The organism is Xanthobacter variabilis (assembly GCF_043831965.2).
In the GTDB taxonomy this organism is placed as follows: domain Bacteria; phylum Pseudomonadota; class Alphaproteobacteria; order Rhizobiales; family Xanthobacteraceae; genus Xanthobacter.
On record NZ_CM195533.1, the window covers coordinates 2,096,971 to 2,154,641 of the forward strand.

42 protein-coding genes and 1 riboswitch (2 of these 43 only partly in view) are annotated in these 57,671 nt (G+C 68.9%); of the genes, 27 read left to right on the top strand and 15 right to left on the bottom strand.

Annotated elements, in window-relative coordinates:
* The 3 genes from V5F26_RS09130 to V5F26_RS09140 all read left to right on the top strand — a co-directional run.
* A protein-coding gene (locus tag V5F26_RS09130; RefSeq protein WP_234052572.1) for an ATP-binding protein crosses the window boundary here: on the top strand, positions 1-111 show its end. 345 nt of this gene lie to the left of the window's left edge; 111 of the gene's 456 nt are visible here — the last part of the coding sequence; its start codon lies off the left edge, out of view; it ends in the stop codon at positions 109-111.
* 549 nt (positions 112-660) lie between these two features.
* Positions 661-2,289 (top strand): Na/Pi symporter, encoded by a 1,629-nt coding sequence (locus V5F26_RS09135; RefSeq protein WP_394947444.1) that lies wholly within the window; start codon positions 661-663, stop codon positions 2,287-2,289.
* Positions 2,279-2,581, top strand: a complete 303-nt coding sequence (locus tag V5F26_RS09140; protein WP_234052570.1) for an STAS domain-containing protein — start codon at positions 2,279-2,281, stop codon at positions 2,579-2,581. Before V5F26_RS09135 ends, V5F26_RS09140 begins: the two co-directional genes overlap by 11 nt.
* Positions 2,582-2,606: 25 nt before the next feature.
* On the opposite strand, the gene epmA is transcribed toward V5F26_RS09140, so the two are convergent.
* Positions 2,607-3,623 (bottom strand): EF-P lysine aminoacylase EpmA, encoded by a 1,017-nt coding sequence (gene epmA / locus V5F26_RS09145; RefSeq protein ID WP_394947443.1) that lies wholly within the window; start codon positions 3,621-3,623, stop codon positions 2,607-2,609.
* Between the two features lie 185 nt (positions 3,624-3,808).
* On the opposite strand from epmA, the gene efp reads away from it, so the two are divergent.
* Entirely contained in the window at positions 3,809-4,378 is a 570-nt protein-coding gene (efp, locus tag V5F26_RS09150) for an elongation factor P (RefSeq protein ID WP_234052568.1), read from the top strand.
* A 258-nt stretch (positions 4,379-4,636) separates the two neighbouring features.
* Entirely contained in the window at positions 4,637-5,104 is a 468-nt protein-coding gene (locus V5F26_RS09155; RefSeq protein WP_394054668.1) for a response regulator, read from the top strand.
* A 714-nt stretch (positions 5,105-5,818) separates the two neighbouring features.
* Here the strand turns inward: V5F26_RS09155 and grpE are convergent.
* Complete coding sequence (gene grpE, locus V5F26_RS09160) at positions 5,819-6,442, bottom strand: nucleotide exchange factor GrpE (protein WP_394947442.1); 624 nt, start codon at positions 6,440-6,442, stop codon at positions 5,819-5,821.
* 113 nt (positions 6,443-6,555) lie between these two features.
* Positions 6,556-7,659, bottom strand: coding sequence for a heat-inducible transcriptional repressor HrcA (hrcA, locus tag V5F26_RS09165; protein WP_394947441.1), 1,104 nt, complete (start codon positions 7,657-7,659; stop codon positions 6,556-6,558).
* A gap of 186 nt (positions 7,660-7,845) precedes the next feature.
* Here hrcA and rph point away from each other — a divergent pair, with 186 nt between their 5' ends.
* The 3 genes from rph (at position 7,846) to hemW (ending at position 10,561) form a co-directional block, all read left to right on the top strand.
* A complete protein-coding gene (gene rph, locus V5F26_RS09170; RefSeq protein ID WP_394054666.1) occupies positions 7,846-8,559 on the top strand; it encodes a ribonuclease PH in 714 nt (237 codons plus the stop codon).
* Positions 8,559-9,194, top strand: coding sequence for an RdgB/HAM1 family non-canonical purine NTP pyrophosphatase (gene rdgB, locus V5F26_RS09175; RefSeq protein WP_394054664.1), 636 nt, complete (start codon positions 8,559-8,561; stop codon positions 9,192-9,194). Before rph ends, rdgB begins: the two co-directional genes overlap by 1 nt.
* 209 nt (positions 9,195-9,403) lie before the next feature.
* On the top strand, positions 9,404-10,561 hold the full coding sequence (gene hemW / locus V5F26_RS09180; RefSeq protein WP_394947592.1) for a radical SAM family heme chaperone HemW: 1,158 nt from the start codon (positions 9,404-9,406) through the stop codon (positions 10,559-10,561).
* A gap of 136 nt (positions 10,562-10,697) precedes the next feature.
* On the opposite strand, the gene V5F26_RS09185 is transcribed toward hemW, so the two are convergent.
* Positions 10,698-11,141 (bottom strand): nucleoside deaminase, encoded by a 444-nt coding sequence (locus V5F26_RS09185; RefSeq protein ID WP_234052562.1) that lies wholly within the window; start codon positions 11,139-11,141, stop codon positions 10,698-10,700.
* 315 nt (positions 11,142-11,456) lie between these two features.
* Here V5F26_RS09185 and V5F26_RS09190 point away from each other — a divergent pair, with 315 nt between their 5' ends.
* The 3 genes from V5F26_RS09190 to V5F26_RS09200 all read left to right on the top strand — a co-directional run bounded on the left by V5F26_RS09190 (position 11,457) and on the right by V5F26_RS09200 (position 15,211).
* Positions 11,457-13,397, top strand: coding sequence for a pseudouridine synthase (locus V5F26_RS09190; protein WP_394947440.1), 1,941 nt, complete (start codon positions 11,457-11,459; stop codon positions 13,395-13,397).
* Between the two features lie 15 nt (positions 13,398-13,412).
* On the top strand, positions 13,413-13,970 hold the full coding sequence (rsmD, locus tag V5F26_RS09195; protein ID WP_234052560.1) for a 16S rRNA (guanine(966)-N(2))-methyltransferase RsmD: 558 nt from the start codon (positions 13,413-13,415) through the stop codon (positions 13,968-13,970).
* Between the two features lie 623 nt (positions 13,971-14,593).
* Positions 14,594-15,211 (top strand): LysE/ArgO family amino acid transporter, encoded by a 618-nt coding sequence (locus V5F26_RS09200; RefSeq protein WP_394947439.1) that lies wholly within the window; start codon positions 14,594-14,596, stop codon positions 15,209-15,211.
* Between the two features lie 18 nt (positions 15,212-15,229).
* Here V5F26_RS09200 and V5F26_RS09205 read toward each other — a convergent pair whose 3' ends face one another.
* Positions 15,230-15,505, bottom strand: coding sequence for a metal-sensitive transcriptional regulator (locus V5F26_RS09205; RefSeq protein WP_234052558.1), 276 nt, complete (start codon positions 15,503-15,505; stop codon positions 15,230-15,232).
* Between the two features lie 226 nt (positions 15,506-15,731).
* Between V5F26_RS09205 and V5F26_RS09210 the strand changes: the two genes are divergently transcribed.
* Positions 15,732-18,674 carry a heavy metal translocating P-type ATPase gene (locus V5F26_RS09210; protein WP_509210552.1) on the top strand — a complete coding sequence of 981 codons (2,943 nt, stop codon included), beginning with the start codon at positions 15,732-15,734 and terminating at the stop codon, positions 18,672-18,674.
* A gap of 279 nt (positions 18,675-18,953) precedes the next feature.
* Here V5F26_RS09210 and V5F26_RS09215 read toward each other — a convergent pair whose 3' ends face one another.
* Positions 18,954-19,934 (bottom strand): NAD(P)H-dependent flavin oxidoreductase, encoded by a 981-nt coding sequence (locus V5F26_RS09215; RefSeq protein WP_394947436.1) that lies wholly within the window; start codon positions 19,932-19,934, stop codon positions 18,954-18,956.
* A 543-nt stretch (positions 19,935-20,477) separates the two neighbouring features.
* On the opposite strand from V5F26_RS09215, the gene V5F26_RS09220 reads away from it, so the two are divergent.
* The 5 genes from V5F26_RS09220 (at position 20,478) to V5F26_RS09240 (ending at position 31,754) form a co-directional block, all read left to right on the top strand.
* Positions 20,478-22,265, top strand: coding sequence for a mechanosensitive ion channel family protein (locus V5F26_RS09220; protein ID WP_394054651.1), 1,788 nt, complete (start codon positions 20,478-20,480; stop codon positions 22,263-22,265).
* A 1,456-nt stretch (positions 22,266-23,721) separates the two neighbouring features.
* The gene (locus V5F26_RS09225; RefSeq protein WP_394947435.1) at positions 23,722-24,423 is read left to right on the top strand and encodes an ImuA family protein; all 702 of its coding nucleotides are present in this window, start codon (positions 23,722-23,724) and stop codon (positions 24,421-24,423) included.
* Complete coding sequence (locus tag V5F26_RS09230; protein ID WP_394947434.1) at positions 24,335-27,553, top strand: Y-family DNA polymerase; 3,219 nt, start codon at positions 24,335-24,337, stop codon at positions 27,551-27,553. Before V5F26_RS09225 ends, V5F26_RS09230 begins: the two co-directional genes overlap by 89 nt.
* A gap of 17 nt (positions 27,554-27,570) precedes the next feature.
* Positions 27,571-31,185 (top strand): error-prone DNA polymerase, encoded by a 3,615-nt coding sequence (locus V5F26_RS09235; RefSeq protein ID WP_394947433.1) that lies wholly within the window; start codon positions 27,571-27,573, stop codon positions 31,183-31,185.
* A gap of 239 nt (positions 31,186-31,424) precedes the next feature.
* On the top strand, positions 31,425-31,754 hold the full coding sequence (locus V5F26_RS09240; RefSeq protein ID WP_234052551.1) for a DMT family transporter: 330 nt from the start codon (positions 31,425-31,427) through the stop codon (positions 31,752-31,754).
* Between the two features lie 109 nt (positions 31,755-31,863).
* On the opposite strand, the gene V5F26_RS09245 is transcribed toward V5F26_RS09240, so the two are convergent.
* Both V5F26_RS09245 and V5F26_RS09250 read right to left on the bottom strand, forming a co-directional pair.
* Positions 31,864-32,490 (bottom strand): GNAT family N-acetyltransferase, encoded by a 627-nt coding sequence (locus V5F26_RS09245; protein ID WP_234052550.1) that lies wholly within the window; start codon positions 32,488-32,490, stop codon positions 31,864-31,866.
* A gap of 235 nt (positions 32,491-32,725) precedes the next feature.
* Entirely contained in the window at positions 32,726-33,997 is a 1,272-nt protein-coding gene (locus V5F26_RS09250; protein WP_394947432.1) for a glycerate kinase type-2 family protein, read from the bottom strand.
* A gap of 170 nt (positions 33,998-34,167) precedes the next feature.
* Between V5F26_RS09250 and V5F26_RS09255 the strand changes: the two genes are divergently transcribed.
* The 4 genes from V5F26_RS09255 (at position 34,168) to clcA (ending at position 39,466) form a co-directional block, all read left to right on the top strand.
* Positions 34,168-35,109, top strand: coding sequence for a TAXI family TRAP transporter solute-binding subunit (locus tag V5F26_RS09255; protein WP_234052548.1), 942 nt, complete (start codon positions 34,168-34,170; stop codon positions 35,107-35,109).
* Between the two features lie 340 nt (positions 35,110-35,449).
* Positions 35,450-37,579 (top strand): TRAP transporter permease, encoded by a 2,130-nt coding sequence (locus V5F26_RS09260; RefSeq protein ID WP_394947431.1) that lies wholly within the window; start codon positions 35,450-35,452, stop codon positions 37,577-37,579.
* 5 nt (positions 37,580-37,584) lie between these two features.
* The gene (locus tag V5F26_RS09265) at positions 37,585-37,953 is read left to right on the top strand and encodes a DUF1850 domain-containing protein (RefSeq protein ID WP_394947430.1); all 369 of its coding nucleotides are present in this window, start codon (positions 37,585-37,587) and stop codon (positions 37,951-37,953) included.
* Between the two features lie 115 nt (positions 37,954-38,068).
* Positions 38,069-39,466, top strand: coding sequence for a H(+)/Cl(-) exchange transporter ClcA (gene clcA / locus V5F26_RS09270; RefSeq protein WP_234052545.1), 1,398 nt, complete (start codon positions 38,069-38,071; stop codon positions 39,464-39,466).
* A 260-nt stretch (positions 39,467-39,726) separates the two neighbouring features.
* On the opposite strand, the gene V5F26_RS09275 is transcribed toward clcA, so the two are convergent.
* Together V5F26_RS09275 and V5F26_RS09280 are read right to left on the bottom strand one after the other, a co-directional pair.
* Entirely contained in the window at positions 39,727-40,536 is an 810-nt protein-coding gene (locus V5F26_RS09275; RefSeq protein ID WP_394947429.1) for a ChbG/HpnK family deacetylase, read from the bottom strand.
* Entirely contained in the window at positions 40,533-41,543 is a 1,011-nt protein-coding gene (locus V5F26_RS09280) for a glycosyltransferase family 2 protein (protein ID WP_394054637.1), read from the bottom strand. Before V5F26_RS09280 ends, V5F26_RS09275 begins: the two co-directional genes overlap by 4 nt.
* Before the next feature lie 374 nt (positions 41,544-41,917).
* On the opposite strand from V5F26_RS09280, the gene V5F26_RS09285 reads away from it, so the two are divergent.
* A complete protein-coding gene (locus V5F26_RS09285) occupies positions 41,918-42,751 on the top strand; it encodes a universal stress protein (RefSeq protein ID WP_234052542.1) in 834 nt (277 codons plus the stop codon).
* Positions 42,752-44,003: 1,252 nt separating this feature from the next.
* Here V5F26_RS09285 and V5F26_RS09290 read toward each other — a convergent pair.
* The 5 genes from V5F26_RS09290 to tyrS form a co-directional block, all read right to left on the bottom strand.
* Positions 44,004-44,771: an ABC transporter ATP-binding protein gene (locus V5F26_RS09290; protein WP_394947428.1), complete on the bottom strand. Its 768-nt coding sequence runs from the start codon at positions 44,769-44,771 to the stop codon at positions 44,004-44,006.
* 10 nt (positions 44,772-44,781) lie between these two features.
* Positions 44,782-45,804 (bottom strand): FecCD family ABC transporter permease, encoded by a 1,023-nt coding sequence (locus V5F26_RS09295; RefSeq protein WP_394947427.1) that lies wholly within the window; start codon positions 45,802-45,804, stop codon positions 44,782-44,784.
* Positions 45,801-46,748, bottom strand: a complete 948-nt coding sequence (locus tag V5F26_RS09300; protein ID WP_394947426.1) for an ABC transporter substrate-binding protein — start codon at positions 46,746-46,748, stop codon at positions 45,801-45,803. The genes V5F26_RS09295 and V5F26_RS09300 overlap by 4 nt, the downstream gene beginning before the upstream one ends.
* 13 nt (positions 46,749-46,761) lie before the next feature.
* Complete coding sequence (locus V5F26_RS09305) at positions 46,762-48,726, bottom strand: TonB-dependent receptor plug domain-containing protein (RefSeq protein ID WP_394947425.1); 1,965 nt, start codon at positions 48,724-48,726, stop codon at positions 46,762-46,764.
* A gap of 239 nt (positions 48,727-48,965) precedes the next feature.
* Positions 48,966-49,169, bottom strand: a riboswitch (cobalamin riboswitch).
* A 120-nt stretch (positions 49,170-49,289) separates the two neighbouring features.
* Complete coding sequence (tyrS, locus tag V5F26_RS09310; RefSeq protein ID WP_394054626.1) at positions 49,290-50,534, bottom strand: tyrosine--tRNA ligase; 1,245 nt, start codon at positions 50,532-50,534, stop codon at positions 49,290-49,292.
* 144 nt (positions 50,535-50,678) lie between these two features.
* On the opposite strand from tyrS, the gene V5F26_RS09315 reads away from it, so the two are divergent.
* From V5F26_RS09315 to V5F26_RS09335, 5 genes are all read left to right on the top strand, one after another.
* Positions 50,679-51,788, top strand: coding sequence for an anhydro-N-acetylmuramic acid kinase (locus V5F26_RS09315; RefSeq protein ID WP_394947424.1), 1,110 nt, complete (start codon positions 50,679-50,681; stop codon positions 51,786-51,788).
* A 237-nt stretch (positions 51,789-52,025) separates the two neighbouring features.
* Positions 52,026-52,742 carry a phosphatidylserine decarboxylase gene (locus tag V5F26_RS09320; protein WP_394054622.1) on the top strand — a complete coding sequence of 239 codons (717 nt, stop codon included), beginning with the start codon at positions 52,026-52,028 and terminating at the stop codon, positions 52,740-52,742.
* On the top strand, positions 52,742-53,599 hold the full coding sequence (pssA, locus tag V5F26_RS09325; protein WP_394947423.1) for a CDP-diacylglycerol--serine O-phosphatidyltransferase: 858 nt from the start codon (positions 52,742-52,744) through the stop codon (positions 53,597-53,599). The genes V5F26_RS09320 and pssA overlap by 1 nt, the downstream gene beginning before the upstream one ends.
* 93 nt (positions 53,600-53,692) lie before the next feature.
* Complete coding sequence (locus tag V5F26_RS09330; protein ID WP_394054619.1) at positions 53,693-54,427, top strand: GntR family transcriptional regulator; 735 nt, start codon at positions 53,693-53,695, stop codon at positions 54,425-54,427.
* Positions 54,428-55,091: 664 nt separating this feature from the next.
* On the top strand, positions 55,092-57,671 hold the 5' portion of the coding sequence (locus tag V5F26_RS09335) for a vitamin B12-dependent ribonucleotide reductase (protein ID WP_394947422.1). 1,155 nt of this gene lie beyond the right edge of the window; only the first 2,580 of its 3,735 coding nucleotides appear in the window; it begins with the start codon at positions 55,092-55,094; its stop codon lies off the right edge, out of view.

Here is a 57,671-nt window from a genome sequence, read left to right on the forward strand (position 1 = left end):
GGGCACGGGGTGCAGCTGATGCGCCATTTCCTGGAGAGCCTCACCTATCGCCGCGAGGGGGACGAGAACCACCTGACCCTGGTGGCCGCGCCCGCTCGCGCCGCGGGTTGACCAGCATTCAAGAGACAGGGTGCCCATGGGCGCGTTCCCGCTCGCGCATTTGGGTGGGGGAGAGCCGGGAGCAGTTGCGGCGCGGATGCCGCGCTTTCAAGGCACTGCCCTTCCTCTCGCTGTGGAGAAAGGGGGCCCCAACGTTTCCCCTCCACAGTCCGCCCTGGCGCGCGGGAGAGGTGCTGCGCCACGGGGAAGGCGCGTGCCCCTTATGGCGAACAGGTTCACGAGGCTCCGGCCACGGGAATGATCGTTGCGCCAGCGTGCGAAGGCGGGCGCGCGGGCGGCGGTCCGTGGTGTCCGGAGTTCTGTGATAGCGGGGGCGGTGCTGTCGCATCACTGACACATCGGCTCGCTATCGCTTCCGTTTTAAATCTTTGAGGCCACGTCGCGACTGCGGCCCTGGCGCCGGTGCAAGGCTGACCGGGTGGGCTCATCGCGTGAGGCCGCCGCCTGAGGCTTGGGCGACACTGCGTGTTGAGGTGGGCCTGTTGAAGTCGTCCGGCTGTGGTGGCCGGAGTTCTGGGCCGGGGAGCCCGCGATGCGCGCATGACCATTCTGGCGGAAATCCTCGCGGGGCTGGGCCTTCTGTTCGTGGGGCTCAAGTCCCTGTCCTCCCACCTCCAGCAGGCCACGGGTCGGGGCGTGCGCCAGATGCTGCGCAGCGCCACCCGCTCGCCGCTGACGGGCCTTCTTTCCGGCACCCTGGCCGGCGCGGCCACCCAGTCGAGCAACGCGGTCGCCATCATCTGCGGCAACCTGGTGCGCGGCGGCGTGCTCACCACGCGTGATGCCATTCCGGTGGTGGCCGGCGGCAATGTGGGAACGGCGGCGCTGGTGTTCGTGGCCGCCATCGATTTCCGGCTGGTGGTTCTCTATCTGGTGGCGCTGGTGGGGTTCGGCTTCCAGCTCCGGCTGGACCGCCGGCCGTCGTGGCGCGAATGGATGGGGGTGGCGCTCGGCCTCGCCTTGGCACTGCTGGGGCTCGATTTCATCAAGCAGGGGCCGCGAGCCATCGATCCGGCGGTGCTGGGGGCGGCGCTCGATGCTGGCTTTTCGCCGCTGCTGGGCTTCGCTGCTGGGCTGGCGGCGGCGGCGCTCAGCCAGTCGTCCTCCACGCCAACCATCCTGGTTCTGGCGCTGCTGCAATCCTCGGTCATGGGGCTCGACGGCGCGTTCTATGTGGTGCTGGGCGCCAATCTCGGCTCCGGTCTGGCGACGCTGATCGCCGCCGGCGGGCTTGAGGGCACGGGGCGGCAGCTCTGCTATGTGCATATCCTGGTGAAGGCCATCGGCTGCGCGGCCGTGCTCGCACTGTGGCTGGCGGTGGGGCGTGCCGGGGCCGATCCCGCCCAATGGCTGTCCGCGCTGGGCGGCGGGCAGCCCGCCGTGTCGCTCTCGCTGCTGTTCCTGGCGCTGCAGCTCGCCGGTGCCGTTCCGGTGGCGTTCGGGCGCGGCGTCACCGAGACGATCGCCATCCGCCTCAGCCCGCCGACCTTGGAGGATGGCGCCTCGCGGCCGCGCTATATCCATGATCGGGCCATGGAGGCGCCGGCCACCGCGCTCGACCTTTCGGAAAGGGAGATCCAGCGGCTGATCCAGCTCCTGCCCACGTTGCTGCCCGACCTCGACGTGACGGAAAGCGCGGGCGCGGGCGAGCGCCTGGCCTTGTGGCGCGGCGCGGCCAGCATCGCGCGGACCACCGAGCATTTCCTGACCGATCTCATCGGCCGCGCTCCGGAGCGCGAGAGCCTCGATATCGCGCTGAGCCAGCAATCCCTGCTGGAAATGATTTGCGTGTTGCAGGACACGCTGCACGATTTCGCCGAGGTGGTGGAAAGCTATGAGCGGCCGCCGCAGCTGGCCTTCAACCTTTCCGAATCGCTGCGGGTGAACGTGCTGCTGCTGGCCGACGCATCGAGCGCGGAGGATTATGACGTGATCGCCGCCCTGACCGCCGATCGCAGCAAGCTGCTCAACGATATCCGCCGGAGCCTGGTGGGCGCTTCCCTTGGGGCGGGGGAGGATGCGCGCCGCCTGCTCTTGGCCACCAGCCTGTTCGAGCGCGCCATCTGGTTGATTCGTCGGACCTCGGTGGCGTTGCGCCCTGCGACGAATGACGATAATCCCAGTGACGGATTGATGTCGGCGGAGCGGAATGACGTCCATGCACATTGAGCGTGAACAGGCGGACGGCGCGGTGCTGCTGAAGGTGGCCGGGCGACTCGACACGCCCAACGCCAAGCCGTTCGAGACCAGCCTCATGGACGTGCTGTCCATGACAGACGGCCCGATCATCATCAATCTGGCCGGGGTGGACTATGTCTCCTCCTCCGGCCTGCGCGCGCTGCTGGTGGCCGGCAAGGCCATGCGCAATTCCAAGCGCCGCCTCTCCCTCACCTCCCTGCAGCCGCAGATCCGCGAGGTGTTCGACATTTCCGGATTCTCGACCCTGTTCGAGATCTCCTGAGGCCGGCGCTCCCGGCGACAACCCGTCAGGGCGCCGCCACAGGTGCCCACAGCACGTCCTCGATGCGCCGCGCGCCCGTGGCCAACAGCACCAGCCGGTCGAAGCCCAGGGCGCAGCCGGCAGCCTCGGGCATCTGGCGCAGGGCGGCCAGGAAGTCCTCGTCGAGGGGATAGCGCTCACCGTAAAGGCGGCTTTTCAGCTCCATCTCGTGGGTGAAACGGCGGCGCTGCTCGTCGGCATCGGTGAGCTCGCCGAACGCGTTGGCCAGCTCCAGCCCGCAGGCATAGAACTCGAACCGCTCGGCAAACCGCGGGTCTTCCGGCTTCGGCCGCGCCAATGCCGCCTCGCTCAGCGGGTAGTCGCACAGGAGGGTGGGGCGGCCCATGCCCAGGTGCGGCTCGATGCGCTCCACCAGCACCTTCGAGAAAATGTCCGCCCAGCTGTCGTCCTCGGCCACGCGGATGCCCGCCGCGCGCGCGGCCGCTGCCAGTGCTGCCGGATCGGCCGGCGCTCCGGGGGCGGGCACCACGGCGGGAAGGTCGATGCCCGCATGCCGCGCGAAGGCCGCGGTGAGGGTGAGGCGCTCGGGCTCCGCGAAGGGGTCGCACTCCGCGCCCCGGTAGGTGAAGCGGGAAGCGCCGCCGATGCGGGCCGCGAGCCGCAGCAGCGCGGTGCAATCCTCCATCAGCTGGCTGTAGGGCGCGCCGGCCCGGTACCATTCGAGCATGGTGAATTCCGGATGGTGCGCCATGCCGCGCTCGCGATTGCGGAACACCCGCGCCAGCTCGAAAATGCGGGGCTCGCCCGCCGCCAGCAGCTTCTTCGCGGTGAATTCCGGCGAGGTGCGAAGATGCAGGGTGTGGCGCGCGCCGTCGGGCGCGATAAGGTCCGTGGCGAAGGCGTGCAGGTGCGCCTCGTTGCCGGGCGAGAGCTGGAGGATGGGGGTTTCCACCTCAACGAAGTCCTGCTCCAGGAACCACGCCCGCACCATCGCCGTGATGCGACCGCGCGCCAGCAGGAAGGGGCGGCGGTCAGCGTGCACGTCCCGGTCCCACCACGGGCTTTGACCGGATCCTGATACCAATTTCACGGGGAAACGTCCTTCACAAGCCGCTTTGGGCGCCTGAAACACCGCCGCGAGGGTGGCGCTCGGCGCGAAGATGGGTATGTTGCCCGCCAACGAAGACGAGCGGCACGACGCCGCGAAAAGTTCAAGGAAGACGCGACGTGGTCAAGGTCATCGCCAGCTCCCTGCGTAAAGGCAATGTGGTCGATATCGACGACAAGCTCTATGTGGTGCTCACCGCCGAGAACATTCACCCCGGCAAGGGCACGCCGGTCACGCAGCTCGACATGCGCCGCATCTCAGACGGTGTGAAGATCTCCGAGCGCTATCGTACCACCGAGCAGGTGGAGCGCGCCTTCGTGGAGGATCGCCCCCACACCTTCCTCTATGAGGATTCGGACGGCTACACCTTCATGAACCCTGATAACTTCGATCAGGTGACCGTCTCCAAGGAAGTGATGGGCGATTCCGCCGTGTATCTGCAGGAAGGCATGGAGTGCATGCTTTCCACGCACAACGGCAATCCCATCGCCATTGAGCTGCCGGCCCGTGTGGTGCTGGAGATCGTGGACACCGAGCCCACCGTGAAGGGCCAGACCGCGTCTTCCTCCTACAAGCCGGCCGTGCTCTCGAACGGTGTGCGCACCATGGTGCCGCCCCACATCTCCGCCGGGACCCGCGTGGTCATCATGACCGCCGACGGCTCCTATGTGGAGCGCGCCAAGGACTGATGTCCCGCGGCTCCTGCCGAGGGGCCGTCATCGCGCCCGCACCGCGTCGCGGGCGTTTTCGCGGCATCTCCCCGGACACGGGTGGAGCCGTGGCAGGGGAACTTTCGCCCGCGCCGCCCGTTGAGCGGCAAGCAGCCGAAGTCTGCCTCGTTCCGTCCGTTCCGGCGCTTCGCCGGGCGGAGGGTGGGCGGGCGGATGGGCCGCGGGGCCGTTCGGAATGCGCGCGTGCTTCCGAGGGGCGGGCGAAAGGCGCGGAACATGAACTTCGCGGGATTGCGCATTCTCGTCGTAGAGGACGAGTTCCTGGTCGCTCTCGGCCTCGAAGGTGAATTGCGCGCCCTGGGCTGCGACGTGGTGGGGCCGGTCGCCAATCTCTCCGTGGCCCTGGATGTCGCGCGTAACGAGGGGCTGGATGCCGCCCTTCTGGATGTGAGCCTGGGGCGGGACTGCGTGTTTCCCGCCGCCGCCATTCTGGCCGCGCGGGGCGTGCCCTTCGTTTTCTGCTCCGCTTTCACGAGCCCTGAGCCCGTCCCACGCCGCTTCGCGGATCGGCCCCGCGTGGCCAAGCCTTTCACCGGTGCCATGATCATCGCCGCGTTGGCCAGCGTCGTGATGGCCGGCGGGGCAGGGCGGCCCGACGTTGCTGACTGCAAAACCGGGTGCGATGGCCGCGCGCGCCGCGCCGCGCCGCCGGTGCGGGCGGCTCGGGAGCCGGGAATGTCGTGATTTCGATGCGCCGGGTTGGCAGGCGGGAAGAGGCCGGCCTTCCGAAAGCATGTGGTGCCTTCCACATGCCTGAGCCGTATGGGAATGCTTACGGGCCGGATTGCGAGCATTTTTGAGTGGCGCGAAGCTCGGTGCGCGCAAAGGCACTCCAACGCCATAAAAGAGATTGGCTTTTCAGGCCCGACCAAAGCGGAAATCGCATTCTGCGCGCATGGCTCTCATCAGCAGCGCGCCACGCTTTGCGGGGGTGCCCAGCGGAAAAGTCATCATCCCCCGCAGGGGCTGCACCCCGCGCGCGCTTCCGCTCCACGCATGCAGCTGGAGCACTGGCGGGCTTTGCGGTAGTGAAGGGTCATCTAGATTATTGATTTAACAAGCGCTTTTCGCGCGCGCCGAACTTCCGCCGGTTTGAAAGCGCGCACGTTCGCGGGTTTGCACGAGGCGACCCCGCAACACGTCCGGCGAATGCGGCCTCAAGACAGCTGCTGAGGGATCGTAAGGGCCGGGGGCCTGTCGCGCTTCACACGTCTAGGGTGCGCGCACCGCGGCCGGTGTGCCTGTCCGCAAACATTGCGGCCCGTTCGCGGCCGGCGGCAGGGCAGGGCCATGCAATGCGAAACCCCTCGGCTCCGTTCACGGCGGATCGGCAGGTTTCGGTTTCTCGGGCACGGAAAAATGGGCGCGCCGCGGCACGCCCATTCTCGCGGTGGAGGATCAGGCCTCGCCTTGGGGCTTGGCCTCGGCCGGGGCTTCGGCCTTCGGGCCGCCGCGGGCGACGCCCACCATGGCCGGGCGCAGCACGCGCTCGCCGATGACGTAGCCGGCCTGCACCACCTGAACCACCGTGCCATTGGGCACGGACGGGTCCGGCACCTCGAACATGGCCTGATGCAGGTTGGGATCAAACTTCTCGCCGCGCGGCTCGATCTTGCGGATCTTGTGCTTCTCCAGCGCCTGGGCGAGAGCGCGTTCGGTGATCTCGATGCCTTCCAGCAGCGCCTTCACCGGGCCTTCCGCCTGGGCCTTCACCTCGTCGTCCACCGTCGCCAGGGCGCGGTTGAGATCGTCGGCGACGGTCAGCATGTCGCGGGCGAAGGAGGCGATGCCGTAGACCTTGGCGTCGGCCACTTCCTTGTCGGCGCGGCGGCGGATGTTCTCGGCTTCCGCGAAGGCGCGCAGATACTTGTCCTTCAGCGCGGCGATCTCCGCTTCCATGCGCTCCTTGTCGGCCTCTGGCGAGGCCTGGGCGGCGGCGTCCGCCTCGGCGGAGGCCGTGGCGTTGAATTCGGGGTCCTTGACACCGTCGCCGGTCTCGGGCGCGCGCGTCTGCTCGCTCATCCGGTCTTTCCTTTTGGCTGGATCTGGGTCCTCTTGGACCTTCCGTGAGTTACACGGGATATCGGAGCCCTGCCGGCAAAAATCAAGTCCGCACAGGCGGGCGCGGCGCAATCTCAGGCTGCGTCCACGCTTCCGGGCGCGCCGAGCACCCGGCTCACGAGCCGCGCGGTGAAGTCCACCATGGGCACGATGCGCCCGTAATTGAGCCGGGTCGGCCCGATCACGCCCAGCACGCCCAGCACCCGGCCCTGGCCGTCGCGATAGGGTGCGACAATAGTGGAGGAGCCGGACAGGGAAAATAGCCGGTTCTCCGAGCCGATGAAGATGCGCAGGGCCTGCGCCTCCTCCGCCCGGCCGAGCAGGTCCACCACCTCGCGCTTCGATTCGAAATCGTCGAACAGCAGGCGGATGCGCTCCAGGTCCTCCAGGGCGTGGAGATCTTCCAGCAGCTTGGCCTGCCCACGCACGATGAGCTTGCGTTCGGCCGGCTCGTCGCCGGACCAGGAGGCGAGGCCCTCTTCCACCACCCGCGCCGTCAGGGCGTCCAGGTCGCGGCGCAGCTCGGCCAGCAGGGTTTCCATCTCATCGCGGGCCTCTGCCAGGGTGCGGCCGCGAATGTGGGCGTTGAGGAAGTTCGTCGCCTCGGTGAGGGCGGAAACGGGCAGGCCCGAGGGCAGCGCCACCGCCCGGTTTTCCACCTGCCCGTCCTCGGACACCAGGATGACCAGTGCCCGGCCGGGGTCGAGGGGCACGAACTCCACATGCTTCAGGCGCGGATCGGTCTTGGTGGCGGTCACCACGCCGGCGCCACGGGCAAGGCCGGAAAGCAGGGTCGAGGCTTCCTGCAGCACGCCCTCCACGGTGGTCTTCTTGGCGGCGGCCATCACCTGGGTTTCGATATTGGTGCGGTCGCGCTCATTGACGTCGCCCACCTCCATCAGCGCATCCACGAAAAAGCGTAGCCCGCGCTCGGTGGGCAGGCGCCCGGCGCTGGTGTGGGGGGCATAGATGAGGCCGGCGGCTTCCAGGTCCGCCATCACGTTGCGCACCGAGGCGGGCGACAGCGTCATGGGGATGAGGCGCGAGATGTTGCGCGAGCCCACCGGCTCTCCGGTGGCCAGGTAGCTTTCCACGATCTGGCGGAAGATCTCGCGCGCACGGGCGTCGATCTGCGCCAGGGCGCCGGACGAGAGGGAGAAGAAAGGGTCGATCGCCACGGGACAGCACGCCTTCTTGAGGCCGCCCGCGCCGCGCTGCCGCTGGGCGGGCGGCACCCTATTATGTGTCGTTTCCGGCCCGCTCCTTCAAGCGTGTTCGAATGGGAATGCGCCCGCCCTTGCGGTTTTGCCCGCTGGGCTCCTAAAAGAAGCGCCCGAAACGAGAGAGACATGAAGGAAAACACCATGCGCCCCAGCAAACGCGCGAGCAACGAGATGCGCGCCGTTTCATTCGAACGGGGCGTGATGCGCCACGCCGAAGGCTCCTGCCTGGTCAAGTTCGGCGAGACCCACGTGCTGGTTTCCGCCACGCTGGAAGAGCGCCTGCCGCCGTGGCTGAAGGGCCAGGGCCGTGGCTGGATCACCGCCGAATACGCCATGCTGCCCCGCGCCACCCACGACCGCACCCGGCGTGAATCCACCACCGGCCGCCCCTCGGGCCGCACCCAGGAAATCCAGCGCCTCATCGGTCGCTCTTTGCGCTCGGTGACCGACCTCGTGGCCATGGGCGAGAAGCAGATCACCATTGACTGCGACGTCATCCAGGCCGACGGCGGCACCCGCACCGCCTCCATCACCGGCGCCTGGATCGCGCTGCATGATTGCCTGTCCTGGATGCGCGCCCGCTCCATGATCCGCGACATGCCGCTGAAGCAGCACCTGGCGGCCGTCTCCTGCGGCATCTATGAGGGCACGCCCGTGCTCGACCTCGATTATGCCGAGGATTCGGTGGCCGAGACCGATGCCAACTTCGTCATGACCGGCACCGGCGGCATCGTCGAGATCCAGGGCACGGCGGAAAAGACCCCCTTCACCCAGGATGAGCTGCTGTCCCTCTTGGGCCTCGCCCGCAGTGGCGTGGACCATCTGGTGGAGCTGCAGAAGAAGGCCGTCGCCTGATGGCTCATCGCCTGCTCACCGGGCGGCTCGTGGTGGCCACCCACAATCCCGGCAAGCTCATCGAGATGCGCATGCTGCTGGAGCCCCATGGGGTGGACGCGGTTTCCGCCGGCGAGCTGGGCCTGCCCGAGCCGGAAGAGACCGCCGACACCTTCGAGGGCAATGCCCGGCTGAAGGCGGAGGCGGCGGCCAAGGCCGCGCAGCTTCCCGCCTTCGCGGACGATTCCGGCCTCGTGGTGGATGCTTTGGGCGGCGCGCCCGGCATCCACACCGCCCGCTGGGCGGGGCCGGACCGCGACTTCGAGATGGCCATGGAGAAGGTGGAGGCCGCCCTTCAGAAGGCCGGCGCCACCAGCCCGGACCAGCGCAAGGCGCGGTTCGTCTCGGCCTTGTGCATCGCTTGGCCGGATGGGCATCTGGAGGAGTTTCAGGGGGTGGTGGAAGGCACCTTGGTGTGGCCGCCGCGCGGCGCCAAGGGCTTCGGCTACGATCCCATGTTCGCGCCGGAGGACTACACCCGCACCTTCGCCGAGATGACGGCGGACGAGAAGCACTCCATGCCGCCCAAGGGCTTCGGCCTGTCGCATCGCGCCCGCGCCTTCCTGAAGCTCTCCCAGGCATGCCTGAAGGCGTGAGCGGGTTGGGCACCGGCGATCATCCCCCGCGCGACATGAACCCTCTCCCGCTTGCGGGGGAGGGCAATGAGGGGGCGGGCGCCGGATCGCAGGCGCAAGGCGGGGCGCCGGGCGCATCGCCGGACATGGCTCCGCGTTCCGCGTCCAACCCCATGGCGGCCTTCGCCCTTTCCAACCCGCCCCCGCAAGCGGGAGAGCAGGGCGCGAAGATGGGGGAGCCGGCGGATGGCGGGTTCGGCGTTTATGTCCATTGGCCGTTCTGCCTCGCCAAGTGCCCCTATTGCGACTTCAATTCCCATGTGCGGCGGGATGCGCCCGACCAGGCGCGCTTTCTTGCGGCCTATCGGCGCGAGATCGCGCACATGCGCGCCCTTACCGGCCCGAAGCGGGCGGAAACGGTGTTCTTCGGCGGCGGCACCCCCTCGCTGATGACGCCGGAAACGGTGGCCGGCATCCTCGAGGCCATCAATGATGCCTGGCCGCTGACACCCGGCGCCGAGATTACCCTGGAGGCGAACCCCACCTCCGTGGAGGCCTCCCGCTTCCATGGCTACCGGGCGGCGGGGGTGAACCGCGTTTCCCTCGGCGTGCAGGCGCTCCATGACGCCGACCTGAAGAATCTCGGCCGCATGCACACGGTGGACGAGGCGCTGGCGGCAGTGGCCATCGCCCGCGCGGCCTTCGAGCGGGTGTCCTTCGACCTCATCTATGCCCGCCCGCGCCAGACGCCCGAAGCCTGGGCGCAGGAGCTGAAGCGGGCCTTGGCGGAAGGCTGCGAGCACCTTTCGCTCTACCAATTGACCATTGAGCCGGGCACGCCCTTCGAGCGGCTCTACGGGGCCGGCAAGCTGATCCTGCCCGACGACGACCTCTCCCGCGCCTTGTGGGACGTCACCCAGGAGGTGACGACGGCCGCCGGCCTTCCCGCCTACGAGATTTCCAACCACGCCCGGCCGGGGGCGGAGGCGCGGCACAACCTCGTTTATTGGCGCTACGGCACCTATGCCGGCATTGGCCCGGGCGCCCATGGGCGCATTGCGGTGCAGGGCGAGCGCCGGGCGACCTACGTGGAGAAAATGCCCGACGCCTGGCTGGACCTGGTGGACCGCCAGGGCCACGGCATCATGACGGATGAGCCCCTGAGCCGCCCCGAACAGGCCGACGAGATGCTTCTCATGGGCCTGCGCCTGAGGGAGGGGGTGGACCTCCTGCGCTATGCGCGCCTCGCGGGCCATGGCCTGTCGCAGGAGCGCATCAGCGCGCTGGCGGAGCAGGGGCTGGTGCAGCACCGGGGCGACCGCCTGGTGGTCACCCCGGAGGGCTTCCCGGTGCTCAATGCGGTCATCGCCGCCCTGGCGGACGACTGACACGTCCCCGGCCCGTTCCGGGTCCCTGCAGGACTGCGCCGCGTGCTATGGCGCGCGCGGGCGCAGCGGCGTGAAGAACGCGCTTGTTTCAATGGGATCGAATATTTCGTCGATCCCATTGAACCCGGGTGATGGCCTACCGCCGATCCTGGAAGAAGTTCCGCAGCACCTCCGACGCCTGGCGCTCGGCGATGCCGCCATAGACTTCCGGGGCGTGGTGGCAGGTGGGCTGGGAGAAGAAGCGCGGGCCGTTTTCCACCGCCCCGCCCTTGGGATCGGACGCGCCGAAATAGATGCGCCGCAGCCGCGCGAAGGAGGCCGCGCCCGCGCACATGGCGCAGGGCTCCAGCGTCACATAGAGATCGCAATTCACCAGCCGCTCGGACTTCAACTGGGCGCCGGCGGCGCGGATGACCAGCATCTCCGCATGGGCGGTGGGGTCGTTGAGCTCGCGGGTCCGGTTGCCGTCGCGGGCGAGCACCTGGGTGCCGCGCACCAGCACCGCGCCCACCGGAACTTCGCCCCGCTCCGCCGCCGCCCGCGCCTCGTTGAGCGCCATCTGCATGAAGGTTCCCGACATCCCCATCCCTTGCAGCGCCGGAACCGCCGCGCGGCACTCCGGCACGATGAGCATTTTCCGGCAAGACGAACATTGTTTCGCCAGAAGAAAATGCGATGGACAACTATCTCGCACACTCTTGAGCTTCAACGAAACGCGAAAAGCGGTCGCAACGCTCGCCGCGCCACAATTGGTGTGCTAGAGGCGAACCAACACGTTTCATGCCGCACGCGGCGTGGAACAGGCCACCCATCCGTTCAAACAATCAGCCATAGGGTGTCCGTTCGGCAGGGCTCGTGCTTGAGCCCTGCCGAACGGACACAATTGATTCACGCGATGCCGCGCACTACACCTCCCCGCAAGGACAAGAACAAGGTCCCCCGCCTCAAGCGCGAGCTGCCCGCCGCCCCGAAGAAGGAGGCGGAACGCGTCGCCAAGGTCGTCGCGCGCGCCGGCCTCGCCTCCCGCCGTGAGATCGAGGAGTGGATCGCCCAGGGCCGCGTGGCCGTGAATGGTGAGGTGCTCACCAGCCCCGCCGTGACCGTCACCGCCAAGGACAAGATTACCGTGGACGGCGCGCCGCTGCCGGAGAAGGAGCGCACGCGCCTCTTCATCTACCACAAGCCGCGCGGCGTGGTGACCACCAACCGGGACCCCGAGGGGCGCGCCACCCTGTTCGAGATCCTGCCCAAGGGCCTGCCCCGCCTCGTCAGCGTGGGGCGGCTCGATCTCAATTCCGAAGGACTGTTGCTGCTCACCAATGATGGCGGCGTCGCCCGCGTGCTGGAGCTGCCGGAAACCGGGTGGCTGCGCCGCTATCGCGTGCGCGCCAATGGCGAGATCGACCAGGCCAAGCTCGACACCCTGCTCAAGGGCATCACCGTGGACGGCGTGGAATACGGCCCCATCGAGGCCGAGCTCGACCGTGTCCAGGGCGCCAATGCCTGGATCACCGTCTCGCTGCGCGAGGGCAAGAACCGGGAGGTGCGCAACGTGCTCGGCGCCCTCGGGCTCAAGGTGAACCGGCTGATCCGCATTTCCTACGGGCCGTTCCAGCTCGGCGAGATCCCCGAATGCGGCATTGAGGAAGTGCGCACCCGCGTGCTGCGGGAGCAGATCGGCGCCGAACTTGCCGCCGCCGCCGGCGCCGATTTCGAGGCGCCCCTGGTGGAACGCGAGGTGGAGGAAGACCCCGACACCGCCCATCGCCTTGCCGCCCGCATGGCCGCGGAGCGCGCCGAGCGTCTGGCCGCCCGTGCCCAGGCCGCCGAGGGCCGCTCGGCCGAAGCGCCCATTCGCGATGAGTTCCGCGCCGCGGGCCCGCGCGTGCGCCGCCGTATCGCGGAGGACGGCGAGGTGGAGAGCCGCGGCACCGTGGCCGATCGCAAGGGCCGCGCCGTGAAGGTGGAGCGTCTGGCCCGTGCGGGCGACGAGCGGCCGACCCGTGGCGCCGGCAAGGGCTTCGGCCGCCCCGCCCACGGCAAGAGGTTCGACGCGGACGAACGTTCCCCCTACCGCAGCGGTGATGAACGCCCCCGCCGCCCGCGCGGCGAAGGCGCCCCGCGCCGGTTCGAGGAGGATCGTCCGCAGCGCGGCAAGGGCGGCTTCGGTGGCCGGCCGGAAGGCGAGCGCGGCCCCCGCAGCTTCCGCCCCCGTGATGGCGAGGGCCGCGAGGATTTCCGCCTGCGCGAGGACCGGCCCGGCCGCAGCCGCGCCCCGGGACGCGACTTTGGCAGCGAGGAGGGCGGTGAAGGCCGTCGGCCCATGCGCGGCAAAGGCGGCTTCAAGGGCGGGTTCGGCAACCGGGCCGAGGGTGAGCGCGGTCCCCGCAGCTTCCGCCCCCGCGATGGCGAAGGGCGCGAGGATTTCCGCCGGGGCGAGCGCCCGGCGCGCGGCGAAGGCCCCCGCCGTTTTGACGCGGAAACCGGTGAAGGCCGCCGCCCCCGCGGCGAGGGCTTCGGCGGCCGTCCGGCGGGTGGCGAGCGCGCGCCCCGCGGCAAAGGCTTTGGCAATAAGAGCTTTGGCGATAAGCCCCACGGCGCGCGCGCCGAGCGGGGCTTCGGCGGCGAGCGTTCGGAACGCGGCGGCGCGCCAAAGGAGGGGTTCAAGGGCGGTCCCCGCTCCGGCGGCAAGCCCGGCGGCTTCGGTGGACGGCCGGCAGGGGGCAAGGGCCCGGGTGGCCGGGGGCCAGGCGGCAAAGGCCCGGCCGGCAAGCCTTTCGGCAAGCGGCCCGGCCCCAGTGGCGGCCGGCCTTCGGCACCGCGCGGCAAGCGCTGACGCGGGAGAGGCCCCATGCGCATCGTCGGCGGCACGCTGAAGGGGCGGGTGCTGAAGGGCCCGTCCTCCAGCGCCACCCGGCCCACCTCGGACCGGCTGCGCGAGAGCCTGTTCAACGTGCTCGCCCACGCCTATGACGACCCCTGCGAGGGCGCGCGGGTGCTGGACCTGTTCTCCGGCACCGGGGCGCTCGCCATCGAGGCCCTCTCGCGCGGGGCGCGCTTTGCGCTCATGGTGGAAGAGGCGGCCGGCGCGCGCGGGGTGATCCGCGACAATGTTGAGGCCCTGGGCCTCACCGGCATCACCAAGATCTTCCGCCGGGACGCCACCCGGCTTGGCCCGCTCGGCCCCGGCGAGCCCTATGGCTTGGTCTTCTGCGACCCGCCTTACGGCAAGGGGCTGGCGGAAGCCGCCATCGCGTCGGCCCAGGCCGGCGGCTGGCTCACGCCCGATGCCCTGCTGGTGGTGGAAGAGCGCACCGGCGCCTTCGTCACGCCCGAAGGCTTCCGCGAGCTGGAACGGCGGCCGTATGACGAGAGCGAGCTGATCATGCTGGAGCGCGCCGGGGCATAGATCCGCCGCGACCGGATGGGCCCACGCGAGGCTTCGGCGCGGGAGGAGAAACCGGCTCCCCATCATTCGTCCATCATGAATCTCCGGGATAAGGTCGGGAATGGATGGTTCGCGCGGCCTCCGGCATCATTCCGCAGGCTCGTGAACTCGCCTGAGCTCCGATCGACTTTCAAGAGACACCGGTTGCCGGGGCACAGTCCCTCTCCCGCTTGCGGGGGAGGGTGAGGAAGGGGCAGCACCGCCTTAGGCAGGACCGCTTCAGTGGCGCAGAAGCGTGAGAGTCAAGGCTTTCCGGCTTTTCGGGGCGTTGCCCTTCGCTTGGCCACCGGGTCGGGGCTCCCAACGTTTTGCCCCCGCCCGCGCAAGCGGGAGAAGAAGCAGCGCCATGAGGAGAACGCTGCGGGGAAAGCGTCATGAGGAGCACGGTGGCGGGGCATAAGCCCGGCCATTGCGCTGAATGTCGATCAACCCCAGGGGCAGGCCAGGCCTGCCACTGCGGGAGCGGCGCGATCCTGGGGCCCGATCCCGTCATTCCGTGGGCTCGTATGGAAATCAAAGGCCATGGCCGCCATGTGCCTCGCCAACGGGGACCGGTTCAGCTTGAGAGGTTGTCGGCGCGTGTCATGTTCGACCTCTCCGCCCTCATGCACGGTCTTGGTCTCGGGCAGGCCATGTTCGTTGCGCCCGGTCCGAAGGATATCGTGATCCTGCGAGAGACGCTGGTTGGCCAATCCCCCGCGCGGCTGATCGCCATCGCCGTTCTCAGTGACATCATCCTCATGAGCCTCGGCGTGCTGGGCTTTTCGGCGCTGCTGCAGCAGATTCCGAGCCTGCGGCTGCTGGCCCAGGGTCTCGGCATCGGCCTGCTTCTCCTCCACGGTGCGCAGGCGGCGCGCGCCGCCTTGCGCGGCGGCGGCCCGAGCGGTGCGGAGCAACCATGCCCACCCCTCCCGGATGGGGCCGGGCTGAGGCGCCTCCTCGTCGTCTCGCTGCTCAATCCAGCCGTATGGCTCGACACCCTGCTGGTCGTCGGCACCGTGGGCGCGACCCCGGCCGCCCCGCTGCGCTTCAGCTTCGCCACCGGTGCCGCCACGGCCTTGCTGATCTGGTTTTGCCTCTGGGTGTCCGGCGCGCGCAGCGCACGTCGGTTGATGAGAGCACCCAATGCGTGGCGCCTGCTGGATGGGGGCGTCGCCATCGCCATGATCGCCATGGCGGTCTTGCTGGCTCTCTCCCTTTAGGGCGCCGGCGCGCGGGGCCTATCGCTCCGTGCGCATGATGACGGCCATCAGCTCAGCCACCTTGCGGCGCTGGTCCTCGGCGTCTCCGGAGCTGATGGCATGCTCCACGCAGTGGCCCACATGATCGCGCAGCACCTCCTCCTCCACCCGCTTCAAGGCCGCGCGGACGGCGGAAATCTGGGTGATGACGTCAATGCAGTAACGGTCCTCGTCCACCATGCGGGAGAGGCCGCGCACCTGGCCTTCGATGCGGCTCAGGCGCTTTTGAACTTGTTCCTTGGTCGGGCTGCGCATGCCTTGCTATATACCCCCATCGGGTATAATGAACAAGGCCGATACCCCCCGGGGGTGTCTGGCGCGTCTTCAGGCTCGGTCAGGGTGGCACTTCCTGAAGAGTTTGCGTCGATGCGGTAGACTGAGGCGATTTTTGAATTCTTCCGGGCGTGCGCCGGCTCAAGGCCGCGGTGAGCGGATGGGCCGAGGCTTCGCGCCCCGCTTTGAGAGCGGAGAGGATAGCGGCATGGCCCACCATCACACCCCCACCGGCCACGACGCGGCCGGCGCCTGCTGCGGCGGGCATGACGCCGCCGCGCCCGCCACCGCCAAGGACCCGGTGTGCGGCATGGATGTGGACACCTCGGCTGCCGCCGGCAAGCCCACCAGCACCTATGAAGGCAGGACCTTCTATTTCTGCTGCAACGGCTGCAAGACCAAGTTCGACGCCGACCCCAAGCGCTATCTCGCCGAAGCCGCGCCCACCGGCGCCTGCTGCGGCGGGCATGACGCCGCCGCGTCCACCACCGCCAAGGACCCGGTGTGCGGCATGGATGTGGACACCTCGGCTGCCGCCGGCAAGCCCACCAGTACCTATGAAGGCAGGACCTTCTATTTCTGCTGCAACGGCTGCAAGACTAAGTTCGACGCCGACCCCAAGCGCTATCTCGTCGAAGCCGCCGCCACCGGCGCCTGCTGTGGCGGGCATGACCACGCCGCGCATGACCACGCCGGGCTCGCCCCGACCAAGGGCAAGGTGAAAGACCCGGTGTGTGGCATGGATGTGGACCCTTCCCCGGAGGCCGGAAAGCCCAGCGCGGACTATAACGGAAAGACGTTCCATTTCTGCTGCAACGGCTGCAAGACCAAGTTCGAGGCCAATCCGGAGCAGTATCTGGCGCCCGTGATCGATCCCGTTTGCGGTATGACGGTGGAGCCCGCCACCGCGAAATATGCGGCGCGCCATGCGGGCAAGACCTATTTCTTCTGCTCGTCCTCCTGCGAGACCAAGTTCAAGGCCGATCCCGGCGTTTATACCGGTGAGAAGGCGCCGCCGCCGCCCGAGGAGGTGCCGGAGGGCACCATCTATACCTGCCCCATGGATCCCGAGATCCGGCAGGTCGGCCCCGGCATCTGCCCCATCTGCGGCATGGCGCTGGAGCCGGAGCTCGTCACCCTCGACGAGGGGCCGAACGAGGAGCTGGTGGACATGACCCGCCGGTTCTGGATCGGCCTCGTGCTGACCATTCCGGTGTTCGTGCTGGCCATGAGCGAGCATGCCTTCGGCCTGCATCTGCTGGCGCCGCAGATCTCGAACTATGTGCAGTTCGTGCTGGCGACGCCAGTGGTGCTGTGGGTGGGCTGGCCGTTCTTCCAACGCACCGCGCTTTCACTGAAGACGCGCAATTTCAACATGTTCACCCTCATCGGCATGGGCACGAGCGTGGCCTATGCCTATTCTCTGGTGGCCACGTTCCTGCCCGGCCTGTTCCCGGAGGCGTTCCACACCCATGGCGGTGCGGTGCCGGTCTATTTCGAGGCGGCGGCCGTTATCACGGTGCTGGTGGCGCTCGGCCAGATGCTGGAGCTTACCGCCCGCGAGAAGACCTCCGGCGCCATCAAGGCCCTGCTGTCGCTGGCCCCCAAGAGCGCCCTGCGGGTGCGCCCCGATGGCACCGACGAGGAAGTGGCGCTCGATCTCGTCGCCCCCGGCAATGTGCTGCGGGTGCGGCCCGGCGAGAAGGTGCCGGTGGACGGCATCATCACCGAAGGCCGCGCGGTGGTGGATGAAAGCCTCGTGACCGGGGAATCCATGCCGGTATCGAAGGAAACCGGAGAAAAGGTCATCGGCGGCACGGTGAATTCCTCTGGTGCGTTCGTCATGCGCGCCGAGAAGGTGGGTCGCGACACCGTGCTCTCGCAGATCGTCCAGATGGTGGCCCAGGCCCAGCGCTCGCGGGCGCCCATCCAGCGGCTGGCCGATCAGGTCTCCGGCTGGTTCGTGCCCGCCGTGGTGGCCGCTGCCGCCATCGCCTTCGCCGTGTGGCTGGTGGTGGGGCCGGAGCCGAGCCTCACCTTCGCCCTCATGGCGGGCGTGTCGGTGCTCATCATCGCCTGCCCGTGCGCCCTTGGCCTCGCCACGCCCATGTCCATCATGGTGGGCGTGGGGCGCGGCGCGCAGCTCGGCGTACTCGTGAAAAGCGCGGAGGCCCTGGAGCGCCTGGAGAAGGTGGACGTGGTGGTGGTGGACAAGACCGGCACCCTCACCGTCGGCAAGCCCAAGGTGGTGGCGGTCCAGCCCCTGCGCGACTTTGAGGCCAATGAGGTGCTGCGCCTCGCCGCCAGCCTGGAGCGCTCCAGCGAGCACCCCCTGGCCACGGCCCTGGTGGCGGAGGCCAAGGCCCGTGAGCTCGCTTTGGCCGAGCCCTCGGGCGTGGTGAGCCCGGCCGGCAAGGGCATCAGTGGCATGGTGGACGGGCGCACCGTGGTGATCGGCCATGCGGCCTTCCTGGGTGAGCACGCCGTGCACACTGATCATCTCACCGCGGCTGCCGAGCGCTACCAGAAAGACGGCGCCACCGCCGTGCTGGTGGCGGTGGATGGACACGCCGCCGGGGTCATCGCCGTGGCCGATCCGGTGAAGGACACCACCGATGCCGCCCTGAAGCGGCTCGCCGATGATGGCGTGCGCGTGGTGATGCTGACCGGCGACAACCGCACAACGGCCCTGGCCGTCGCCAAGCGCCTCGGCATCGAGGAAGTGGAAGCCGAGGTGCTGCCGGACCACAAGGCCGCGGTGGTGGAGCGCCTGCGCAAGGAAGGCCATGTGGTGGCCATGGCCGGAGACGGTGTGAACGACGCGCCCGCTCTGGCGGTGGCGGATGTGGGCATCGCCATGGGTACCGGCACTGACATTGCCATGGAGAGCGCCGGCATCACCCTGCTCAAGGGCGACCTGCTGGGCATCTGCCACGCCCGCTCGCTGTCCAAGGCGACGATGGCGAACATCCGCCGCAACCTGCTGTTCGCCTTCGTCTACAATGCCGCCGGCGTGCCCATCGCGGCGGGCATCCTGTATCCGGTGATCGGCCTGTTGCTGTCGCCCATGGTGGCAGCGGCGGCCATGGCGCTCTCTTCGGTGAGCGTGATCACCAATGCCCTGCTGCTGCGGGCCTGGCGCCCGGAGTGAGGGGCAGCGGGGCCATGGGCGCGGCGCTCCGCTGCGCCATGGTCCTCACGCCTCCGCGCAGGGAAAGGGAACCGGGGCGCGGGGAAGGGTGGCGCGCTGCGTGCCATCAGCTGTCCGCCCCCTGTACTTCATGGGGTGGAGCCCCCCGGCCGGCTTTGCGGGCGGGGGAGGGGGCGGTTGCGTCTGCAGAGCGCCCTTGAGCGAAGCGGACACCGGGCGGCGTGCAGAACCTGTCAGTTCAATGAGCGAGGTCTTGCCGTCCGGACGCCGCGTCCTGCGTTACGAGGCGGCGGCCATTTCCCGCGCGCGGCGCATGGTGATGCGGGCGGCGGCGGTGGCGAGAGCGTCGTCATATTCCCGCGTGAGGCGGGCGCAAAGCTCGGCCGCGGCTGGGATATCGGCAATGGCGCCCACCCCGTGCCCGGCGGACCACACATCGCGCCAGGCCTTGGCCTCGTTGGCCATGTCGAGCCCGCCATGCTTCTTGAGATTGGCCGGATCAAGCCCCGCGCGGATGAGGGACGGCTTCAGGAAATTGGCGTTCACGCCTGAAACGGCGTCGGTGTAGAGAACGTCCTCGGCGGCGGAGGAAAGCATCATCTCCTTGAATTCCTGGGGCGCAAGGCTCTCCTTGGTGGCGATGAAGCGGGTGCCGAGATAGGCCAGATCCGCCCCCATCACCTGTGCCGCCGCGATGTGGGCGCCGGTGGAGATGGCGCCCGAGAGCACCAGGGTGCCGGCAAAGAAGCGGCGGATTTCGCCGATGAGGGCGAACGGGCTCAAGGTGCCCGCATGGCCGCCGGCGCCCGCGCACACGGCGATGATGCCATCCACCCCCGCTTCCATGGCCTTTTCCGCATGGCGGCGGCTGATGACGTCATGGAACACGAGCCCGCCATAGGAATGCACCGCCTCCACCACCTCGCGCACCGCGCCGAGGGAGGTGATGACCAGCGGCACCTTCTTTTCCACCGTCACGGCGAGGTCGGCCTGAAGGCGCGCATTGGTCTTGTGGACGATGAGATTGACGCCGAAGGGCGCCGCCGCGCCCGCGCGGGCATTGCGCTGGGCAATGTCGTCCACCCACGCGCCATAGAGTTCGGTGGAACGCGCATTGAGGGCGGGGAAGGTGCCGAGAATGCCGCCCCGGCAGGTCTCCGCCACCAAATCCGGTCCTGAGACCAGGAACATGGGCGCGGCGATGGCCGGCACGGCAAGGCGACCTTCGAGCGGCGCGGGCAAGGGTTTGGCTTCGAGCATGGGCATGTTCCTCCATCCGCCAGGACAGGCGGTCATTGTTGGCCGGCGGAGCCTGTTGGCCGGCGGCGGCGTTCTACGTGCCACTCTTTCGCGGGGCCATGGCCCCTGGCGAACCGGATGCGTGAGTTGACCTATAGGTGAAGGCGCTGTCAATTCCGGCAATGCCATCCGCAAGGGAATGCCCTGTCGCGGCGCGGTGCGTCGGGAATGGGGCCGGAAAAGATGCGGGAGAGGGCGGATGGCGTTCCTTGACACGCGCCATGGCGCCAGGCCCTTGCTATCTTGCGGCGCAAGACCGCGGGGCGTGGGAACGGGCGGAGCATGGGTGTGATTCGAGAGGGCGCATTCTGGGGCGCGGCTCATTCCGGCGCGAAGCATTGGGGGTGGATGGCTGCCGCTGAGGCGTGCGGAGCCACGCGCGCTAGGCCTGCTGCTCGGGCTTGGGGCGCTGCGCGGGCTTGGGGCGCTGCTCGGGCTTGGGGCGCTGCTCGGGCTTGGCTTGCGGCCATCCGGCGCGGCCTGCTCCCCTTGATGGTTCTTGTGGTGATCGTTCTGGCTCAGGCTGGGGCGGCGCGGGCGGATGTCGCGCCCTCAAGCCCGGCGCAGCCGGCGGGCAGCGCCCCTCAAGTGGCCAGTGGCGCGGACAGCCCCCTTGATCCCCTCGATACATCGAGCCCCAGCGCGACCTTCCAGTCGTTCATGCGGCAGACCCGGCGGCTGGAAAAGGCCTACGTCGATTACGACGCGCACAAGACGCGGGTGGGGGAGCTCGCCATGTTCTCCACCGTGCTGCGCACGCAGCGCCTGTTCGATCTGGAGCCCCTGCCGCCGGCGATCCGCGAGAAGGTGGCCAGTGCCGGCATCACCTATCTCGTGGATATCTTGAACCGCCTGCCGGAAGTACCGGCTGCCGACATTCCCGGCGCGCCGGGCCGGGACTGGGGCAAGCTGCCGGCGAAATGGGAGATTCCCGGCAGCGACATCACCATTGCCCGGGTGGAGAGCGGGCCGCGCGCCGGCGAATATCTGTTCACGGCCGACAGCCTGGAGGGGCTGCCCCGGGACTATGCGCTGCTCATCGGCCGGCCGCCTCTTCGGCCGGTGATGTTCGATGATTGGCACCGGGTGCAGGTCAATTTCACGGGGCCGCTGTTTCCCGATGGCATCCAGGACCGGCTGCCGACAGCCGCTTATCTGGTGCTCGATACGCCACTGTGGAAGGCGGTGCTCTCGGTGGTGCTGGTGCTGGCGGTGTTCGTGGCGGTGTGGCTGTGGAGCCGGCTGGCGCGGCGCGCCGGGCGCGGCGGTGGGCGCGTGCGGCACCTGGGCTGGCGGCTTTCGACGCCGCTGCTGCTCATCGTGCTGTATCTGCTGGCGGCCGCCTTCATCCGCATGCAGATCCACCTCTCCGGCGAATTCTCGAGCGGCGAGAGCATCTTCTCCAACATCGTCCTGTACGCCACCGGGGCGTGGCTGGTGTGGAACGCCTGCTTCTTCCTGGCGGAGGCGGTGATCGCCTCGCCGCGCATTCCCGACAACAGCTATGATGCACACCTGCTGCGCCTGGCCGCGCGCCTCGGCTCCATTCTGGCGGTGGCGGTGGTGCTGCTTTATGGCGCGAACAATATCGGTATTCCGGCCCTGGGGCTGGTGGCGGGCCTCGGGGTGGGCGGCATCGCGGTGGCGCTCGCCTCCCAGTCCACCCTGGAAAACCTGATCGGGGGCCTGTCCATCTTCGCGGACCGGCCGTTCCGGATCGGCGATTCCATCCGCTTCGAGGGACAGCTGGCGGATGTGGAGGCCATCGGCCCGCGCTCGGTGCGCATCCGCGGGCTGGATGGCACCTTGATTACGGTGCCCAATGGCGATCTCGCCAAGCGGCACATCGTGAATGTGTCGAGGCGCGACAAGTGCCTGTTCCTGCACGAGATCGGCGTGCGCTATGAAACCTCGCCCGAGCAGCTGCAATGGCTGCTGACCGAGCTGCGCCGCATCTTCCGGGCGCACCCCATGGTCGAGAAGACCGGCAGCCTGCCCCGCGTGGCCCTGACGGGCTTCGCCGACAGTGCCATCACCATCCAGATCCGGGCCGGTGTGCTGACCACCGATTACGAGGAATTCCTGAGGATCCAGGAGCGTTTGCTGCTCGATGTCGCGAAGGTGGTGGCGGCGGCGGGGACGGGCTTCGCCTTTCCAAGCCAGACCGCGTATCTCGCCCGAGACACCGGCATCGACGCCGCAAGGCAGTCCGAGATCGCCGCCCAGATGGCCAGCCTCGCGGCGGACCAGGAGCGGGAGGGCTCCGCCACTTCCGTCGAGGGGCGCCGTTAACCCTGGGCCGGGTGGGGCGCTTGACTCCCCCCGTCGTTTCCGGAATCTATCTAGAACAAACAGTGAACACAGAGGCGGACGAACCGTCATGTCATCTCCGCGCGCCCCCCGCACCGCGGCCGACCTCGCACGTCTGCGCGGCATCATCGCCGCCATGGAGCGCGGCGGGGCGCCGCCGGCTTTCCCCGCCCCGATGCGGGTTGCCTCCAATCCGGAGCCGCCCGCGGACGCCGGGGAATGGGACACCACTTTCCCCGCGCGGACAGGGAAGGGGAAGGCGCCTTCCCCGCTGAGTTCCTGTGCCTTGTCGGAGGCCCCACCTCCGGCCTTCTCCGTTCCGGAACGGCCTGATGGTGGAGCGGAAGCCTGTCGGTCTCCCGCGCGGAGCCGTGGTGGCTCTCCTGAGGCTCTGCCGCGAGGCACAGACCCTATCGCGCTGGCGGGGAAGGTGGCTTCCCCGCTGCCCCCCCGAGCCTTGTCGGAGGTCCCACCTCCCACCTTCTCCGTTCCGGAGCTGCCTGATGGTGAAGCGGAGGCCAACCGGTCTCACGCGCGGCACGATGGTGGCTGCCCTGAGATCCAGCCGCGAGGTTCCACTCCTGTCGCGATGGCGGGGGAGGTGGCTTCCCCGCTTCCCCCCAGCACGGTGTCGGAGGCTTCACCTCCCACCTTGGCCGTTCCGGAGTCGCCTGACGGCGGGGCGGAGGCCAAGCGGTCTTGCGTGCGGCACGATGGTGGCTGCCCTGAGATCCCGCCGCGAGGCTCCACTCCTGTCGCGATGACGGGGGCGGTGGCTTCCCCGCTGCCCCCCGGCGCCTTGTCGGAGGCCCCACCTCCCACCTTGGCCGTCCCGGAGCCGCATGACGGTGAGGTGGAGGCCAGCCGGTCTCCTGCGCGGCACGATGGAGACTTCCTTGAAACCCTGCCGCGGGGTTCCACTCCTGTCGCGATGACGAGGGTGGTGGAGGCTTCCCCGCTGCCTCCCGGCGCCTTGTCGGAGGTTCCACCTCCCGCCTTGGCCGTTCCGGAGCTGCCTGATGGTGAGGCGGAGGCCAACCGGTCTCGCGCGCGGCGCGATGGTGGCTTCCCTAAGGCCTCGCCGCGAGGCCCCGACCTTGTCGCGATGGCGGGGGAGGTGGCTTCTCCGCTTCCCCCCAGCACGTTGTCGGAGGCTTCACCTCCCACCTTGGCCGTTCCGGAGTCGACTGACGGTGGGGCGGAGGCCAAGCGGTCTCGCGTGCCGCGCGATGGCGGTTTTCCGGAGATCCCGTCGCCGGGTTCCGCCCCTGTCGCGGTGGGGGAAGAGGGGACGAGGCCTGGCGCTTCGGTCGAGCGCCCCTCCTTCCGTGCTGGGGCCCCTGCCGTGCCGGGAAATGCTCGCGGCTGGGCGGGGGGAGCCGATGCCTGGGGGCGGCCCGCAGCCGGGCCCTCGCGCCTGCCTTTGGGGGTGCGGGAGGTGGATGCGGCTCTCGGCGGCGGACTGTCCTGCGGGGCGCTGCACGAGCTGGCCGGCATGCCGGGAGAGGAGGGGCCGCTTGTCGCCTTCGCCGTGGGGCTTGCCGCGCGGGCCGCGGCGGGGCTGCGGCGGCCTGTTCTGCTGGCCTGCCAGGAGGTGGCGGAGTGGGAGGCGGGACGCCTCTACGGCCCGGGGCTGGCGGCGCTGGGCCTGCCGCCCGAGGCGCTGCTGCTGGTGCGCGTGCGCAAGCCGCAGGATGTGCTGTTCGTGATGGAGGAGGGCTTGAAATGTGCCGGCCTGTCCGCGGTTCTGGGAGAGTTCCTGTCGCCGGTGCCGGAGGTGCTCACCGCCACGCGGCGCCTCGCCTTGGCCGCCCAGGGGTCCCCTCGTCTCGGCCTGATGCTGCGCCACAAGGCGGACCCCTCGCCCTGTGCCGCCCTTACCCGCTGGCGGATCTCGACATTGCCGAGCCCCGCGGCGGATGGCTTCGGCGGCCTCGGGGCCCCATGCTTCCTCGCCCGCCTTACGCGCAATCGTTTCGGCCCCACGGGAGAATGGCGGCTGATGTTCGACACGGGGGTGTTCCAGCCGGCGCCGGGCGAAAGGAGCGGGCATGAGCGCGGGCGCGTCGCAGCGGCGCTATCTGAGCCTCGCCTTGCCTCGCCTGCCCACGGATCTCGTGGAACGGAGGATGTCGCCTGAGGCGCGGGCCTGTCCGCGTGCCGTGGTGGCGATGGAGAAAAGCGCGCTGCGGCTCATCGCCGTGAACACGGCCGCCGCGGCGCTCGGCCTTGAGCCGGGCCTTGCCCTGGCCGATGCGCGGGCGCGCCATCCCGATCTGGCGGTGAGCGAGGCGGAGCCGGACGCGGCGGCGCGGATGCTGGAGCATCTGGCTGATGCGTGCGAGCGCTACACGCCCCTCATCGGCCTCGACGGTGCCGATGGGCTGGTGCTCGACGTCACCGGCTGCGCCCATCTGTTCGGTGGCGAGGAAGGGCTGGTGCGCGACCTGCTGCGCCGGGTGGCGATAGCGGGCTTCGCGGGGCAGGCGGCGCTGGCCGCCACCCGTGGCGCGGCCTTCGCCCTCGCCCGCTTCGCCGCCGGCCGGGGCGGCGCGGTGGTACCCCCGGGGGAGGATCTGGCGGTGCTGCTTGGGCCGCTGCCGCTCGAGGCTCTCCGGCTCGGCGGGGCGGAGGTGGAGGCGCTGGCCCGGCTCGGCTTCCGCCGGGTGGGTGATCTTTATGGCAAGCCGCGCGCGCCGCTCGCCGCCCGTTTCGGCGCGGGGCTGCTGCGGCGGCTCGACGAGGCGCTGGGCCATGCCCCGGCGGCCATGGACTATCGCTTTCCAGCCCCCGTCTTCTGCGCCGAGCGCAACCTGCCCGAACCGGTGGAGCGGGTGGAGGATGTGCTGGGCCTCGCCGCCCACCTCGCCACGACCCTTGCGGAGGCGATGGAGCGGCACGGCATGGGCGCGCGGCGGCTCGATCTGGTCCTGTTCCGGGTGGATGGCAAGGTGACCCGCCTCGGCATCGGCACCAGCCGGCCTTTGCGCGACCCGCTGGTGGTGCGCCGCCTGTTTGCCGAGAAGGTGGCGGCCCTGTCCAGCCTCGATCCGGGCTTTGGCTTCGAGCTGGTGCGCCTTGCGGTGCGTGAGGCCGCGCCCTTGTCCGCCCATCAAGAGGGTTTCGGCGCGGGGGATGAGGGGGCCGGGGCCCTGGACGAGCTGGTGGACCGGCTCACCACCCGCTTCGGCGCGGCGCGGGTGCGCCGTCTCGTGCTGGCGGATCGCCACGTGCCGGAGGAAGCCGCCGGGGACGTGCCGGCCCAGACTGCGGGCGGCTGGGCGCACGCCGCCGTGGCCTTGGAGGCCCTGGAGCCGCCGGGCGCCGCAGGCGTGGGCCCGGTGGGAGATGACGCGGAGGGGGCGCGGGTCGGGGGGCTCCTGTCCGGTCTGCCCCGTGACCTTCCGCCGGGCGGCCCTCGCCTGCCTTCGCGCCTGGAAGCCGTTGGCGCGCGCGGGCGCGATGGCGGGGCCGCCCTTGATTGGAGGTCGGCTGATGGGGCGATGTCCCAGGCTCCGGGTTTCCTCCCGGCCTCGGCTTTTCGCGCGGCCCAACTCCTCCCCGCAAGCGGGAGGGGCGGCGCCGTGGTGACACAAGAGCCGGCAGCCACGGCCTGGACCACGCCAGCGTCTCCCGCAACCCTCTCTCTCTCGTGGGGAAGTGAGCCGGTGCCTGTGGAGCCCGCACCCACCGGGAATGGGGGAGGCCTGCCGCCCATCGCGCCAAGGAAGCCCGTGCCTGCGGTGTCGGGGGAGCTCGCGCCTGTCGAGAATAAGGAGGGCCTCCCCCTCGCCACAGCAGGGAACCTCGCGCCCGGAATGGAGCCGCCATCCGCAGCCCCCTCCCCCCTGGGGGAAGAGATTTTGCAGGGGGCGGCACAGGAGGAGCCAGCACCCGGCGGGAAGAGGAACAGCCTCCTGCCCAGCGCAGCAGGTGACGCCAGGCTTGGCATGACGTCACCTTCCGAGCCGTCCGAAGCCTCCTTCCGCACGCAAGGGCGGGCTGGGATGCCAGAGGTGGGGGGGCTCGTCCCCGCCAGGAGTGGGGGCCGCCTCCCGCTCTCCGCGGCGGGGAGCGCGGCGCCCAAAGCGGAGTCCTCGTTCGCACCGCCGGACCTCCTTTCACGCCTGCGGGGGAAGGCCATGAACGGGGCGGCGCAGGAACGGCCTGAACCTGCCGGGAATGGGGGCGGTCTCCTGTCCACCGCAGCAGGACACGACGCGGCCGGAATGGGGCTGTCCTTTGAGCCGTGCGAAGCCTTCCTCTGCACGCCGGGGCGGGAGAGAGCTCCAGAGGTGGGGGAGACCGGGCCTGCAGGGAACCGGGACAGTCTCCCGCTCTCCGCAGCGGGGAGCGCCGCGTCCGAAGTCGGGGCGTCTTCAAAGCCGTCTGAATTCCTCTCCCCCCTGCGGAGAGAGGTTCTGCGGGAGGCGACGCAGGAGAAACCCGCATCCGCCGGGAACAGGGGCAGTCTCCTGCCCAGCGCAGCGGAGAGCTCCGCGCTTGGTATGACGTCACCTTCCGAGCCGTGCGAAGCCTCCTTCCGCACGCAAGGGCGGGCGGGGGGGCCGGAGGTGGGGGAGCTCGTCCCCGCCGGTCATGGGGATGACCTTCCGTTGATCTCGGCGAGGAGCTGCGCGCCTGGAATGGAGCTGCCTTCCGAGCCGTCTGAACTCCTCTCCCGCCAGCGGGGGAGAGGGCTGGCGCCGGCTGAGCGGGACGTAAGCCTTTTCCCACCGGAGTGTCGGCTTCCGCCATCAGCCGCAGGGGGGCTCCCTCTGTGCGCGGAGGGGAGCGCTTCGGATGGGGGCGGGCAAAGCCCTCTCTCGCTTGCGGGGGCGGGGTGGGAGGAGGCTGGCCCGCTTGCGGCGGGGGGCCGTGGCCCGGGGCGACGGGACGGGGCTCCCACTCGGCGCGGGGATGGACGGATGGGCGGCCGGGCGGTGCTTCGGGCCGATGACGAGCCGGATCTTGCCGGCCCGGCCCGGCCGCTGCGCCTGCTGGACAAGCCGGAGCCGGTGGAGGCGGTGGCCGAGGTGCCCGATGGCCCGCCCATCCGCTTCCGCTGGCGCCGGGTGAGCCATGTGGTGGCGCGCGCCGAGGGGCCGGAACGCATCGCCGCCGAATGGTGGCGCTCGGGCGCCGAGCCGCCCGCCCGCGATTATTTTCGGGTGGAGACGGCTGCGGGCCATCGCTTCTGGCTGTTCCGCGCGGGCCTTTATGGCGCGGGCGGCAAGCCGGCCTGGTTCATCCACGGCCTGTTCGGGTGAGCGCCATGGATTCGTCAATGGATTCATCGCCGAACCGGTCCGCGCCACCGCAAGTGCCCGCCGTCGGGCCGGTCGTGCGCCTGCCGGAGCATCGCGCGGCCCGTCATCGCTCGCCTCCGCCATCGCGCCCGCCGGAGCCGGATTTCGTGGAGCTGGCCGTCACCACCAATTTTTCCTTCCTGCGCGGTGGTTCCCATCCCGAGGAATATGTGGCGGCGGCGCAGGCGCTCGGCCATCGCGGCATCGGCATCGCCGATCGCAATACCCTGGCCGGGGTGGTGCGGGCCCATGCCAAGGCCAAGGCGCAGGGCTTTCCCCTCGCGGTGGGCGCGCGCCTCGTCTTCGCCGACGGCACGCCCGACATCCTCGCCTATCCGCGTGACCGGGCCGCCTATGGCCGCCTGTGCCGCCTGCTCACCACCGGCAACATGCGGGCGGAAAAGGGCGATTGCATCCTGACCCTGGACGATCTCCTGGCCTGGGCGGAAGGGCTCAACCTGGTGGTGATGCCGCCGCGCCGGCTGCCCCGAGCCTTCGCGCCCTTCCTCGCCGGCCTGAGGGCGGCGGCGGGGGGCTGGCTGTGGCTCGCCGCGCCGGTCACCTTTCGGGGCGACGACGCCCGCCGCCTCGCCCGGCTGAAGGCGCTGGCCGCCGAGGCGGGCCTCCCGCTCCTCGCCACCCTGGACGCGCTCTATCACGATGCCGACCGGCGCCCGTTGCAGGACGTGCTCACCGCCATCCGCCACCATGTGAGCCTGGACGAGGCGGGCACGCGCCTTGCCGCCAATGGCGAGCGGCACCTGAAGCCGGCGGCGGAGATGGCCCGCCTCTACCGTGCCTTGCCGGAGGCGGTGGAGGAGAGCCATGTCTTCTTCAAGAGCCTGAATTTCTCCCTCGATCAGCTGAAGCCCAGCTATCCGCGCGAGGTGCGGGAGGGTTTTTCCAGTCCCCAGGCGGCGCTGGAAGCCCTGACCTGGGCGGGTGCGGCCGCCCATTATCCCGATGGAGTGCCGGATAAGGTCATCAAGGCGCTGGACCATGAGCTGGACCTCATTGGCCGCCTCTCCTACGCGCCCTATTTCCTCACGGTGCACGAGATCGTGGGGTTCGCGCGCGGGGCGGGTATCCTGTGCCAGGGGCGCGGCTCGGCGGCCAATTCGGCGGTGTGCTTCTGCCTCGGCATCACCGACGTGGACCCCATGCGCACCGAGCTCTTGTTCGAGCGCTTCATCTCGGAGGAGCGCGGCGAGCCGCCGGATATCGACATCGATTTCGAGCACGAGCGGCGGGGGGAGGTGCTCTCCTTCATCTATCGCCGCTACGGCGCCGCCCATGCCGGGCTCACGGCCACCACCACCACCTATCGCTCGCGCTCGGCGGTGCGCGAGGTGGGGCGGGCGTTCGGCCTTTCGGAAGATCTGGTGGGCGCGCTCGCCGGCACCATCTGGGGCTGGTCGTCGGGCGGGGTGAAGGCGGAGGAGGCGCGCCGGCTCGGCCTCGATCCCGACGAGCCCCGGCTTGCCCGCGTGCTGGAATTGACGAAGGCCCTTATCGGCTTTCCGCGTCATCTGTCCCAGCATGTGGGCGGCATGGTGGTGACCCATGAGCGGCTCGACGAGATCGTGCCCCTCACCCGCTCCGCCATGGAGGAGCGGCCCATCATCGAATGGAACAAGGATGACATCGAGGTCATCGGCCTGCTCAAGGTGGACATCCTGGCCCTGGGCATGCTGACGGCGGTGAAGAAATGCTTCGGCCTGCTGGAACGCCATTATGGGCTGGAGATGACGCGCATCGGCGACGTGCCGGCGGAGGATGAGCGGGTCTATGCCATGCTGAAGCGCGCGGATTCCATCGGCGTGTTCCAGGTGGAGAGCCGGGCCCAGCAGACCATGCTGCCCCGCCTCAGGCCCGAGCGTTTCCAGGACCTGGTGGTGGAGGTGGCCATCGTGCGGCCAGGCCCCATCCAGGGCGGCATGGTGCATCCCTATCTGCGGCGCCGGCAGGGGCTGGAGCCGGTGGACTATCCCTCGCCCGAGCTGCGGGAGGTGCTGGAATCCACCCTCGGCGTGCCGCTGTTCCAGGAGCAGGCCATGCGCATCGCCATGGTCGGCGCCGGCTTCTCGGCGGGGGAGGCCGATGCCCTGCGGCGGGCCATGGCCACCTTCAAGCGGGTGGGCACCATCCACACCTTCCACGCCAAGCTCATCACCGGCATGCTCCAGCGGGGCTATACGCGCGAATTCGCGGAAAGCCTGTGGAAGCAGATCGAGGGCTTCGGCTCCTATGGCTTCCCGCGCTCCCATGCGGAGAGCTTCGCCCTCATCGTCTATTGCTCGGCCTGGCTGAAGTGCCACTATCCGGATGTGTTCGCGGCCGGGCTCATGAATGCCTGGCCCATGGGCTTCTACGCCCCCGCCCAGCTGGTGCGCGACGCCCGCGAGCATGGGGTGGAGGTGCGCCCCGTGGACGTGAACGCCTCCCATTGGGACCACACCTTGGAGCCGGAGGCCGCGCCGTTGCCGCTTCCCCTGCCGGAGCATGGAGGCAGCCTCGCCGCGCGCATGGCCGTGGAGCGGGCCGCGCCGAGGGATGGAGCCCCGCAGCCCCCGACCCCGCCGGATGTGGCCAGGGGGCGCGAGGCCCTCGGGATGGGGGCGGCCGACGGGCCCGGGGCATCGGCCCGGCTGAATTCGCGCCATGGGGAGATGGCGGGCGACATCCATTCCACCCATGCGCTGCGCCTGGGTTTCCGGCAGGTCGAGGGGCTGCGGGCGGAGGAGATGGCGCGCCTCGTGGCGCGGCGTGGGGCGGGCTACGATTCGGTGCGTGATGTCTGGCTGCGCACAGGCCTGCCGCCTTCCACCCTGGAGAAGCTGGCCGACGCCGATGCCTTCCGCGCCTTCGGTCTCGACCGGCGGGCCGCGCTCTGGGCGGTGAAGGGCCTGCGCCGCTCCGGCGACAAGGACGACCTGCCGCTATTCCGTGCGGCTTCATCGCCGGCCAGCCCGTCACCCGCCGCGCCCTTCCTTGAGCATGAGCCGGAGGTGGACCTGCCGGTGCTGCCGCCGGGGGCGCAGGTGGTGGCGGACTATCGCCACATGAAGCTGTCCTTGAAGGCCCATCCGCTCGCGTTCCTGCGCCCCGAGCTGCGGCGGCGCGGGGTGACGCCGGCGGCCGACTTGCCCGGGATGAAAAGCGGGCAGAGGCTGACCCTGGCCGGGCTGGTGCTGGTGCGCCAGCGGCCGGGCACGGCCAGCGGCGTCATCTTCATGACCCTGGAAGACGAGGCGGCCTGGGCCAATGTCATCGTCTGGCCGCGTGTGTTCGAGGCGTTTCGTCCGCAGGTGCTGGGGGCGCGGCTGGTGATGGTGCGCGGCAAGCTTCAGAACGAGCAGAGCGTGATCCACCTGGTGGCGGAAAGCGTAGAGGATTGGAGCCACCTTCTGGAGCATCTGGGTGAAGCCGGCGCCGCAGCGCCGCCCGACCCCCGGTCCGTGGCGCGCAATGGGGGCGCTCCCGCCGACGCCGATGCACCCGACCGCCTCACGCCCCATGCTCCCATGCCCCATGCTCCCATGCCCCGCGAGCATCCCGGCTCCGCCATGCCGAAGGGGCGGAATTTCCACTGACGTCGCCTTCCCTTGCCCCCCTGTATGCCGACAGGGGAGGTGAATATTTTTCAGAGTGAGGATGTCTTTTTCCTATAAAGAAAAATAGGCTGAAGCTTCAGTGAAAGAGGATAAGGGCGGCGTAGCGGGCTTCCCACTCGTCTGCGGGCGGCTTGCCGCTTGCGTGGCGGCCATCCGGTCCTGTTTCCTGGAATGCGGGGGACCTCCTCCCGCCGATCTCGCCGCGAGCCCTGCCGCCCATGAGCTATCTTTATCTCGCCATCGCCATCGTCGCCGAAGTGATCGCCACCTCCGCCCTCAAGTCCACGGAGGGCTTCACCCGGCTGGTGCCCTCGCTGGTGGTGGGCCTCGGCTATGTGGTCGCCTTCTATTGCCTGTCGATCACCGTGCGGGAACTGCCGGTGGGCGTCGTCTACGCCATCTGGTCGGCGGTGGGCATCGTGCTCGTGGCGGGCTTCGCCTGGATCTATTACGGGCAGGCGCTGGACCTGCCGGCGATCCTCGGCCTCGGCCTCATCATTGCCGGGGTGGCGGTGGTGAACCTGTTCTCCAAGACCATGGCCCATTGAGGGGCGCCGGCCTGGTCGCACCGGGCGCCGGCGCACGAAAAAAGGCGGCGCCCTGCGGCACCGCCTTCTTTCTCTCAACGGACTTGTTGTCCTGGCTGGCTTTCCGGCTTCAGGAGCCGGTGGCTTCCAGCTCGCGCACGTCGTTGGCCGGCATGAACATGCCGAACAGCCGCCCGGTGGCGAGGCGCTGGGCCTGCAGCACGGCACCCGCCATGCCCTGAGCGTCCGCCGCCGCTTCCCGCGCCAGGGACATGGCGGTGGGGAAGGGGGCCTTCAGCTCCGCCACCACCTCATCGGTGTCGAAGCTGAGATCGGCATCGAACTTGCGGGCGATCTGCTGCATCCGGCGGTTCTGTGCCAGGCAGTTCAGGCACAGGGTGCGGATGCCGCGATTGCGCGCCGCGAGAATCACACGCTCCAGCAACAGGGTGCCGAGGCCGTGGTTCTGGAATTCCCGTTCCACGCTGAACGCGGCTTCGGCTTCCCCGGGCAGAACGTCGCCCATGGGGTAAAGCTCCGCCGCGGCCCTCAGCGTGCCGTCAACGAAATAACCGTGAACGATTGCGCCGGTACGGAACGCCCGCGCCGCATATCGCTCAATGAACTCGGCAGACACCGCTGAGCCGAATCTGAAACGCCGGCTCTCCACATCGAGCCTGAGAAGGTGATCCTTGAAGATCTCCGCTTCCCCGGCCCAAAGCTTGCGGATGATGCCCGGTGTGACCTGATCGGTCATATTGGTCTCCAGACTTGGCGTCTTGAAGCCCTCCGGTTCCTCCAGCGCCGAAAATTATGTGCAGCGCAGCAAAGGTCAAGGGTGCTGACGTTAACCTTTAGGTAAGAAAGTTCTTCCCTGCGATGTCGATGGGTAGCAAGCCATTGCAATTGCAGGATCTGCGGCTGCTATGCGCCATTTGCAGAACCGTCACGACCTGACGGCAGGCATGCGCCACCATTCAGCCGCGATCATCTCACGGAAGGGAATTCAATTTACCTTCCTGCACCAATATGGCCCTGAAATCATTGACATTGGTCAATGTGGGACCAGTCATCACCAGCCGACCGAGATTTTCGAAAACGTCATAGGCATCGTGGTCGACCAAGGCGGCCGGGATATCGAGGCCGATCTCCCGCGCGAGGGCGAGGGTGTGCGAATCGCTCCAGGCACCGGCATTGTCCTGTGTCCCGTCAATGCCGTCCGTATCGCAGGCGAGGGCGGAGATGCCGGGCGCGCCGTCCAGCGCGGCCGTCAGGGCCAGCAGGAATTCCGCATTGCGTCCGCCCCGGCCGCGCCCGCGCCCGCCCAGCGTCACCGTCGTCTCGCCGCCGGAGAGCAGAACGCAGGGCGGCCGCGCCGGCAGGCCATGGGTGGCGGCTGACCGTGCAATCCCCGCCAGGGCGATGCCCACTTCGCGCGCCTCGCCCTCGATGGCATCCCCCAGGATGAGCGGCGTGATGCCGAGCGCGCGGGCCTGCTCCGCCGCCGCCTGAAGGGCCATCAGCGGCGTGGCGATGAGGTGCAGCTCGCAGGCCGGTGGCAGCGGCTCCAGCCGGTTGGCGCGGATGGCCGCGGCGAGGGCGGGCGACGTTGGGATGCCATAGCGCGCCAGCAGCTCCAGCACCCCTTCCGGGTCGGAGGGCTCGGCAACAGTGGGGCCGGAGCCGATGATTGTGGGGTCATCGCCGGGCACATCGGAAATCAGATAGGTGACGGATCGGGCGGGAGCGATGGCCGCCGCCAGCCGGCCGCCCTTCACCGCCGAGACCGCCTTGCGCACCCGGTTCATCACCCCGATGGGCGCGCCGGAGGCCAGAAGCGCGGCATTGAGCGCCTGCTTGTCGGCCAGTGTGAGCCCTGGGGCGGGGGCCGTCAGCAGGGCCGAGGCACCGCCGGAGATCAGCACCACGACGAGGTCGTTCCCGCCCGCGCCGCGCGCCAGCTCCATCATGCGGCGGGTAGCCTCGCACCCGGCCGCGTCGGGCACCGGATGGGCCGCTTCCACCACCTCGACGAAGCGCGTGGGACAGCTGTGGCCGTAGCGGGTGATGACGAGCCCCTCGCAAGGCCGGCCCCATTCCTCTTCGAACGCGCGGGCCATGCGCGCCGCCGCCTTGCCAGCGCCGAGCACCAGGGTGCGCCCCTGCGGCGCCGGCGGCAGCCGGCCCTTGAATTTGCCCTCGGGCAACGCCGCCTCCAGGGCCGCGTGGAACAGCGACAGCAGAATCTCTTTTTCCGCAGGCATGTTCCGCTCCTTGTCTGCAATCAACGCGCGAAATGTCCGGACCAAATAACCCACCCGGGCACCGTGGATTAGACTTTCGTTCGAGATGGGTAAAAGATGCTGGCCTTTACGGAAAGAGCCGCTAGCTTCACTCTCAATTAACAACCACTAACGCTATAGGGAGAATGCCCATGCTCCGTGCCCTCACGGCGGCCGTCGTGTCCGCGCTGGTTTTGACGCCGGTGGCGGCCAAGGCCGAATTCGTCAATGTGCTCACCGGTGGCACTTCGGGTGTTTACTATCCGCTCGGGGTCGCCGTTTCCAAGCTCATCGGCGAAAAGGTGCCGGGCGCGCGGCCTTCGGTTCAGGCCACCAAGGCTTCGGTGGAGAATCTGAACCTGCTGCAGCAGGGCAAGGGCGAGGTGGGCTTCACCCTGGCCGACAGCCTCGCCGACGGCGCGGCCGGCAAGGAAGAGGCGGGCTTCAAGACCCCCCTCACCAAGGTGCGCGCCCTGGGCGGCATCTATCCCAATTACATTCAGATCGTCGCGGCCAAGGATTCCGGCATCAAGACCATCGCCGACCTGAAGGGCAAGCGCATCTCCGTGGGCGCGCCGCGCTCGGGAACCGAGCTGAACGCCCGCGCCATCCTGGGCGCCGCCGGCCTGAAATATGACGACATGGGCAAGGTTGAGTACCTGCCCTTCGCCGAATCGGTGGAGCTGATGAAGAATCGCCAGCTCGACGCCACCTTGCAGTCGGCCGGCCTGGGCGTCGCCTCCATCAAGGATCTGGCGAATTCGGTTCCGATCGTCGTGGTGGAGGTGCCCGCCGACGTTGTGGCCAAGATCGGCGCGCCGTATCTCTCCACCACCATTCCGGCCGGGACCTATGAAGGCCAGTCGGCGGACGTCGTGACTGCGGCGGTGCCCAATTTCCTCGTGACCCGTGCCGGCCTCAAGGACGAAGAGGTCTACGAGATCACCAAGGCCATCTACGACAATCTGCCGGAACTGGCCGCGGCCCATTCCGCCGCCAAGGGCATCAAGCTCGAGAATGCCATGAAGGGCTCGCCGGTGCCGTTCCATCCCGGCGCCGAGAAGTATTTCAAGGAAAAGGGCATCACGCCCTGATGTCCGCTCCGGTCCGCGGCGCCTGCCCATCATGAGGGCGTCGCCGCGGCCCAGCCTGCCGATGCAGGCGCTGCCGGAGCCGCGGCGTTGTCCTTACCCGGGCAGGCCATGCCACCGGGTGAGTCCGACCGCAGGCCAACGCATTCGGTTGAACCACTTGAGGCTTCCAGGCGTTCCGCATGGCGGAGCGCTCGCGGGCTCCCCGGGGGTGAGAAGCCTGCGCTCGTCAAGCCGTGCTGCCGGTGGGGCGTCTTCGCCATGGGGACGCTCGCCGGGCAAAGCTATTCCGGTCGCCGCCACGTTTTCGTTTCCATCACGCCTGTTCTGAGTTCGAGCCGCCATGACGCAATCGCTCCACACGCCCACCACCAACCCGCCGGTGAGCCACGACATCAAGGATCCGAACCACGGCGCTGCCGTGGTTGTGGATGATTCGCTGCTCGACCTGACCTGGGGGCGTGGCTCCTGGGGCCGGGCGGTGTTCTGGATCGCCGTGCTCTTCTCCACCTTCCAGATCATCACCGCCGCCTGGAGCCCGCTGCCGAGCCAGATCGTGCGTTCGGTCCATGTGGGCTTCCTGCTGCTGGTGGTGTTCGCGATCGCCGGCAATCATCGGGAGGGTGCCAAGCGTTATGCCTTGTGGGGGCTGGGCATCGCCTCCTTCATCGTCGGCCTCTACCACTGGGTGTTCTATTCCGACCTCATCGCCCGGGCCGGCGATCCGTCCACCATGGACATCGTGGTGGGCACCATCGCGGTGATCCTGGTGTTCGAGGGCTCGCGGCGGCTCATGGGCTTCGCGCTGCCCGTCATCTGCGCCGGCTTCATCCTTTACGGCCTGTTCGGGCAATATCTGCCGCCGCCGCTGGACCACCGGCCCTATGACTTCGTGCAGGTGGTGGACCAGATGTTCCTCGGCACCGAGGGCATTTACGGCACGCCCACTTATGTGTCCTCCTCCTACATCTTCCTGTTCATCCTGTTCGGCGCCTTTCTCGAGCGCGCGGGGATGATCCAGCTCTTCAATGATCTGGCCATGGGCACGGTGGGCCACTCGAAGGGCGGGCCGGCGAAGGTTTCGGTGATCTCCTCGGCGCTCATGGGCACCATCAATGGCTCGGGCGTGGCCAATGTGGTCACCACCGGCCAGTTCACCATCCCGCTGATGAAGAATTTCGGCTACAAGCCCGCCTTCGCCGGCGCGGTGGAGGCGACGGCCTCCATGGGCGGGCAGATCATGCCGCCGGTGATGGGCGCCGTGGCCTTCATCATGGCTGAGACCATCGATGTGCCCTATGCCACCATCGCCACGGCGGCGGTGATCCCGGCCTTCCTCTATTTCTTCACCGTGTTCGCCATGGTGCACCTGGAAGCGGGCAAGCACGGCCTCTCCGGCCTGCCCAAGGCCCAGTGCCCCAATGCCTGGTTGGCGCTCAAGAACCGGTGGTATCTGCTGCTGCCGCTGGGCGTGCTGGTGTGGCTGCTGTTCTCCGGCTACACGCCGCTGTTCGCCGGCACGGTGGGCCTGGCCTTGACGGCCCTCATCGTGCTGGGCACGCCGGTGGCGCGGGTGATCGGGCCCTATGGCCTGCGCGTGCTGTTCTGGATCGTGCTCGGCATCGCGGCCGCGAGCTTCCTCGAATACGGCATCAATGGCGTGGCGACAGCGGTGGCCGCGCTGGTGCTGCTGCTGCTGTTCGTGAAGGGCGGGCGCGAGACGCTGCGCATTTCCATCGAGAGCATGGCCGACGGCGCGCGCAACGCGCTGCCGGTGGGTATCGCCTGCGCCCTGGTGGGCACCATGATCGGCGTGTTCACCCTCACCGGCGTGGCCACCACCTTTGCCACCTTCGTGGTGGAAGTGGGCAAGAGCTCGCTGTTCCTCTCGCTGATCCTGACCATGATCGCCTGCCTCGTGCTCGGCATGGGGCTGCCCACCATCCCGAACTACATCATCACCGCCTCCATCGCCGGCCCGGCGCTGCTGGCGCTCGGGGTGCCGCTGATCGTCTCCCACATGTTCGTCTTCTATTTCGGCATCATGGCGGATCTCACCCCGCCGGTGGCGCTGGCCGCCTTCGCCGCAGCGCCCATCGCCGGCGCCTCGGGGCCGCTGATCGGCGTCACCGCCACCCGCATCGCCCTCGCGGGCTATGTGGTGCCCTTCATGGCGGTCTATTCCCCGGCCCTGATGCTGCAGGACGGCGACCCCATGTCCGGTGTCATCGGCTTCTGGCCGGCGGTGATCTATGTGGTGGTGAAGGCGCTTCTCGCCATCATCCTGTGGGCGGGCACCGCCACCGGCTACCTGCTGTCGCCGCTCAATGTGATGGAGCGGGTGTGGGCGTTCGCGGCGGCGGCACTGCTCATCGCCGCCCTGCCGTTGTCCGATGAGGTCGGCTTCGCCGCCTCCATCGCCTTCCTGGCCTGGCACGTCTGGCGCACCCGCGCCCGGGCGGCCACGGCCTGAGCGCGATGGGCCTCGTCGCCTGCCTGGCGGCCGGGGGGCAGATGGTGCGGCTTGCCGCCATCTTCACCCTGGCCTGGACCCATTCGGTGCAGAAGAGCGAGTGGCGCGAGACCTGGCGGGCGACCCCCGAGGGGCTCGTGCTCACCGAGGTGCGGGTGCAGGGATCGGGCGCGGGCATGGAGCCGCCCGAGGATTCGGTGCTGGAGGGCGGCTTTTATGTCGCCCACCCGCGCCTGCCGCCGCAGAAGGATGTGCTGCTGCGGCGCTCCGGCGCCACCGCCGATTGGCGGGTGTGCATGGGCGACACCTGCCGCCCCATGGGGGACTTGGTGCCGCCCGAGGCGGACCCCGTGCGCCTCACCACCTGCGAATGAGGCGGGAACCTCCCGGTCCAGATTCGCAATTCAACGCCCGGCCAAAATGCTCTAAGGGAAGAGGGCGTCCCCCTTTTCGGCGACGCGTCAGCATCACAGATGAGCCGTTGCCGCCATGGGTGAACCCGTTGTCGAAACGCCGCGCGCCATGAGCGACGCCGCCTATTACCTCCTGGCCGTCCTGGTGGGGACTGTCGCGGGCGCGGTCGGCGCCGCGTTCCACCTGCTCTACGCCTATGCCATGGAATGGCCGGCGCTGGTGCTGCCTTATTTCGAGGGGCCGGAGGTGCTGGCGGTGCTCGCCGCGGTGTCCGCCGCCATGGTCCTGGTGTCGGTGCTTCTGGTGCGCACCTTCGCGCCCGAGGCGGCCGGTTCCGGCGTGCAGGAAATCGAAGGCGCGCTCGACGGGCAGCGGGAGGTGCGCTGGAAGCGCATCCTGCCGGTGAAGTTCGTGGCTGGCATCCTGTCGCTGGGCTCGGGCCTGGTGCTGGGGCGCGAGGGGCCGACCATCCACATGGGCGCCTCGGTGGCCAAGGCGGTGGGAGACGGGTTCGTTCTGGGCGTGCGCGATGGTCGCGGCCTGCTCGCGGCCGGTGGCGCGGCGGGCCTGGCCGCCGCCTTCAACGCGCCGCTCGCGGCCATCCTGTTCGTGATCGAGGAGACGCGGCGGCAGTTTCCATATGGCCTGCGCACCTATAGCGCGGTGATCATCGCGTCGGTGGTGAGCGCCATCGTCACCGAGATCATCGGTGGCACCGCGCCCATGATGGCGCTGGAAACCACGGAGATGCCATTCTGGCTGATGCCGGCCTTCGCGGGCCTGGGCGTGCTGCTGGGCGCGCTGGGCGTGATCTTCAACTGGGCCGTGGTGGCGGCGCTGGAGCTGTCGCGCAAGATCGGCCTGAAGGCGTCGCCTTATCTGGTGCCCCTAGTGGTGGGCGCGGCCATTGGCCCGCTCCTGGTGCTGCGCCCCGAGGCCACCACCGGCGGCGAGGCGCTGGCGGTTTCGCTCGCCACCCATCATCTGCCGCTTCTCACCATGGCGGTGATCGTGGTGGTGCGGTTCGTCATGACCATGGCGAGCTATTCCACCGGCGTGCCCGGCGGCATCTTCGCGCCGATCCTGGCCCTCGCCACTTCGGCGGGCATCCTGTTCGCCATGCTGCTGGAGCTGGCGCTGCCGCTGCCTCCCGGGGCCATCATGGCGTTCGGTGTGGCGGCCATGGGCGGCCTGTTCTCCTCCACCGTGCGCGCCCCGCTGGTGGGCATGGTGCTCGTGGCGGAGCTGACGGGTGGCTACAATCTGATGATCCCGGTCATCATCACCTGTGTGTGCGCCAACGTGGTGGCCGAAGCCCTCGGCGGCAAGCCCATCTACGAGGTGCTGCTGGAGCGCACCCTGCTCCTGGCCGGCAAGACCCCGCCCAAAGCGCCGGAAGACGAGCCGATCGGCGGCTGGGACGAACGCGAGCGGCGTTCCCCCGAAGCGGGCGCCGGCGCGCCGCGCGCCTGATTCCGGAGGCAGGGGCGGTAATCCGACCCTTTCGAGGGTGGGGCATTTGGAGGCGATCCGTGAGCGCTCGCGGATCGCGTCAGCCATCGGTTTAGGACCGACTCGGCCTGCGCTTCTGGCGGGTGAGCCGGCAAAGCTGTCCCCATCTCACGGCAGCAGGGACATTCGCGAACTCATGAGGTGTTCGCGTGTTCTCGACGTACGCCGGGGGCGGCCTCGCTCGAAAGCGCATCCCTTGGTGGCTCAGAACTTGGGGGGGCTCAGAACAGACGGGCGTCCGTCTCGGCGAGGATTTCCGGCATGCGGGGGCCGTTGAGCACCTCGAACTCCACCTCCCGCTGGTGGGTGAGGGGGTCGCGCGCGGTCAGCGGGTCGTCCACATGGCCGGGATGCACCATGACCAGCCCACCGTCCGGCAGGCCTTTCAGGAAATGGGCCAGGAGCGGCGCGAAATCGTGGTCGGCGCCGAAGTCGTAGGCGCCCGCGAACGCGCTGTTGGTGGACAGGCCAATGCGCGCCGCCGCGCGGGCAAAGCCGTGGCCGAAGGCGCCGATGAGCCGCCCCTTGATATCAAGCCCGATGAGCGCGGCGGAAGCCGGCTCCACATTGCGCAGCCAGGCATTGGGGGCGTGGCGATGGGTGGCCTTGAGCACCGCCGCGCGAATGACCGGCAGCACATGCACATGCTGGTGGCCGTCCACATGGTCCGGCGGCCGGCCGAACGCGCGCTCGAAGGCGAGGAACTGGGCTTCCACCTCCGCCGCCACGGCGGCCCGGTCGAGGCGGCCGGTGAAGGCGCGCGCCACCAGCTCGCGCAAGGCGGGCAGGTTGCCGCCATCGGTCCAGGGCGTCAGCGGGGCGGTGCCGCCGGTGAGGGTGATGTGAAGCCCCACGCTCACACGCTTGCCGCCCACGGTCTCGGCCAGCCGGCGCGCTTCCTCCGCGAGGCCCGAGAAAACGGTCATCACCGAGGTGGCGTTGATGCGGCGCTCCTCGATCAGCCGGCGGATGGCCGCCGACACGCCGGGCGCAATGGCATAATCGTCCGCGCAGATGGTGACGTGCTTCACGACTGCACCCCCGCCACCCGCAGCGGTGCTTCCGTCGCCGGCGGCGCGGCCTGGGCCTCGGCGGGCGTGAGGGTGTGCTCGGCCACGAAGTAGACCGGCCGCGCCTTGATCTCGGACAGGATGCGGGCGACGTATTCGCCCATCAGCCCCATCACCAGCAGCTGCGCGCCGCCGATCACCATGATGCCCACCACCAGCGAGGGATAGCCGGGCAGCGGAATGCCCCAGAACAGGCGCTCCAGCACGATCCAGGTGCCATACAGCAAAGCGAGCCCGGCCAGGATCGCCCCGCACAGGGCCGCAAGACGCAGCGGCGCCGGCGAGAACGAGGTCAGCGCCTCCATGGACAGGCCGAGCAGGCGCAGGAAGTTGAAGGAGGAGGAGCCGTGGGCGCGCGCCTCCGGCTGGTAGGGCACGGCCACCTGGCGGAAGCCCACCCAGCTCGACAGGCCCTTGAAGAAGCGGTTGCGCTCCGGCATCCGGCGCAGGGCTCCGGCGGCGCGCGGAGAGAGGATGCGAAAGTCGGCGGCATCTTCCGGAATGGAGCTGGAGGAGCCGAAGTTCAGCAGCCAATAAAAGCCACGCACGAAGGTGCGGCGGGCCACCGGCTCGTCGAGCCGGTTCGACTTGACCGCATAGGCCACGTCATAGCCTTCGTCCTTCCACAGGCGGACGAAGGTGGGGATCATCTCCGGCGGATGCTGGCCGTCCGCGTCCATGAACAGCAGGGCGTCGCCGCGGGCATGGTCGAGGCCGGCCATGAGGGCGGCTTCCTTGCCGAAATTGCGCGACAGCGCCACCACCTGCACGTCGAGACCGAGCGCGGGCAGGGCGGCCGCGAGGCTCGCGCTGCCATCGCGACTGCCATCGTCCACATAGACGATTTCCATGCGCAGGCCGCGCGCCTGCGCCTCGGCCCGCGCGGCGCGGCACAGCCGCTCGTGGAAATGGGCGAGGCCGGCAGCCTCGTTATACACCGGGACGACGATGCTGAGATCTGGGGTCATGGGCTGGCCAGTGTCGGCGGAGGCGACGGGATGGAGTGGTCTAAATCCGGCGAGCGGGGAAGAGTACGAATTTTTTTGCATGACGGTGGAACCTGTCTTCCCACCGGGCGTTTCCTTATCAGCGCGGTCGCGCCCCCCAACCAGACCGTGCATGGCGCGGTCGTCTTTCCCCCAGAGACGGCCGCGCCGCCGCATTCGGCTCGTGCATCATGAGTGTCAGTCATGTCGGCCTCGGCGGCTGTGCCTGCCCTTTCAAAGGGGAGCGGCGGCGCCGCGATGGGGGCTCCGCGCTTGAGCTACATCAAGACCCGAGACTTTGGGCGAGTTTAGGGTAATGTCGCGACGCTTAAACGGCTGAACGAGGGCCTTCGGTCATGATTCGCGACATATTGGTCAATCTGGCGCAAGGCGTCGAACGGGACGCGGCCGCAGAGTACGCGGCAAGCCTCGCGGTCGAATTCGGCGCGCACCTGACGGGCCTGTCGGTGGCGTACGAGATCGATGTGCCACCCTTCTACATGGGTGCCCTTCCGACCGACTTCATCGACGCCCAGGTGCTGGAAAATCAGGCTTCGGCGGAAAAGGCGTCCACGCGGCTCGAGGAGATCGCCAGGGCTGCCGGCATCCCGCATCAGGTGCGCACCATGGCCGCCTCGCTGGGCGTGGCCGCCAACAGCTTTGCCCGCATGGCGCGCCTGTTCGACGTGACGGTGGTGGCTCAGCCCGACCCCGATAAGCCGGGGCCGGAAGAGCTGCTGGCCGAGACCGTGCTGCTCGAATCGGGCCGCGCCGTGCTGGTGGTGCCCTACATCCAGACCAAGCCGTTCTCGGCTGAGCACGCCGTGGTGGCGTGGGATGGCAGCCGGGCGTCAGCCCGCGCCCTGGCGGAGGCGCTGCCTCTTCTGCACCGGACCAAGGTGGTGGAGATCTTCCGCGTGGTCACGGACGGCGCCAACGGCGAGGATGAGGAAGGCGCCGAGGTGGCCCGCCATCTGGCCCGCCACAACCTCGACGCCCAGATTCGCCGCCTGCCGGTGAAGAGTGGTGATTCGATCTCCGCGGCCATCCTCAACGAGGTGTCCGACCGCGGCTCCGATCTCGTGGTGATGGGTGGCTATGGCCATTCGCGCCTGAAGGAGATGGTGCTGGGCGGCGTTACCCGTGAGATCCTCGAGAGCATGACCGTTCCGGTCCTGATGGCCCACTGAGGCGTGCGCGCCCGCGTCGTCGGTCCGCTTTGGGCCGGCGCCGCAGGCGAAGCCATGAGTCAATGCCGTCCGGCGGTGCGGCCTGCCGGAGTGTGCATGGGGCCTGTTCTTTCGCGCCACCGTCTGCCCGGCGGCTCCCGCGGTTGAGCCGCGCGTTGGCTGCTGGCGGAAGCCGTCGCGGGCGCCGTCTCTATTCCGCTCGCAACGGATGCCCTTCGAGAGGGGGAGCGTCCCGTCGGCATGCGCCTCGGAAGCACTTTCGTGACCGAGGGCGGGTGTTCTGGCGGTGGCCCTAAACGGTCCGCCCTGCAAGAACGGTCCGCCCTGCAAGACAGCTTTCGCGCACGCCCCGGCGCCGCGCGCGGGAGGCTGTGGCTGCCCCGTAGGGGCCTGGATCTTCCTTTCAGCCGACGCAAGGCAAACCGTTGTCTGCGGAAAACGTCGTTGCTCTCCAGCATGGTTCGCGGCCGGGCCAGCGCTCTGCGCCCATCGCGCGATCGACAGGACGTGCCGCAAACGATCCACGCGCGCAGGTGGAGCCGCTCTGCCTGCCATGGTCGCCCGAGCGGAGGGCGGGGACAGCATAGACCGGGGTTGAAAAGTGCGCGCCACGCCGGGCGAAGGCCGGCCCCGCTCTTCTGTCGGCTCGCTTACAGCCAATGATATCCATATGGTCGTGTCCGGGGTTGGTGCCACTTCCCAAAAGCCGGACCTGCTGCGGAAGGGGGCGCGACAAACGTCCGTCTGTCGCGCGGGCTGAGCGTGTCCCAGGCCTCCCCGCCGCCAGTCGCCCGCGCGGCGAGTTGGGAAAGCACCGGCGGGGCGAAAAGGCCCCCCGGCGAGGGGCGACGCGTCCGCGTTCTGGTGGCTCGCCCGCAACGGGCAGGAGCTTCTTCTGGTCGTTCTCGAAGTTGGAGAGGTTTGCCGAAAGGCCGGACCTGTTGGTGGACCTGGCACCGGAGTCGACGGCCTGTCGCAGGCATTATGCTGTCGTTTATGCGCGCGGCGCGGTGGGGAAAGTGCGGTCCGGGGCGAAAAGGCGACTCATCCTGGGTTGAGGCATTTCCGCGCTCTGGCGGCTCGCGTGCGCTGCTGGTTTGCTGGCGGTCTTCGTAAGAAGGCGGAGACGTCTTCCGAAAGCCGAGCTTGATGCTCACGTGAGCCAGGGCGGTGCGGATCTGCGGTTCAGTGCCCTGCCGGGGACATGGCCGGCGGCCCCCACGATATTCCCCTCGCTCTCAGGCCCCGCTCATCAAGGGACGGGCAGGCGCGACCAGGGCAGGATGAAGCGCTCGCCGTGGCGCTCGCCGATTTCCACCCGCACCCCATAGGCGGCCTCAAGGCGTTCCGGCGTCATGACCTCTGCCGGCGTGCCGCAGGCGAGCACGCGGCCGGCGCGCAGCAGCGCGACGCGGTCGCAGAAGCGCGCCGCCAGCGTCAGATCGTGCAGCACCACCACCACCGTTTGCCCCGCGCGCGCCTGGCGGCGCAGCACGTCCATCACGTGGAGCTGGTGATAGGGGTCGAGCGCGGCCACCGGCTCGTCCGCGAGCAGGGCGCGGCCTTCCACCGCCAGCGCCCGTGCCAGGAGCACGCGCATCTTCTCGCCGCCCGAAAGGCTGCCGGAGGCGCGGCCGGCGAAGTCCGCGATGTCGGCGGCGGCCATGGCGCGGGCGACGGCGGCGGCGTCCACTTCCGGGGGCGTGCCGTGGGGCAGCCGGCCAAGGGCGACCACGTGTTCCACCGGCATGGGCCAGTGGATGCGCCCGCTCTGGGCGAGATAGGCCAGCTCCCGGCCCAGCGCCCGCCGGCCGAGCCTTTCCGCCGGGGCGCCGTCATAGAGCACCGCGCCGCTGGCGGTTTCCTGAAGGTGGGCCATGGCGCGCAGAAGGGTCGTCTTGCCGGCGCCATTGGGGCCGAGCAGACCCAGCAGCTCGCCCGGGGGCGCGACGAGGTCCACGCCCTCCAGCACCAGGCGCGAGCCACGGCGAACCGAAATGCCACTGGCGGTGATGATCATGCCGGCATCCTCAATCGGTTTCCGTGCCCAGCCGGCGCAGCAGCAGCAGGAAGAAGGGCGCGCCGATGAGGGCCGTCACCACGCCCAGCTTGAGTTCCGGTCGGCTGGGAATGAGGCGCACCAGCACATCGGCCCCCAGCGTCAGCGCGGCGCCGGCAAGGGCGCTCACCAGCAGCAGGCGGCCGGGCCGATGGCCCACCAGCGGGCGCAGCAGGTGCGGCACCACCAGCCCCACGAAGCCGATGGTTCCGGACACGGCCACCGAGGCTCCCACCATGGCCGCCGTTCCGGCAATGGCCAGCAGGCGCAGGCGCGGCAGCGAGAAGCCCAGGCTCTCTGCGGTTTCCTCCCCCAGGGTCAAGGCATCCAGCCCGCGCGCGGTGGACAGCACCAACGCAGCGCCCACCAGGATGAAGGGCAAGGCCAGCATCACGTGCTGCAGGCTGCGATCCGCGAGGGATCCCATCAGCCAGAAAACGATTTCCAGCGTGGCATAGGGGCTGGGGGAAAGGTTCAGCGCCAGCGCGGTCAGGGCGCCCGCCAGGCTGTTGAGCGCGACGCCGGCGAGAATAAGAGCCGTGGTGGACGCCCCGCGCCGGGCGAGGGCGAGCAGAACGGCGGTGGCAAGGCCCGCGCCCACCAGCCCGCCCAGGGGCAGGGCGAGGGAAAACAGCGCCGCCGCGCCGAAATAAAAGGCGCTCACCGCGCCCAGCGCCGCCGCCCCCGACACGCCCACCACGCCCGGGTCCGCCAGGGGATTGCGCATGAGCCCCTGCAGCGCCGCTCCCGTGAGCCCCAGGCTGGCGCCGACCATGAGCCCCAGCAGCGCGCGCGGTAGCCGCAGCTGCACCAGCACCAGGGCATCGAGCCCCTCGCGGCCGGCCAGGAGGTCGTTGATCGCGAGGTTCCAGTGGATAGGGGCGTAGCCGATGGCCAGCGACAGGGCGAACAGGCCCAGCGTCAGCCCGCCCAAAAGGCTCATGAGCAGCGGCTGCGGCAGGGCCGCGCCGGTGGCGGCGCCGTCGTTCATCATCGTGTCCGCGTGGTGGCGGGGGCCGCGGCCAGGGCGCCGGCGGCGCCGTGGGCGGCTTGGGACAGGCGCGCGAAGGCTTCGCCCAATTGCGGTCCCACACAGGCCCACAGCCGCGTCGGCACCTGGGCGGTGCGCCGGTCGGCCATGGCGTCCTTCACGGCGGGATGCTGCATCATTTCACGGGCGAGGGAGGGAGCGGCATTGGGCTCGTCATCCACCACCAGCACGTCCGGGCGGGCGGTGATGATCTCTTCCAGCGAGAGCTGGCCCAGCTTGTCGGGCGAGAGGCGGGCGGCCACATTGTCGAGGCCGGCGCGGCGCATGAGATCGTCGGCGAGGCTGGCGCGGCCCACCGTGAAGCCGTTGGGGCGCAGCACCACGGCGCGTGGCGCCGGGCCGGGTGGCGGCGGCGCGGATGCAATCGCCTGTTCGATCTCGCGCACCATGGCCTCGCCTTTCTCGGGCACACCGAGACGGGCGGCCACGGCGCGGATCTGGGCATAGGCCTCCTCCAGGCTGGAGGGGGTCGAAAGCTCCATCACCGGAATGCCGAAGCGCTGCAGGAGCGAGACTGAGCTGCGGGTGGTGAAGGCGCCGGCAATGACCAGGTCTGGCCCCAGCGGCACCACCTCTTCCGCCAGGCCCCGATTGGCGGGGATGCCGGCCGCCAGATCGGTGACCGTGGAGCTCACCGGGTCGGTGGCAAGGCTGGTGACGGAAAGCACGGCGCCCTTGGGGGCAAGGCGCAGCACCAGTTCGTCGGCGCACAGGTTCAAGGAGACGATGCGGCGCGGTGGCGCCTCGCGCGCGGCGGGAGAGGCTGTCTCCCCGCCTGCGGCGGGCCCTGCAATGGCCAGCGCGAGCGCGGTGACGATCAGGCCGCGCGCCCACCTCCGGCCCGCGGCGCGCGCGAAGAACGGGGGGAGGGGGCGGGCTTCGGTCAAGGGCGGAGCATCCTCAATAGGTCAGCTTCAGGCCGGCATAGGCGGCCATGCCCGGGGCGAGCCAACCATTTGGATTCTCGTACGTCTCATCGAACAGATTGTCGATGCGCCCGAACACCTTCACGTTCTCGTTGACCGTGTAGTTCGCCGCCACGTTGAAGATGGTGTAGCCCGGCTGCTTCACGTAGGCGAAGGTCGTGCGATCGATGTCCCACCAGTCGGAGAGGTAGATCAAGGTGGCCGTGAGGGTCAGCGGGTCCACCGGCTGCCAGTTGACCGCCACCGACACCTTGTCCTTCGGCCGGCGCAGGGGCGCGCAGGTGTCGAGGCCCGTGGGGGCGCAGGAGCCGGGCGAAACCCCGTCTTCCGGATGGCCGACCGTATTGGTGTAAGTGTAGTCCGCGCGCACCGAGAAGTTATCGGTGACCTTCACGGCCACGAAGGTTTCCCAGCCGTCCGATGTGACGCTGGCAATGTTGGCATTGGTCCAGACGTAGGGCGAAACCTGCACGGAATTGATCAGGTTCGTGATGTCGTTCTCGAAATAAGTGGCGCCGAAGCTGACGCGGTCCGCCCACAGGGCCTGCTCGAAGCCGGCGTCCCAGCCCGTGCTTTCCTCCGGCTCCAGATTGGGGTTGCCGCCCGAGGTGGAATAGAGCTGGTACAGGGTCGGGGCCTTGAAGCCGGTGCCGTAGGTCACCTTCAGCTTGGTGCCGGTTTCCGGGAACAGCAAGGCCGGCGCGAGGCGCCAGGTGGTGTGGTCGCCGAAATCGTCGTTGCTGTCGTAACGCACATTGGCGGCCAGGAAGAGGCGCTCAAAGAAGGAGGATTGAAGCTGGAGGTATCCGGCCGTGTCGCCGGTGCTGGCATCCATGCTGGACCAAGCGCTTTCGCTGGTCATGCTCTCATTATAGCGCTCCACGCCGAACAGAAGGCTCTGGCCGGGCAGGAATGTATAATTGGAGCGCCAGTAGTAGGTCTGGCGGTCGCCCGTATAGTCGCTGACATTGTTGGGGTATGGGCTGGAATTATCGCGCGCGTAGTCGGTGGCGGCGATGCCGAAGGTGCTCACCAGCTTGTCGTCCAAGGCTTTCCATTGGCCTTCCGCCTTGCCGATGAAGAACGAGCCGTAGCCGATATCCTGCAATGGGGCGGGATAGCCCGTGCCGGTGGAATAATTATACAGGTCCGACGTATAAGCGAGGCGGGTCTGAATATAGCGCGCCATCACATTGACGGAGAAGGCGTCGCTCACATCGGCGTCGATGCGGCCGGAATAGGTCCAGTTGTCACTGGCATTGTCGTTCGCCTGCTCGCCCGGCAGCAGGATGTCCGACGGCGTCACCGGGATCGAGGTCGAGGCGAAGTGGCCGACATTGAAAGCGTAGCCGATATTGTTATAGCCGCCCGAAAGGGCCGCGGCCTGGTTGAAGGTGCCGAGTGAGCCGGCCTCCAGATAGCCGTTGGCCTTGGCCGGGCCGGAGCCGCGCTCGGTGGTCATGGAAATGACGCCGCCGATGGCGTCCGAGCCGTAAAGGCCACTCTGCGGCCCGCGCAGAACTTCCATGCGGGCGAAGTCGTTCGTGTACAGGGTGCCAAGGTCAAAGGCGCCATTGCCGCTCGACGGGTCGCCGAGGTCGATGCCGTCCAGCAGGATCTTGGTCTGGTTGGAATTGGTGCCGCGCATGAAGACGGAGGTGCCGCCGCCGGGGCCGCCGGTCTGCACCACATTGAGGCCCGGCACCGATTGCAGGGCGTCAGGCACGTCGCGGCGCTGGGTCTCCTCCAACTGCTGGCCGGTGATGACGGTGACCGAGCTTGCCACCTCGCGCGCCGGGGTCGCAATGGTGGTGGCACTCACCACCACGTCCGGCAGCTCGTATTGGGTGCCATCCGTGGTCTGCGCCGAGGTGATCTGCGTGCCGCTGCCATCGCTCGCCGTGGCCGCGGACTGGGCGAGGGCTGGCGTTGCGGCCATGACGGCCAACAGGCTGACGGAGAAGGAAAGCCGCGCGGCGCGCCGTCGGCGGGCGCGAGAGGCAAGGGGGGCGGCAAGGGCTGGGGTAGGTGTGGGCGCAAGGCAACGGACGGCGGGCATTCAAACCTCGGGCGGGACGCCAGTGGCACGTCACCGCGAACGAGGGTCTTCGAAGCGGACCGCAAGACGGCGCGCCGCGAATATCCCGCCATCGGAACACCCCGCCCGATGAGCCCGCGTGTGACCACGGATCGACGGCAGGTCTCCTGGCTTGCGGGTCGTCGCCCTTCGCCGCCTTCCCAGGCCCCGAGTGCCCAGTGGCGATGTGGCGAAGGACTCGCCGCTCACAGTTGCGGGGGCAGCTGCGGCCTGGAGCGCCTGGCGCCCGCACCGCATTCCCTTTTCATTCCTCTGGGAGGAATACCGTCACTCGGAAAGGTAGAGGACGGGCTGTCGCCACGTCAATGCCTCCTCCCTGCTGCAGCTCGGCCACAGTCCCTGAAGGGCAGGGACTGTGGCATTGCTGCATCACAGCATGGCGGCGCGGAGCGCTCGCCCAGAAATCACACGGGCTTCAGCAGCACGTGCTTCTTCTTGCCGAGCGAGAGCTTGATGACGCCTTCCGCGGTGAGGGCCGCCGGGGTGAGCGCGGCCTTTTCGTCGGTCACGGCGGCGTCGTTCACCTTGAGGCCGCCGCCCTTGATCTGCCGCCGCGCCTCGCTGGTGGAGGCGACGAGGCCCGCCGTCACGAACGCATTGGCGACGCCAAGCCCCGCTTCCAGCTGCGCCAGGGGCACGTCCACCGTGGGCAGGTTCACGTCGAGCGCGCCCTGCTCGAAGGTGGAGCGCGCCGTCGCCTTGGCCTGCTCGGCGGCCTCGCGGCCGTGCAGCAGAGCGGTGGCCTCGGTGGCGAGCACCTCCTTGGCGAGGTTGATTTCCTGGTCCTTCAGGGCGGCCAGGCGGGCGATCTCGTCCAGCGGCAGCTCGGTGAACAGCTTCAGGAAGCGTTCCACGTCGGCGTCGCCCGCATTGCGCCAGTACTGCCAGTATTCGTAAGCCGGAAGCAGCTCCGCATCGAGCCACACGGCGCCGCCGGCGGTCTTGCCCATCTTGGCGCCGGAAGAGGTGGTGAGCAGCGGCGTGGTGAGCGCGAACAGGTCCGCCCCATTGAGCCGGCGGCCCAGCTCCATGCCGTTGACGATGTTGCCCCACTGGTCGGAGCCGCCCATCTGCAGAATGCAGCCGTGGCGCTTGCTCAGCTCCACGAAGTCATAGGCCTGCAGGATCATGTAGTTGAATTCGAGGAAGGTGAGCGGCTGCTCGCGTTCCAGCCGCAGCTTCACCGAATCGAAGGTGAGCATGCGGTTGATGGTGAAGTGCGGCCCCACCTCGCGCAGCAGGGGGATGTACTTCAGCTCGTCCAGCCAATCCGCATTGTTGGCCATGACGGCGCCCGCGTCGAAATCCAGGAAGCGGGCGAACACCTTGCGGATCGAAGCGATATTGGCGTTGATCTGCTCATCGGTGAGCATCTTGCGCTGGGTGTCCTTGCCGGACGGGTCGCCGATCTTGGTCGTGCCGCCGCCCATCAGCGCGATGGGGTTGTGCCCCGTGCGCTGGAGCGTGCGCAGCATCATGATGGACAGCAGGTGCCCCGCATGCAGGCTCGATGCGGTCGCGTCGAAGCCGATATAGGCGGTGATGGGGCCTTCCGCGGCCTTGGCATCGAGGCGCTCGAGGTCCGAGCACTGATGGATATAGCCGCGTTCATGCAGCGTGCGCAGGAAATCGGAACGGAAGGTGGTCATCGCGATCAATCGGTTGGAGGTGCGTTACGGGCGCGGAAAGGAACGGTGGTGTATCAGGTCCGGCGCGAGATTGCATGGGGGGAGGGCGCCAATGGGGCGCCTGCCGCCCGCCAGGGTTGTCGCGGATGAGGGGAGAAGCAGCACATGCGCGTGGTGGGCCTGATGAGCGGCACGTCCATGGACGGCATCGACGCCGCCCTCATCGACACTGATGGCGAGCATGTCTTCTGGCTCGGCCCGGCCGTCACGGTCCCCTACGATGCCCCAACGCGCGCGCTGCTGGAACGGGCCATGGCCGATGCGCGCGGCGTGAACGCCCGCACCGATCGTCCCGGCGCCCTTGCCGAGGCGGAGCGGCGCATCACCGATCTTCACGCAGAAGCGGTGCGCGCGCTGCTGGTGCCGCTGCGGCTTATTTTATCCGACATCGACCTCGTGGGCTTCCATGGCCAGACCGTGCTGCACCGGCCTGAGGCCCGCCTCACCGTGCAGATCGGCGAAGGTGCGCGGCTGGCGGCCCTGCTCGGCGTGCCGGTGATGGCCGATTTTCGCGCCGCCGATGTGGCGGCGGGCGGGCAGGGGGCGCCGCTGGTGCCCGTCTTCCATGCCGCGCTGGCGGCGCCCCTGGGCGGGCCGCGGCCGCTGGCGGTGCTGAATGTCGGCGGGGTGGCGAATGTCACCGTCATCGATGGCGTCGCGTCGCCGGTTGCCTGCGACACCGGGCCGGGCAATGCCCTGCTGGACGATTTCATGCAGGAGCGCACCGGCCGCCCCTTCGACGCCGACGGCGCGGCAGCGGCGCGCGGGCGCGTGGATGAAGCGGCGGTGGCGGCCGCGCTCGATCACCCCTTTTTCCGCGAGCCGCCGCCCAAGTCGCTGGATCGCAACGCCTTCCGTGCCCATGTCGCCGGGCGGCTGGGCCTGTCCGGCCTGAGCCTGGAGGATGGCGCGGCGACCCTCACGGCGCTGACGGCGGCCAGCGTCGCCGCCGTGCTGGCGCATCTGCCGACCCCGCCCCGGCGCTGGATCGTGGCCGGGGGAGGGGCGCGCAATCCCACCCTCATGGCCATGCTGGCCCAGCGGCTGGGGGCGGAGGTGGTGGCGGCGGAGGCGGTGGGCTGGTCGGCCGATGCGCTGGAGGCGCACGCCTTCGGCTTTCTGGCCGCGCGGGCGGCGCGGGGCCTGCCGCTGACGTTTCCCACCACCACCGGGGTTTCTGAGCCCCTGACCGGTGGGGTGCTGTTCGAGCCCTGATCCATCGAGGGGCGAGCTTCACCGATGGCGCGCGGGGCGGCCGCGCGGGGATCGTTCGCGATCTGCCTTGCCTGCGACCGTGGTCGTGGCAAGTTGGCGGCACTGATGCGCGGTCTGCGCCTGTGCGTCATGCCAGCCGCGCGCCGCGCGGGGCTTCCGGCATTTGACGCGGAGGCTCGCTCTCTCTACCTGTGCGCTCCGTGCCCGCATGCGGCGCGGTGTCCTTCGGAGGCCCCATTGTCCCTCGTCGCCACCATTCGCAAGTCGCTGGTGCCCATCCACCGCGAAGGCTACCCCTTCATCGCCATCGCGGCGGTCATCGCACTGCTGCTGTTGTCGGTGAACACCTTCATCGGCATGATCGGCGTCGGCCTCGCCATCTGGACGGCGCTGTTCTTCCGCGATCCGCCGCGGGTGACGCCGGTGCGCGAGGGCCTCATCGTGGCCCCCGCCGACGGGCAGGTCTCCTTCATCGGCCTCGCCAAGCCGCCGCGTGAGCTGGATCTTTCGGACGAGCCGCTGCTGCGCGTCTCCATTTTCATGAACGTGTTCAACGTGCACGTGAACCGCGCGCCGATCACCGGCCGCATCGCGCGCGTGGCCTACAAGCCCGGCATCTTCCTGAATGCCGACCTCGACAAGGCGAGCGAGGACAACGAGCGCAACGGGCTCGTCATCTCCGCCGCCACCGGGCTTGGGGACACCATCGACGTGGGTGTGGTGCAGATCGCCGGCCTCGTGGCGCGGCGCATCGTGTGCTTCGTGCGCGAGGGGGAGGAGATCGGCGCCGGCGAGCGCTTTGGCCTCATCCGGTTCGGCTCGCGGGTGGATATCTACCTGCCGCGTGGCACCAAGGTGCAGGTGGCCGAAGGCCAGCTCGCGACTGCCGGCGAAACCATCATCTGCGATCTCACGGCCCCGCTGCCGCGCGAGACCGCCTATCGGGTGAGCTGATGGGCGCGCCCTTTCCTCCTTTTGATCCGCAGGGCCGCCTGCGGCCGCGCTTCGGGCGCATCGGCAAGATCCCGCTGCGGGTGCTGATTCCCAATCTGGTGACGCTGCTGGCCTTGTGCTCCGGCCTCACTGCGGTGCGGCTCGCCATCGAATCGCGCATCGAGCTGGCGCTGGCGGCCATCGTGTTCGCGGCCCTGCTCGACGGGATCGACGGGCGCCTGGCCCGCGCGCTCAAGGGCACATCCCGCTTCGGCGCCGAGCTCGACAGCCTGGCCGACTTTGTGAACTTCGGCTGCGCGCCGGCCCTGATTCTCTATTTCTGGGGTCTCAACGAAGCCGGATCCTTCGGCTGGATCGCGGCGCTCATCTACGCCATCTGCGCGGCGCTGCGCCTCGCCCGATTCAACGTGATGCTGGATGATCCCGACCGGCCCGCCTTCGCGGCGGACTTCTTCACCGGCATTCCGGCGCCGGCGGGGGCCATCACGGTGCTGCTGCCGGTCTATCTGGAGCTGATTGGCGTGCCCCATGGCGGCGTCAGCGCGCCCATCGCGCTCATCTACTGCCTGGCCATCGGCTTCCTCATGATTTCCACGGTGCCGGCATGGTCGGGCAAGACCATCGGCCGGCGCATCCGGCGTGACATGGTGCTGCCGCTGTTCGTGCTGGTGGCGCTCTATTTCGCGCTGCTCGCCAGCTATCCGTGGGTCGTGCTCGCGGTGTGCTCCATCATCTATCTGGCGCTGTTGCCCATCTCGACACTGCGTTACCGCCGGCTGCAGGCCGCCCACCGGGCGGAACGGGCCGCGAAGGCGCCGGAGGATGCAGATGCCGGGCCCGCGCCCGGCCCCGCCTGACGCAGGGTGCGGTGGGTGGCATACGGACTATCCCGGATTCCGCTGAGGGGGGCGTTGCATTAGCGTTGTCGTACCATGTGGAACGACGTCGCCATGCAACAGGACATCGCGCCCGGCGGGGCCCGCGCCCCTCGCCGGTCCAGTGCCGTGCGCGCCGTGACCCGGACGGAAGAACTCCGGCTGCGCATCGCCGATGAGATCACCAGCGGGCGTCTGGCGCCGGGCACGCCGCTGGAGGAAGTGGAAATCGCCAAGCGCTATGGTGTTTCCCGCACGCCGGTACGCGAGGCCATCCGCGATCTGGCCGCCTCCGGGCTGGTGGAGGCGCGGCCCCATCGCAGCGCACTGGTGGCGCGCCCGTCCATGGAACGCCTGAGCGGGATGTTCGAGGTGATGGGCGAGCTGGAATGCCTGTGCGCGGCCCAGGCCGCCGCCCGCATGACATCCGCCGAGCGTACCCAGCTCGACCGCCTGCACGCCGATTTCGCCGCCGCCATCCATGCCGGCGCGGAGACGCTGTGCGACAGTCTCGACGAGCGCTTCCATGCCGCCGTCAATGCCGGCTGCCATAATGATTATCTTTCCGAACTCGCCGTCGCCACGCGCGTGAAGCTCCGTCCGTTCCTGCGGGAGAAATACCGGGGGCTTGAGCATCTGGCCCAGTCCTATGCCGAGCATGACCGGGTGCTCACCGCCATTCTCCGCGGCGACCGGGACGAGGCCGGCGAGGCCATGCGCGCCCACGTGCTCGCCACGCCCGCTTTGGCGGCCAGCGCGTCTGAACCCGCGGTTCGCGAAACGCCCTCGGCCACCAGCGCCTTCGCCTGATCGATCCCGCCGGGGAGCTCGCGGGGCGCGTGCCGTGGTGCGCTGATCGCGCGTGATGAGCCGAAGAGCGCCCCTCGCGCCGACCTGCCTCCTCCTCACCCGAAAGCGGCCCGGGCCCGCAGGCGGCGACTCACACGCGGTCGCCGGCAGCGGCGACACCGCCCCACCGCGCGGTGATGCAACGCATAGCCCCATCAGCTCCCTTCCGGGCTACCATATGTTGTGGCTTGCCCCAGGGGCGGGGCGATCATGCCCGCCATTTGTTCCATCGTGACCTGTGGATGACGGTGACGACTGGGGCCTGGCCGCAGGGCGTGGCGCCATCCGCGCCGATGGCCCTGAAACCCGCTCCAGCCCTGGCGTCTTAGGGATTTATTAACGGGTGCGGCGGTACTATATTTAGTAGAGCTGAGGCGGCGAAGCACCCAAATCGAGGCCAAACTGAGTTTGACGGACGCCGGGGACTCGCCTAGCGTCCGTCTCCTCCGCGACGGGCATTCCTTTCGGTCATGGGATCGGCAGGTGGGTTCGGCGCGCTTTTCGAACATGCAAGTGACGGTCCGGGGCGACGTGTACGCGTTGCGCTCGTCGGTGAGTCACGCCCGCTACATTTAGCTGCTATAATTTACGGCCTCATGGAGGCCGATCGGAAGGAGCACCGGTCATGCGCGTTGAACGTCGCTACACGCTGGAGGGCCGTTCCCCTTACGCGGACATCGCGTTCCGCGAGACCGTGAGCGAGATCAAGAACCCCGACGGCTCCGTGGTGTTCCGCCAGGAGGGGATCGAGGTTCCCGCGCAATTCTCCCAGGTGGCGAGCGACATTCTCGCCCAGAAGTACTTCCGTAAGGCGGGCGTGCCTGCGCGCCTGAAGAAGGTGGAAGAGAACACCGTTCCCGCCTTCCTGTGGCGCTCGGCGCCGGACGAGGCGGCCCTTGCCGCTTTGCCGGAGAAGGAGCGCATCGTCGGCGAGACCTCCGCCAAGCAGGTGTTCGACCGTCTCGCCGGGACCTGGACCTATTGGGGCTGGAAGGGCGGCTATTTCGACAACGAGGGCGATGCCCAGGCCTTCTTCGACGAGCTGCGCTACATGCTCGCCATGCAGATGGCGGCGCCCAATTCGCCCCAGTGGTTCAACACCGGCCTCAACTGGGCCTATGGCATCGACGGACCGGGCCAGGGCCACTTCTATGTGGACCACGAGACCGGCGAGGCGAAGGCCTCCACCTCGGCCTATGAGCACCCCCAGCCCCACGCCTGCTTCATTCAGTCGGTGGGCGACGACCTCGTGAACGAGGGCGGCATCATGGACCTGTGGGTGCGTGAGGCGCGCCTGTTCAAGTATGGCTCGGGCACCGGCACCAATTTCTCGTCCCTGCGCGGCGAGGGCGAGCGCCTGTCCGGCGGCGGCCGTTCCTCCGGCCTCATGAGCTTCCTGAAGATCGGCGACCGCGCGGCCGGCGCCATCAAGTCGGGCGGCACCACGCGCCGCGCCGCCAAGATGGTGGTGGTGGATGCCGACCATCCGGACATCGAGAATTACGTGGATTGGAAGGTGATCGAGGAGCAGAAGGTGGCCGCGCTCGTCACCGGCTCCAAGCTCAACGCCAAGCACCTCAAGGCCATCATGAAGGCCTGCGTGAACTGCGACGGCGAGGCTGATTCCTGCTTTGATCCCGAGAAGAACCCGGCCCTGAAGCGCGAGATCAAGGCCGCCCGCAAGGCCGCCATCGCCGATGCCGCCATTCGCCGGGTGATCCAGTTCGCGCGCCAGGGCTACAAGGACATCGACGTCGCCATCTACGACACGGACTGGGACGGCGAGGCCTACCTGACGGTGGCCGGCCAGAACTCCAACAATTCCGTGCGCGTCACGGACGCCTTCCTGCGCGCCGTGGAAGCGGATGCGGACTGGAACCTCATCCGCCGCACTGACGGCAAGGTGGCCAAGACCATCAAGGCCCGCGACCTGTGGGAGAAGATCGGCTCGGCCGCCTGGCACTGCGCCGATCCGGGCATCCAGTTCCACACTACCATCAATGATTGGCACACCTGCCCGGCGGGCGGCGACATCCGCGCCTCCAATCCGTGCTCGGAATACATGTTCCTGGACGACACGGCCTGCAACCTCGCCTCGCTGAACCTGTTGCAGTTCCGCGATGCGGCGAAGCAGTTCGACGTGGCGAGCTATGAGCATGCGGTGCGGCTGTGGACCATCGTGCTCGAAATCTCCGTGCTGATGGCGCAGTTCCCCTCGCGCCGCATCGCCGAGCTCTCCTATGAATACCGCACCCTGGGCCTGGGCTACGCCAATATTGGCGGCCTGCTCATGTCCAGCGGCATTTCCTATGACTCGGCCCAGGGCCGGGCCATTTGCGGCGCCCTTTCGGCCATCATGACCGGTGTGTGCTATGCCACCTCCGCCGAGATGGCGCGGGAGCTCGGCCCGTTCCCGGCCTACAGCGCCAATGAAGACGCCATGCTGCGGGTGGTCCGCAACCATCGCCGCGCCGCCTATGGCGAGGCCGAGGGCTATGAGGACCTGGCGGTGACGCCGGTGCCGCTCGATCGTGCCTCCTGCCCGGACCAGCGCCTGGTGGTGCATGCCGCCGCGGCCTGGGACAAGGCCCTGGAGCTCGGCCAGCGCCATGGCTATCGCAACGCCCAGGTCTCGGTCATCGCCCCTACCGGCACCATCGGCCTGGTGATGGACTGCGACACCACCGGCATTGAGCCCGACTTCGCCCTGGTGAAGTTCAAGAAGCTGGCCGGCGGCGGCTATTTCAAGATCATCAACCGCGCCGTGCCGGAGGCCCTGCGGGCGCTCGGCTATGGCGAGGCGGAAATCGCCGAGATCGAGGCCTATGCGGTGGGCCACGGCTCCCTCGCCCAGGCGCCCGCCATCAACCATTCCACCCTGCGCGCCAAGGGCTTCACCGACGCGGCCATTCAGAAGGTCGAGGCCGCGGTGAAGACCGCGTTCGACATCAAGTTCGCCTTCAACCGCTGGACCTTCGGTGAGGAATTCCTCATCCAGACCCTGAAGGTGCCGGCTGCGCAGCTGGCCGATCCGAAGTTCGACCTCCTGTCCTTCCTTGGTTTCTCCAAGGCGGACGTCGAGGCGGCCAACATCCATGTGTGCGGCGCCATGACCCTGGAAGGGGCGCCGCACCTGAAGGTGGCGCACCTGCCGGTGTTCGATTGCGCCTCGCCCTGCGGGCGGCTCGGCACGCGCTATTTGTCG

Bases quoted from the DNA above. Each gene is read 5' to 3' on its own strand.
- V5F26_RS09200 (WP_394947439.1), top strand. From the start codon at position 14,594: ATGTTCGACCTCTCCGCCCTCATGCACGGTCTTGGTCTCGGGCAGGCC.
- V5F26_RS09230 (WP_394947434.1), top strand. From the start codon at position 24,335: ATGAGCGCGGGCGCGTCGCAGCGGCGCTATCTGAGCCTCGCCTTGCCT.
- V5F26_RS09210 (WP_509210552.1), top strand. From the start codon at position 15,732: ATGGCCCACCATCACACCCCCACCGGCCACGACGCGGCCGGCGCCTGC.
- rph (WP_394054666.1), top strand. From the start codon at position 7,846: ATGCGCCCCAGCAAACGCGCGAGCAACGAGATGCGCGCCGTTTCATTC.
- clcA (WP_234052545.1), top strand. From the start codon at position 38,069: ATGGGTGAACCCGTTGTCGAAACGCCGCGCGCCATGAGCGACGCCGCC.
- rsmD (WP_234052560.1), top strand. From the start codon at position 13,413: ATGCGCATCGTCGGCGGCACGCTGAAGGGGCGGGTGCTGAAGGGCCCG.
- V5F26_RS09140 (WP_234052570.1), top strand. From the start codon at position 2,279: ATGCACATTGAGCGTGAACAGGCGGACGGCGCGGTGCTGCTGAAGGTG.
- V5F26_RS09135 (WP_394947444.1), top strand. From the start codon at position 661: ATGACCATTCTGGCGGAAATCCTCGCGGGGCTGGGCCTTCTGTTCGTG.
- pssA (WP_394947423.1), top strand. From the start codon at position 52,742: ATGGGCGCGCCCTTTCCTCCTTTTGATCCGCAGGGCCGCCTGCGGCCG.
- V5F26_RS09205 (WP_234052558.1), bottom strand. From the start codon at position 15,505: ATGCGCAGCCCGACCAAGGAACAAGTTCAAAAGCGCCTGAGCCGCATC.
- V5F26_RS09185 (WP_234052562.1), bottom strand. From the start codon at position 11,141: ATGTCGGGAACCTTCATGCAGATGGCGCTCAACGAGGCGCGGGCGGCG.
- V5F26_RS09215 (WP_394947436.1), bottom strand. From the start codon at position 19,934: ATGCTCGAAGCCAAACCCTTGCCCGCGCCGCTCGAAGGTCGCCTTGCC.
- V5F26_RS09330 (WP_394054619.1), top strand. From the start codon at position 53,693: ATGCAACAGGACATCGCGCCCGGCGGGGCCCGCGCCCCTCGCCGGTCC.
- hemW (WP_394947592.1), top strand. From the start codon at position 9,404: ATGGGGGAGCCGGCGGATGGCGGGTTCGGCGTTTATGTCCATTGGCCG.
- V5F26_RS09190 (WP_394947440.1), top strand. From the start codon at position 11,457: ATGCCGCGCACTACACCTCCCCGCAAGGACAAGAACAAGGTCCCCCGC.
- V5F26_RS09245 (WP_234052550.1), bottom strand. From the start codon at position 32,490: ATGACCGATCAGGTCACACCGGGCATCATCCGCAAGCTTTGGGCCGGG.
- tyrS (WP_394054626.1), bottom strand. From the start codon at position 50,534: ATGACCACCTTCCGTTCCGATTTCCTGCGCACGCTGCATGAACGCGGC.
- V5F26_RS09155 (WP_394054668.1), top strand. From the start codon at position 4,637: ATGAACTTCGCGGGATTGCGCATTCTCGTCGTAGAGGACGAGTTCCTG.
- V5F26_RS09290 (WP_394947428.1), bottom strand. From the start codon at position 44,771: ATGATCATCACCGCCAGTGGCATTTCGGTTCGCCGTGGCTCGCGCCTG.
- grpE (WP_394947442.1), bottom strand. From the start codon at position 6,442: ATGAGCGAGCAGACGCGCGCGCCCGAGACCGGCGACGGTGTCAAGGAC.
- V5F26_RS09280 (WP_394054637.1), bottom strand. From the start codon at position 41,543: ATGACCCCAGATCTCAGCATCGTCGTCCCGGTGTATAACGAGGCTGCC.
- V5F26_RS09240 (WP_234052551.1), top strand. From the start codon at position 31,425: ATGAGCTATCTTTATCTCGCCATCGCCATCGTCGCCGAAGTGATCGCC.
- V5F26_RS09235 (WP_394947433.1), top strand. From the start codon at position 27,571: ATGGATTCATCGCCGAACCGGTCCGCGCCACCGCAAGTGCCCGCCGTC.
- V5F26_RS09285 (WP_234052542.1), top strand. From the start codon at position 41,918: ATGATTCGCGACATATTGGTCAATCTGGCGCAAGGCGTCGAACGGGAC.
- V5F26_RS09250 (WP_394947432.1), bottom strand. From the start codon at position 33,997: ATGCCTGCGGAAAAAGAGATTCTGCTGTCGCTGTTCCACGCGGCCCTG.
- V5F26_RS09315 (WP_394947424.1), top strand. From the start codon at position 50,679: ATGCGCGTGGTGGGCCTGATGAGCGGCACGTCCATGGACGGCATCGAC.
- V5F26_RS09255 (WP_234052548.1), top strand. From the start codon at position 34,168: ATGCTCCGTGCCCTCACGGCGGCCGTCGTGTCCGCGCTGGTTTTGACG.
- V5F26_RS09305 (WP_394947425.1), bottom strand. From the start codon at position 48,726: ATGGCCGCAACGCCAGCCCTCGCCCAGTCCGCGGCCACGGCGAGCGAT.
- rdgB (WP_394054664.1), top strand. From the start codon at position 8,559: ATGGCTCATCGCCTGCTCACCGGGCGGCTCGTGGTGGCCACCCACAAT.
- V5F26_RS09260 (WP_394947431.1), top strand. From the start codon at position 35,450: ATGACGCAATCGCTCCACACGCCCACCACCAACCCGCCGGTGAGCCAC.
- V5F26_RS09265 (WP_394947430.1), top strand. From the start codon at position 37,585: ATGGGCCTCGTCGCCTGCCTGGCGGCCGGGGGGCAGATGGTGCGGCTT.
- V5F26_RS09295 (WP_394947427.1), bottom strand. From the start codon at position 45,804: ATGATGAACGACGGCGCCGCCACCGGCGCGGCCCTGCCGCAGCCGCTG.